General features: G+C 35.6%; 60 protein-coding genes, 2 tRNA genes and 2 rRNA genes (2 of these 64 only partly in view). 24 read left to right on the top strand and 40 right to left on the bottom strand.

Annotation, left to right across the window (positions count from 1 at the left end):
• The 4 genes from THENA_RS01945 to THENA_RS09550 all read right to left on the bottom strand — a co-directional run.
• Positions 1 to 472, bottom strand: partial view of a COG4705 family protein gene (locus tag THENA_RS01945; RefSeq protein ID WP_013755755.1) — the 5' portion only. Its footprint begins 380 nt before the window's first position; only the first 472 of its 852 coding nucleotides appear in the window; it begins with the start codon at positions 470 to 472; the stop codon falls past the left edge of the window.
• 215 nt (positions 473 to 687) lie between these two features.
• Entirely contained in the window at positions 688 to 1,281 is a 594-nt protein-coding gene (locus tag THENA_RS01940) for a tetratricopeptide repeat protein (RefSeq protein WP_169309405.1), read from the bottom strand.
• A gap of 154 nt (positions 1,282 to 1,435) precedes the next feature.
• Positions 1,436 to 1,816 (bottom strand): hypothetical protein, encoded by a 381-nt coding sequence (locus tag THENA_RS01935; protein WP_013755753.1) that lies wholly within the window; start codon positions 1,814 to 1,816, stop codon positions 1,436 to 1,438.
• Positions 1,806 to 3,248 carry a glycosyl hydrolase family 18 protein gene (locus THENA_RS09550; protein ID WP_052296043.1) on the bottom strand — a complete coding sequence of 481 codons (1,443 nt, stop codon included), beginning with the start codon at positions 3,246 to 3,248 and terminating at the stop codon, positions 1,806 to 1,808. Before THENA_RS09550 ends, THENA_RS01935 begins: the two co-directional genes overlap by 11 nt.
• A gap of 90 nt (positions 3,249 to 3,338) precedes the next feature.
• Between THENA_RS09550 and THENA_RS01925 the strand changes: the two genes are divergently transcribed.
• Entirely contained in the window at positions 3,339 to 3,845 is a 507-nt protein-coding gene (locus tag THENA_RS01925) for a hypothetical protein (RefSeq protein ID WP_013755751.1), read from the top strand.
• A gap of 2 nt (positions 3,846 to 3,847) precedes the next feature.
• Here the strand turns inward: THENA_RS01925 and THENA_RS01920 are convergent, their stop codons facing one another.
• A complete protein-coding gene (locus tag THENA_RS01920) occupies positions 3,848 to 4,258 on the bottom strand; it encodes a hypothetical protein (protein ID WP_013755750.1) in 411 nt (136 codons plus the stop codon).
• 85 nt (positions 4,259 to 4,343) lie between these two features.
• On the opposite strand from THENA_RS01920, the gene THENA_RS01915 reads away from it, so the two are divergent.
• Positions 4,344 to 4,937, top strand: a complete 594-nt coding sequence (locus THENA_RS01915) for a flavodoxin family protein (RefSeq protein WP_013755749.1) — start codon at positions 4,344 to 4,346, stop codon at positions 4,935 to 4,937.
• Between the two features lie 20 nt (positions 4,938 to 4,957).
• The gene (locus THENA_RS01910) at positions 4,958 to 5,530 is read left to right on the top strand and encodes a flavodoxin family protein (RefSeq protein WP_013755748.1); all 573 of its coding nucleotides are present in this window, start codon (positions 4,958 to 4,960) and stop codon (positions 5,528 to 5,530) included.
• On the opposite strand, the gene THENA_RS01905 is transcribed toward THENA_RS01910, so the two are convergent.
• A complete protein-coding gene (locus THENA_RS01905; RefSeq protein WP_013755747.1) occupies positions 5,514 to 6,383 on the bottom strand; it encodes a hypothetical protein in 870 nt (289 codons plus the stop codon). The two genes, THENA_RS01910 and THENA_RS01905, sit on opposite strands and share 17 nt — an antisense overlap.
• Before the next feature lie 209 nt (positions 6,384 to 6,592).
• On the opposite strand from THENA_RS01905, the gene THENA_RS01900 reads away from it, so the two are divergent.
• Positions 6,593 to 7,006, top strand: a complete 414-nt coding sequence (locus THENA_RS01900; protein ID WP_013755746.1) for a universal stress protein — start codon at positions 6,593 to 6,595, stop codon at positions 7,004 to 7,006.
• A gap of 47 nt (positions 7,007 to 7,053) precedes the next feature.
• On the opposite strand, the gene THENA_RS01895 is transcribed toward THENA_RS01900, so the two are convergent.
• The 5 genes from THENA_RS01895 to THENA_RS01875 all read right to left on the bottom strand — a co-directional run bounded on the left by THENA_RS01895 (position 7,054) and on the right by THENA_RS01875 (position 9,918).
• Complete coding sequence (locus THENA_RS01895; protein WP_013755745.1) at positions 7,054 to 7,731, bottom strand: nitrite/sulfite reductase domain-containing protein; 678 nt, start codon at positions 7,729 to 7,731, stop codon at positions 7,054 to 7,056.
• A 9-nt stretch (positions 7,732 to 7,740) separates the two neighbouring features.
• The gene (locus tag THENA_RS01890; RefSeq protein ID WP_013755744.1) at positions 7,741 to 8,088 is read right to left on the bottom strand and encodes a cupin domain-containing protein; all 348 of its coding nucleotides are present in this window, start codon (positions 8,086 to 8,088) and stop codon (positions 7,741 to 7,743) included.
• Positions 8,089 to 8,125: 37 nt separating this feature from the next.
• Complete coding sequence (locus THENA_RS01885) at positions 8,126 to 8,992, bottom strand: hypothetical protein (protein ID WP_013755743.1); 867 nt, start codon at positions 8,990 to 8,992, stop codon at positions 8,126 to 8,128.
• Positions 8,993 to 9,120: 128 nt separating this feature from the next.
• Entirely contained in the window at positions 9,121 to 9,657 is a 537-nt protein-coding gene (locus THENA_RS01880; protein ID WP_013755742.1) for a SurA N-terminal domain-containing protein, read from the bottom strand.
• A 184-nt stretch (positions 9,658 to 9,841) separates the two neighbouring features.
• A tRNA-Met gene (locus tag THENA_RS01875) sits at positions 9,842 to 9,918 on the bottom strand.
• Between the two features lie 233 nt (positions 9,919 to 10,151).
• Between THENA_RS01875 and THENA_RS01870 the strand changes: the two genes are divergently transcribed.
• Positions 10,152 to 11,456, top strand: coding sequence for an MFS transporter (locus THENA_RS01870; RefSeq protein WP_013755741.1), 1,305 nt, complete (start codon positions 10,152 to 10,154; stop codon positions 11,454 to 11,456).
• Positions 11,457 to 11,458: 2 nt separating this feature from the next.
• Here THENA_RS01870 and THENA_RS01865 read toward each other — a convergent pair whose 3' ends face one another.
• Positions 11,459 to 11,740: a hypothetical protein gene (locus tag THENA_RS01865; RefSeq protein ID WP_013755740.1), complete on the bottom strand. Its 282-nt coding sequence runs from the start codon at positions 11,738 to 11,740 to the stop codon at positions 11,459 to 11,461.
• A 212-nt stretch (positions 11,741 to 11,952) separates the two neighbouring features.
• On the opposite strand from THENA_RS01865, the gene THENA_RS01860 reads away from it, so the two are divergent.
• Complete coding sequence (locus THENA_RS01860; RefSeq protein ID WP_013755739.1) at positions 11,953 to 12,324, top strand: CGGC domain-containing protein; 372 nt, start codon at positions 11,953 to 11,955, stop codon at positions 12,322 to 12,324.
• 18 nt (positions 12,325 to 12,342) lie between these two features.
• Here THENA_RS01860 and THENA_RS01855 read toward each other — a convergent pair whose 3' ends face one another.
• Positions 12,343 to 12,801 carry a hypothetical protein gene (locus THENA_RS01855; RefSeq protein ID WP_013755738.1) on the bottom strand — a complete coding sequence of 153 codons (459 nt, stop codon included), beginning with the start codon at positions 12,799 to 12,801 and terminating at the stop codon, positions 12,343 to 12,345.
• A complete protein-coding gene (locus THENA_RS01850) occupies positions 12,801 to 13,220 on the bottom strand; it encodes a YtxH domain-containing protein (RefSeq protein WP_013755737.1) in 420 nt (139 codons plus the stop codon). The genes THENA_RS01855 and THENA_RS01850 overlap by 1 nt, the downstream gene beginning before the upstream one ends.
• Positions 13,221 to 13,268: 48 nt before the next feature.
• Here THENA_RS01850 and THENA_RS01845 point away from each other — a divergent pair, with 48 nt between their 5' ends.
• Positions 13,269 to 13,970 carry a lysophospholipid acyltransferase family protein gene (locus THENA_RS01845; RefSeq protein ID WP_013755736.1) on the top strand — a complete coding sequence of 234 codons (702 nt, stop codon included), beginning with the start codon at positions 13,269 to 13,271 and terminating at the stop codon, positions 13,968 to 13,970.
• Positions 13,971 to 14,015: 45 nt separating this feature from the next.
• Complete coding sequence (locus THENA_RS01840; protein WP_013755735.1) at positions 14,016 to 14,387, top strand: CBS domain-containing protein; 372 nt, start codon at positions 14,016 to 14,018, stop codon at positions 14,385 to 14,387.
• Between the two features lie 8 nt (positions 14,388 to 14,395).
• Here THENA_RS01840 and THENA_RS01835 read toward each other — a convergent pair whose 3' ends face one another.
• From THENA_RS01835 to THENA_RS01825, 3 genes are all read right to left on the bottom strand, one after another.
• Positions 14,396 to 15,037 (bottom strand): rhomboid family intramembrane serine protease, encoded by a 642-nt coding sequence (locus THENA_RS01835; RefSeq protein ID WP_013755734.1) that lies wholly within the window; start codon positions 15,035 to 15,037, stop codon positions 14,396 to 14,398.
• A 31-nt stretch (positions 15,038 to 15,068) separates the two neighbouring features.
• Entirely contained in the window at positions 15,069 to 15,500 is a 432-nt protein-coding gene (locus THENA_RS01830) for an HU family DNA-binding protein (protein ID WP_013755733.1), read from the bottom strand.
• A 68-nt stretch (positions 15,501 to 15,568) separates the two neighbouring features.
• Positions 15,569 to 16,435 carry a methylenetetrahydrofolate reductase gene (locus THENA_RS01825; RefSeq protein ID WP_013755732.1) on the bottom strand — a complete coding sequence of 289 codons (867 nt, stop codon included), beginning with the start codon at positions 16,433 to 16,435 and terminating at the stop codon, positions 15,569 to 15,571.
• A gap of 219 nt (positions 16,436 to 16,654) precedes the next feature.
• On the opposite strand from THENA_RS01825, the gene THENA_RS01820 reads away from it, so the two are divergent.
• A complete protein-coding gene (locus THENA_RS01820; protein ID WP_013755731.1) occupies positions 16,655 to 16,867 on the top strand; it encodes a DUF1858 domain-containing protein in 213 nt (70 codons plus the stop codon).
• A gap of 29 nt (positions 16,868 to 16,896) precedes the next feature.
• On the opposite strand, the gene THENA_RS01815 is transcribed toward THENA_RS01820, so the two are convergent.
• The 8 genes from THENA_RS01815 to THENA_RS01780 are packed head-to-tail and all read right to left on the bottom strand — an operon-like array spanning position 16,897 to position 23,421.
• Entirely contained in the window at positions 16,897 to 17,451 is a 555-nt protein-coding gene (locus THENA_RS01815; protein WP_013755730.1) for an HDIG domain-containing metalloprotein, read from the bottom strand.
• Complete coding sequence (locus tag THENA_RS01810) at positions 17,448 to 18,680, bottom strand: serine hydroxymethyltransferase (RefSeq protein ID WP_041438223.1); 1,233 nt, start codon at positions 18,678 to 18,680, stop codon at positions 17,448 to 17,450. Before THENA_RS01810 ends, THENA_RS01815 begins: the two co-directional genes overlap by 4 nt.
• A gap of 40 nt (positions 18,681 to 18,720) precedes the next feature.
• Positions 18,721 to 19,332: an L-threonylcarbamoyladenylate synthase gene (locus THENA_RS01805; RefSeq protein ID WP_013755728.1), complete on the bottom strand. Its 612-nt coding sequence runs from the start codon at positions 19,330 to 19,332 to the stop codon at positions 18,721 to 18,723.
• A 2-nt stretch (positions 19,333 to 19,334) separates the two neighbouring features.
• The gene (locus THENA_RS01800) at positions 19,335 to 19,664 is read right to left on the bottom strand and encodes a hypothetical protein (RefSeq protein WP_013755727.1); all 330 of its coding nucleotides are present in this window, start codon (positions 19,662 to 19,664) and stop codon (positions 19,335 to 19,337) included.
• A gap of 28 nt (positions 19,665 to 19,692) precedes the next feature.
• Positions 19,693 to 20,856, bottom strand: a complete 1,164-nt coding sequence (locus THENA_RS01795) for a cation:proton antiporter (RefSeq protein ID WP_013755726.1) — start codon at positions 20,854 to 20,856, stop codon at positions 19,693 to 19,695.
• A complete protein-coding gene (locus THENA_RS01790; RefSeq protein ID WP_013755725.1) occupies positions 20,835 to 21,815 on the bottom strand; it encodes a hypothetical protein in 981 nt (326 codons plus the stop codon). Before THENA_RS01790 ends, THENA_RS01795 begins: the two co-directional genes overlap by 22 nt.
• A gap of 30 nt (positions 21,816 to 21,845) precedes the next feature.
• Positions 21,846 to 22,448: an aminotransferase class IV gene (locus THENA_RS01785; protein ID WP_013755724.1), complete on the bottom strand. Its 603-nt coding sequence runs from the start codon at positions 22,446 to 22,448 to the stop codon at positions 21,846 to 21,848.
• Positions 22,432 to 23,421 carry an aminodeoxychorismate synthase component I gene (locus THENA_RS01780; protein ID WP_041437897.1) on the bottom strand — a complete coding sequence of 330 codons (990 nt, stop codon included), beginning with the start codon at positions 23,419 to 23,421 and terminating at the stop codon, positions 22,432 to 22,434. Before THENA_RS01780 ends, THENA_RS01785 begins: the two co-directional genes overlap by 17 nt.
• A 167-nt stretch (positions 23,422 to 23,588) precedes the next feature.
• Here THENA_RS01780 and THENA_RS01775 point away from each other — a divergent pair, with 167 nt between their 5' ends.
• A complete protein-coding gene (locus tag THENA_RS01775) occupies positions 23,589 to 24,761 on the top strand; it encodes a glycerate kinase (RefSeq protein ID WP_013755722.1) in 1,173 nt (390 codons plus the stop codon).
• Positions 24,762 to 24,774: 13 nt separating this feature from the next.
• On the opposite strand, the gene THENA_RS01770 is transcribed toward THENA_RS01775, so the two are convergent.
• The 12 genes from THENA_RS01770 to rfaD all read right to left on the bottom strand — a co-directional run bounded on the left by THENA_RS01770 (position 24,775) and on the right by rfaD (position 35,931).
• Complete coding sequence (locus THENA_RS01770; RefSeq protein ID WP_013755721.1) at positions 24,775 to 25,317, bottom strand: 2-oxoacid:acceptor oxidoreductase family protein; 543 nt, start codon at positions 25,315 to 25,317, stop codon at positions 24,775 to 24,777.
• Complete coding sequence (locus THENA_RS01765) at positions 25,310 to 26,059, bottom strand: thiamine pyrophosphate-dependent enzyme (protein ID WP_013755720.1); 750 nt, start codon at positions 26,057 to 26,059, stop codon at positions 25,310 to 25,312. Before THENA_RS01765 ends, THENA_RS01770 begins: the two co-directional genes overlap by 8 nt.
• A gap of 2 nt (positions 26,060 to 26,061) precedes the next feature.
• Positions 26,062 to 27,114: a 3-methyl-2-oxobutanoate dehydrogenase subunit VorB gene (locus THENA_RS01760; protein ID WP_013755719.1), complete on the bottom strand. Its 1,053-nt coding sequence runs from the start codon at positions 27,112 to 27,114 to the stop codon at positions 26,062 to 26,064.
• 24 nt (positions 27,115 to 27,138) lie between these two features.
• A complete protein-coding gene (locus tag THENA_RS01755; RefSeq protein WP_013755718.1) occupies positions 27,139 to 27,363 on the bottom strand; it encodes a 4Fe-4S dicluster domain-containing protein in 225 nt (74 codons plus the stop codon).
• A 3-nt stretch (positions 27,364 to 27,366) separates the two neighbouring features.
• The gene (locus THENA_RS01750; RefSeq protein ID WP_013755717.1) at positions 27,367 to 28,032 is read right to left on the bottom strand and encodes a hypothetical protein; all 666 of its coding nucleotides are present in this window, start codon (positions 28,030 to 28,032) and stop codon (positions 27,367 to 27,369) included.
• Positions 28,029 to 30,164, bottom strand: a complete 2,136-nt coding sequence (locus THENA_RS01745) for an acetate--CoA ligase family protein (protein ID WP_013755716.1) — start codon at positions 30,162 to 30,164, stop codon at positions 28,029 to 28,031. Before THENA_RS01745 ends, THENA_RS01750 begins: the two co-directional genes overlap by 4 nt.
• 8 nt (positions 30,165 to 30,172) lie before the next feature.
• The gene (locus tag THENA_RS01740) at positions 30,173 to 30,655 is read right to left on the bottom strand and encodes a hydrogenase maturation protease (protein ID WP_013755715.1); all 483 of its coding nucleotides are present in this window, start codon (positions 30,653 to 30,655) and stop codon (positions 30,173 to 30,175) included.
• Between the two features lie 152 nt (positions 30,656 to 30,807).
• On the bottom strand, positions 30,808 to 31,338 hold the full coding sequence (locus THENA_RS01735) for a putative metalloprotease CJM1_0395 family protein (protein ID WP_013755714.1): 531 nt from the start codon (positions 31,336 to 31,338) through the stop codon (positions 30,808 to 30,810).
• 95 nt (positions 31,339 to 31,433) lie between these two features.
• Positions 31,434 to 32,015 (bottom strand): Ni/Fe-hydrogenase, b-type cytochrome subunit, encoded by a 582-nt coding sequence (cybH, locus tag THENA_RS01730; RefSeq protein WP_013755713.1) that lies wholly within the window; start codon positions 32,013 to 32,015, stop codon positions 31,434 to 31,436.
• A gap of 11 nt (positions 32,016 to 32,026) precedes the next feature.
• On the bottom strand, positions 32,027 to 33,589 hold the full coding sequence (locus tag THENA_RS01725) for a nickel-dependent hydrogenase large subunit (RefSeq protein WP_013755712.1): 1,563 nt from the start codon (positions 33,587 to 33,589) through the stop codon (positions 32,027 to 32,029).
• Between the two features lie 2 nt (positions 33,590 to 33,591).
• A complete protein-coding gene (locus THENA_RS01720) occupies positions 33,592 to 34,662 on the bottom strand; it encodes a hydrogenase small subunit (protein ID WP_013755711.1) in 1,071 nt (356 codons plus the stop codon).
• 348 nt (positions 34,663 to 35,010) lie between these two features.
• Entirely contained in the window at positions 35,011 to 35,931 is a 921-nt protein-coding gene (gene rfaD / locus THENA_RS01715; protein ID WP_013755710.1) for an ADP-glyceromanno-heptose 6-epimerase, read from the bottom strand.
• Between the two features lie 325 nt (positions 35,932 to 36,256).
• Here rfaD and THENA_RS01710 point away from each other — a divergent pair, with 325 nt between their 5' ends.
• From THENA_RS01710 to THENA_RS01650, 13 genes are all read left to right on the top strand, one after another.
• On the top strand, positions 36,257 to 38,695 hold the full coding sequence (locus tag THENA_RS01710) for an ATP-dependent Clp protease ATP-binding subunit (protein WP_013755709.1): 2,439 nt from the start codon (positions 36,257 to 36,259) through the stop codon (positions 38,693 to 38,695).
• Positions 38,664 to 40,034, top strand: coding sequence for a DNA repair protein RadA (radA, locus tag THENA_RS01705; protein ID WP_013755708.1), 1,371 nt, complete (start codon positions 38,664 to 38,666; stop codon positions 40,032 to 40,034). The genes THENA_RS01710 and radA overlap by 32 nt, the downstream gene beginning before the upstream one ends.
• A complete protein-coding gene (disA, locus tag THENA_RS01700) occupies positions 39,986 to 41,086 on the top strand; it encodes a DNA integrity scanning diadenylate cyclase DisA (RefSeq protein WP_052296041.1) in 1,101 nt (366 codons plus the stop codon). Before radA ends, disA begins: the two co-directional genes overlap by 49 nt.
• A 6-nt stretch (positions 41,087 to 41,092) precedes the next feature.
• Positions 41,093 to 42,238, top strand: coding sequence for a YibE/F family protein (locus tag THENA_RS01695; protein ID WP_013755706.1), 1,146 nt, complete (start codon positions 41,093 to 41,095; stop codon positions 42,236 to 42,238).
• Between the two features lie 123 nt (positions 42,239 to 42,361).
• Positions 42,362 to 42,793, top strand: coding sequence for a carboxypeptidase-like regulatory domain-containing protein (locus THENA_RS01690; RefSeq protein ID WP_013755705.1), 432 nt, complete (start codon positions 42,362 to 42,364; stop codon positions 42,791 to 42,793).
• Positions 42,794 to 42,803: 10 nt separating this feature from the next.
• Positions 42,804 to 42,895: transfer RNA gene (locus THENA_RS01685), tRNA-Ser, on the top strand.
• Positions 42,896 to 42,920: 25 nt separating this feature from the next.
• Positions 42,921 to 43,127, top strand: coding sequence for a hypothetical protein (locus THENA_RS01680; RefSeq protein WP_013755704.1), 207 nt, complete (start codon positions 42,921 to 42,923; stop codon positions 43,125 to 43,127).
• 4 nt (positions 43,128 to 43,131) lie between these two features.
• Complete coding sequence (locus THENA_RS01675) at positions 43,132 to 44,700, top strand: Ppx/GppA phosphatase family protein (protein ID WP_013755703.1); 1,569 nt, start codon at positions 43,132 to 43,134, stop codon at positions 44,698 to 44,700.
• Between the two features lie 3 nt (positions 44,701 to 44,703).
• Positions 44,704 to 46,869 carry an RNA degradosome polyphosphate kinase gene (locus THENA_RS01670; RefSeq protein ID WP_013755702.1) on the top strand — a complete coding sequence of 722 codons (2,166 nt, stop codon included), beginning with the start codon at positions 44,704 to 44,706 and terminating at the stop codon, positions 46,867 to 46,869.
• A gap of 1 nt (position 46,870) precedes the next feature.
• Positions 46,871 to 48,403, top strand: coding sequence for a Ppx/GppA phosphatase family protein (locus THENA_RS01665; RefSeq protein WP_013755701.1), 1,533 nt, complete (start codon positions 46,871 to 46,873; stop codon positions 48,401 to 48,403).
• Positions 48,404 to 48,481: 78 nt separating this feature from the next.
• Positions 48,482 to 50,002, top strand: a complete 1,521-nt coding sequence (locus THENA_RS01660) for a CYTH and CHAD domain-containing protein (protein WP_013755700.1) — start codon at positions 48,482 to 48,484, stop codon at positions 50,000 to 50,002.
• Between the two features lie 6 nt (positions 50,003 to 50,008).
• Entirely contained in the window at positions 50,009 to 51,862 is a 1,854-nt protein-coding gene (locus tag THENA_RS01655) for a WD40 repeat domain-containing protein (RefSeq protein ID WP_013755699.1), read from the top strand.
• Between the two features lie 11 nt (positions 51,863 to 51,873).
• On the top strand, positions 51,874 to 52,701 hold the full coding sequence (locus tag THENA_RS01650) for a tetratricopeptide repeat protein (protein WP_013755698.1): 828 nt from the start codon (positions 51,874 to 51,876) through the stop codon (positions 52,699 to 52,701).
• Here the strand turns inward: THENA_RS01650 and THENA_RS01645 are convergent.
• The gene (locus THENA_RS01645; RefSeq protein ID WP_154645297.1) at positions 52,698 to 54,200 is read right to left on the bottom strand and encodes an SH3 domain-containing protein; all 1,503 of its coding nucleotides are present in this window, start codon (positions 54,198 to 54,200) and stop codon (positions 52,698 to 52,700) included. The genes THENA_RS01650 and THENA_RS01645 overlap by 4 nt on opposite strands.
• Before the next feature lie 68 nt (positions 54,201 to 54,268).
• On the opposite strand from THENA_RS01645, the gene THENA_RS01640 reads away from it, so the two are divergent.
• Positions 54,269 to 56,185, top strand: coding sequence for a diguanylate cyclase domain-containing protein (locus THENA_RS01640; protein WP_013755696.1), 1,917 nt, complete (start codon positions 54,269 to 54,271; stop codon positions 56,183 to 56,185).
• A 28-nt stretch (positions 56,186 to 56,213) separates the two neighbouring features.
• On the opposite strand, the gene rrf is transcribed toward THENA_RS01640, so the two are convergent.
• Both rrf and THENA_RS01630 read right to left on the bottom strand, forming a co-directional pair.
• A 5S ribosomal RNA gene (gene rrf / locus THENA_RS01635) occupies positions 56,214 to 56,318 on the bottom strand.
• Positions 56,319 to 56,357: 39 nt separating this feature from the next.
• A 23S ribosomal RNA gene (locus tag THENA_RS01630) occupies positions 56,358 to 57,671 on the bottom strand (it continues 1,692 nt past the right edge of the window).

Raw genomic sequence — 57,671 nt, 5'->3', positions numbered from 1 at the left:
CTAAAGAAAATGTAAAAAGAATTGCTAGCCAATAAAATGCTTCACGCCTTATAGTAAATATGCTGTGAATAGACAAAGTCCTTTCTTTGTAATACCAGATTAAAAATGTCGCGATTAGCAATATGGTGAATACAAATGTGCTGATCTCTAAAGGAACACCTAAATTGTCGCTCAAATTGTCTGTTATGAGCGTGCCCACTACGCTTATTAAGACGACAACCATCCAATATATTTTTGGCACGTATTCTCTCGCCTTGAACTGAAAGTATAGAAAAACTAAAAGCAAGGCACTCATTACGATGCTTGTCTTTGTAAGGCCAAAGCCCATATGAACGTTCAGAAAATCTGCAGCAGTCTCCCCTACCGTAGTGCACAGAATCTTAATAATCCAAAAAAAGATAGTAACTTCTGGAACTTTGTTAAAAATCCTTTTAGCAAAAGATTCACTTTCAGATTTCAAGTTTTCGCCCATTTGTTTAATCCTCCTCTTCCTGAAATTGATTTAACTAAAATAAGCATAGACAATTATCATTAGAGGAGTTTTGAGAACTTGTTATAAACTTATTAGAAATTTCGTTCATGTTTTTTTAAGAAAAAGCAATGCTAACTTAGCAAATAAAAGCTAATTCAGATTTTGGATAAAAATTCACTATCTATTTCTTCTCTTGTTAGACAAGTGCATTTGGTCTAAATATTTAATTCTTTAATCTTGCTCAAGGCAGCTTTATTCCCAAGCTTATAAGCCTTTTTAAAGTATTTAAGCGCCTTTGAAAAGTTTTTGTTCTCAAAGTATATGTTTCCCAGGTTAAAGTATGCCCTTGCAAGATCCTGTCCCCTTCTCACAAGCATTAGATTTTTAAAAATCTCGCTGTTACCAGATGCCTCCTCATATACCGCCTTTATGCTTTGAGATTCCAACCATCTAAGAACAAAAAAGCTAACTAACAGTGAGAGAAGTATCATAGAAGGAGAGTCAATCATGTTAAATATAGTGTGCCAGGCAAGTTTGCTGGTAAGTATATCATATATATCAAAAGATAATAACAACAAGGTAAAAATTATAAAAAAATAGTGAAGAATTTTTAAAAACTTGTGATCCTTTTTATTGATCACAAAATCCCTTGTTTCTTTTTCAAAAAACATTATGCGAACTCTCTCAAGGATGTATATGGTTATACATATCGCTAAGATTATCAAACTTATTGGCGGCAATTGGTGAAGAAAATACCTAAATCTGTGAAATGAAGAGTTATCTATAACTCTGTCAAGCCTACTAAACAAAAGAAAAAATGAAACTCCCCACAGCGCACAGACAAGGTTATAAACCAATAAAAAGACCCTAAGAAATCTTTTTCCTCCCATAATTAGAAATTATATCATAAAGAAAGTCCATATGTTGGATAAGATATATTAATCTAGAGAGAAAGAGTCAGGGCTAGTCTATATCTATTTCTTCGTACCAGTTATCGCTCCACTCTGATGGTTCAGACAAGAGGTCCTGAATTATTTCAAGATTTACCATCAGATTGCCATAGCTTTCGTCAAACTCGTCTTCAGAATATGCGTCCAGCTCATCAAAATACCTATCTCGCCAAATTCCCACAAAGTCAAGAACTTGAGGGAGAAAAGAGAAGCTAACTTCGGTAATCCAGGGCTCATTTTCATCGCTTAACTCGTAAAAGATGCTAATATCTGGATCCTCTTCCCTGTCAGAATCAAGCAGCCAGACCTTAACCTCATTTTCCTCATTGTCTACAATATAAGAGCCAAAATCGCTTTCAAAGTTTTCCATATATTCAAGATCGCTATTCTCCATTTTTTGTTCCTCCTATATTTATTAATAATTTGTCCCCAAAGGCGTTAGAAAAAGAGATCCAGCTAGAGTCCCCTGCTGACTCCAGTTTCCATATTGCAAACCCACCCAGTTTATATTTCTTAATAAGCTCAAGCTTGTTTGACATAGTTTCACTGTTGTCAAACCAAACTTCATGCTTTAAATTATACCTGTAAAAGCTAACATGATAAAGACCATACTTTTTGTCAAATTGCGGACTAAGTTTGTTTTCTTCAATAAATCCTTTCAAATCCTTGTTGTCAAGCGCTTTAACGCCTACTATCTTTCCTGATGGTTCTTCTATCCATTCTCTTGTATAAAACGGTATGCCCAGCAATACTTTAGTAGGCTCTACTTCTTTCAAAGTATTTTTTAATCCCTTTTCTACCCAAAAAAGAGATGCTGTAGGACCTGCTCTCTCAGAACCTTTAGTAAACTCGTCATACGTCATCAAAACGAGGTAGTCACTTAGTTCTGAAATCGTTTTTCTGTCATAGCACAAAGACCAGGAGGAGTTGTTATCTGGGACTGTTACGTCCACAGACAAAAGAATGTTTGTTTTCTTTAATTTTTCAGATAACTTTTTTACAAAATAATTAAATTTAGTTTTATCAAGGTCGCTAAAATTTTCAAAATCAATATTTACCCCATCCAGATGATATACAATAGCGTACATGACGATCTGATTAATTGCATTCTCTATGCTATATTTATTTTCTAACAGCTTATGGGTTAGATCAGGATTAAATCTGTTGTTAAATAACCCCCACACCTTATAACCCTTTTCATGAAGATAGTCTACTACTCCAATATCAGCGTTATTGCTAAAATTTCCAAAGCTGTCTTCCAGAGAAAACCAGGTGAAAGAGATGGTATTGACATCTGAATTCAAGTCAATTTTTCTAATGTCAGAAAAGTCTTTAGCTGTGCTAAATCCCAGACCAACAATGCCTTTGGGCTTCTCTTTCTGAAAGGGCACTCCTAATTCCTTGCCCTGCTTTAAAAGATAATAATCATTTTCGTCCAATATATCAAAACCAAACAGATTTGAAAGCGAATTAAGGTCTACATAATAATTTTTATTAATACTCTTTAGTGGAAAGTTCACCGACTCAAGAGAAACTACCTCTTTGTCAGGCAAAGTAAACTTTACGTCAAAGATATAAACTCTTTTCTCTTTCGGGTTTATCAAAAAGTTCTTTTTGGTAACCAGCTTTATGTTATTTGCTAGCATAAAGAGGCCGTCGTTGTTTTTTAAGGCCTCGCCTGCAAAATTATTAGGATAGCTTACCACATAAAGGTCTTTGTCAAAGGCACAAATTTGCCCCAGGGAAGCGAAGAGAAAAATAAAAATAAGAGAAAGTATAAATTTATACATTAAGAGTAGAATATCAAAATAAATCCAAATTTTCAAGAATTAGTCGTTTCTATCAGACTATCGGCCATTTCTATTATCAGTAATTTTTGTTATAATTTGCAAAAAGATTACAGGAGGCGATTTGGTTTGATAAACTGGCAATATTATCCAAAGTTCTCAAATTTACCAGAATTTGTAGATCAGGTATTGCAAGCCTTTGTATTTAACGAAGAAAAAATAGATTCATCAAAAAATAGCCTTACACGTCAAAACATCTTTTCCATAATAGAAAACGAATTAAAAGAACTCGGTTTCGAAATAAAAATAGATAGTAGAAATAGCGAAGGAGAAATAGAACTTCCTGTTTACTACGGCCTCAATGGAAAGCCTGAGTTATCCTTTTTTGCTGAATCCTATCAAAAAGATTACAAGTGCGTTATAGATATAAGCGGGAATGACAACAAGTCAATAAACAGGTGCTATAGAGTCCTTCTTCAATCATCCATTATCCCGGCAGTAGAATATCTAATAATGGCTCTGCCAAACAAACCATCTAATCCGTCACAATTTTTAAAGATAAAAGAATTTTTAGACGTTTTGTACAGCTCAAAACAAAATATCAATCTAAACGGCTTACTAATTATTGGCTATTAAAACTATTTAAAAAACAAAGTTATAAGGCTGGTTATCAGGTAAAAAAAGGAGCTAAATACAAGATAAAAAATTGAAAAAAGAGAGATTGTAAAATAAAAAATTGAAAAAAGAGCAATTGTAAAAAACTTGCTTATCTTGTAATATTTGTTTGCTAAAAAAATTACAAACGATGTCAAAATTGACCACGCCCAAAAAACAATTAAAAAATTACCTTTTATAATTAAAAGCATACTCAATACAAGCGGCAAAAAAAATAAAATTAAAAGTTCAAAGAAAAAGAGCTTTATCCTTCCGTTTAGTCTATTTACTACTATGTATTTAAATTTCAGCCTGCCATATTCATCTTCATACTGAAAATCTTCAACTTCTTTTAAGTTACTGTCATCCTTTTTGGACGGATATATATCGTTCATTAATTACCTCCAAAGATAATTGTGCTAAAAATAAATTATAATAAAATAATACACTATATTGTAAATTTTTAGAAAGGAGCAAGTGATGAAGGCTATAGCTTTTAGTGGAAGTGCAAAAAAAGGTGGAAATACTGCTTTTATGCTAAAAACAGTTTTAGAAGAGTTAGATAGAGAAAAGATACAAACAGAGCTTATAGAACTTGCCGACGAAGAAATAAAACCCTGCACTGCCTGCTATAAATGCTTTAAAAATAAAGATAAAAAGTGTGTTATAAAGGACGACAATCTAAATCAATATATTGAAAAATTGATAGAGTCAGACATTATCATCCTTGGTTCTCCAGTATATCTGGTAGACATCACACCAAAACTTATTGCATTTATGGAAAGGTGTGGAATGGTCTCAATTGCAAACAAATATCTTTTAAGAAGAAAAATTGGGGCAGGAGTAGTAGTAAGATACAGGAGAGCAGGAGCAATCCACGGTCTTGATTCGATTAATCACTTCTTTTTGGTAGAACAGATGATTGTCGTCGGTTCAAATTACTTAAATATAGGCGTAGGAAGAGGCTCAGAAGCAGTTAGCGTTTCAGAAGAGGAGATAGACGAAGAAGGCGTGAAGACGATGATCGATTTAGCTCACAATATCGCCTGGCTTGCTAAAGAAAAATATCAATAACTTACTTAGGAGGGAAAATTATGAAGGCATTAGCTATCAATGCAAGCGCAAGAAAAGACTCTAATACCGCAATAATGCTTAACAAAGTTTTGAGCGAGTTAGAAAAGGATGGAATTGAAAAGGAACTTTATCAGATGGCAGGGAAAAAGATTCACGGATGTACAGCATGCTATAAGTGTATTTCCAACAAAGACAAACGCTGTGCGGTAGACGATGACATATTCAACGAGTGTTTTGAGAAGATGGTCAACTCTGACATCATACTTCTTGGCTCTCCCATATACTTTGCAGATATCACCCCAGAGCTAAAGTGTCTGATAGACAGGGCTGGGATGGTAGCCAGAGCTAACGACTTTCTTTTAAAGAGAAAGATAGGCGCTGCTGTAATAGTAAACAGAAGGGCCGGAGGAATCCACGGATTTGATAGCGTCAATCACTTTTTCCTAATTGAGCAGATGATTGTGGTTGGATCCAGTTACTGGAACATTGGCATTGGCAGAAACAAGGGAGAAGTAGAAAAGGATGAAGAAGGCATAAAAACCATGATAGACCTTGCTCACAACATCAGTTGGCTTGCTAAGAAGCTGAAATAGTAACACTTAGAGTTTTAGCTTTGCTCCAATCATATCCTCCTGGGACGAGGGTTATAATGGCTTTTCCTTGCTTTTTCGCCAGGAAGAGGCCATTGCCCTCGTAGGAGATGTTTCCTGAACTAAAAACAATTCTACAAGTGGCATCTTCTAAGGGATTAAGCCTTCTCAAAAGCAGTTTCTGGCCAACCTTAAGATCCACATTATCACTTGAAAGCCACGATATTTCGTCTTTCTCAACCCTATACGTTACTAGTTGGGTATTTTCATCAAGTGAGTTATCATTTGAAACAAAGTTGTCAGGATAGCTAAGAAAATCGCCCTCTATATTTTTTTCAAACTTTTCGCCGTCCCAAACGAAAAACCACCTCTTATCAGAAGAGGTAAGTTCGTATCCTCCATCAAATGTCTTAATATCTCCTTGATAAAAAGAGCTTCCCTTTTCCGGAATATATAGCTCATCATCCTTTACCATGAATACCTCATAACTTAAAAATGCCCCGCTTCCCTCTCTGTCCCATACTAACAAGGCATCAGGATTGTCTTTCCCAAGAGAAAAGAGCTTAAAATTTGGATTTTGATAGTCCAAAACTTTGTGGTCTAAGCTCTTAAATATTATTCCGTCACCCACAGTAGTAAAAAGATCCAGGTCAAGATGGTTATTTTCATCAACAGAAGCTACAATCCAATATTTACTGCCATCTCTTTCTTCAATTGGATATATTTCAAGAATCTTATTTAGTGGCAAATAAAGAGAGAGCCTGTCAAAAATATCTTTTTCGTCAGCAGAAGAAATACGACATGTAAGAGATAAAAATATAGCTAAAATTAAAAACAAAGAAATAAGTCTACCCATAAATTAGCGCTCCCCTAATAGATTAATACGATTAATTGTACTACAAATTTATATTGATTAAAAAGCGAGAGTATAAAAAGATATATGTAATCCTTTTTTCTTTACCCAATAAGCAATTGTCCTTACATAAAGAGTATTTATTCCTGACTTTCAAAGGCTTTATAGCAAGATTAGAATTAAGCATATAAAAGACTAAGGAGGGGCTCAAAATGTCAAAGACTATTCTTGCAGCTATAAGAGACGTAATGTCTGATAGAAGCGTTCTGAAAATGGCTATAGATCTTGCCAAGGATGAAGGAGCAAAGCTTGTAATATGTCACGTTATCAATAGATCCGAAGATCTTGGTGTTTTTAACCCTGCAGCTGAAGCAGCTTTGGTATATAAGGCAGAAAGAATGCTCGAAGAGGCAATTGATATTGCAAAGAAAAATAACGTAGATGCAATAAAGGTAGTAAAGGTTGGCAGGCCTTCGGAGAGAATATCAGAACTTGCAAAACAATTGAACGCCTCTAACATAGTACTAGGAAATAGAAAACTAAAGGGGATTAGAAATTGGCTATTCTCAGAATTTAGCACAGGATTTAATCTGAAGAACACTACGCTTGTAAGCGTTGAAAAGTAAAAGCTACCCCTCGTTGAATTTTGAGAGGGGTAGCTTTTAGAAAAAATCTACGCTAAAATCTCATTTTTGATGGCATCAATCCCCAATCTCTCAACGAATCTTGCAACTCTCTCGCTCATGCCATATCTTCCCTCAACCCTATAATCTCCCTTTTCTTTGTATAGCTTTAGAAATTTCTTTATGATGTCAAGAACTTGATCGTCATCAAGCTCATCAGCTACAATGTCTCCAATTCTTGGTTTCCTCCCAGAATTTCCCCCAATCACTAAAACCCATCCCTTTCCCCCTGAAAAGACTCCTATATCTCTCACAAAAGCCTCTGCACAGTTTAAGGTGCATCCCGATACTCCAATTTTCAATTTTGCAGGAACCTTTTCAAAATATACAAGTTCTTCTATCTTTTTCCCAAGGCTCAAACTGTCAAGGGTTCCATACTTGCAAGTAGTATTGCCAACACATGCCTGAACGTAGTGAAGTGAAGGCTCAACGTTAAATCCCATATCTTTTGATATCTCTTCTAAGATCTTGTTTACGTCTTCGGCCTTAATTCCAATCAAAAAGAACCTTTGGCCAGTCAAGATCTTTAACTGGCGAACGTTGTATTTCTTTGCAACTCTTGCAACCTCTTCCAAATATTCAGGCGTAACAAGTCCACTCGTCGACTTTAATTTTATGGCCCAGCTTCCATCTCTTTGTTCTATTGCTCTTGGATGTATTTTGTCCATAAAATCCCCCTAAGTATAAATAATACAGGCTAAAAACTCTATGTCCTTATCGCCAGTATTCTTTAAAGAATGACTTTCTCCATCGTAAGTAATCAAAACGTCTCCTTTTGAAACCTGAACTTCTTTATCATTGTCTACAAAAATTCCTTCTCCGTTTAATATGTAATATATCTCAAAATCTCCCTTGTGAGTGTGAAGGCCTATAGTAGACCCTGGCTTCAAAAAATTGTGAGCAAACATTCTTCCCTTTCCTTTGAACTCTTCAAGACTCAAAAGGGCAATGCTCTCAAGTTCTCCCTTGCCTCCAATAGGATCAAGGCGCTTTACTCTTTCTAAAGTATCAAATTTCTTAACCATAAAGTCCTCCCGAAGTTTAATTTTTTAATATAAAAAATTATCTATAACGAATTTTGTAGTAGTAATACTCATAAAACAGACTCAATAAACCTACTACAAAAACAGAAAACACAACCAGCACAAATCCCAGATCATATTTTGTCACGTTTAGAAATGGTGGATTGTATACCATATCAAAAAGTCCTAAAAAACCTACTACAAAAAAAGCTGCACCGCCAAAGATCAAAGTTCTAGCTGCAGTTCTTTGCGCTGCAAAACGTGCCACCTCTATTGGAAAACCAATTTTTGTCGTGATAAAACCAAAAAATGCACCCAGTATAACTTGCGTGATCATGGTGCCAAGTCCAAAAAATGCCCCTGGAACCCAGCCCAAAAGATGAGATGGCATCTGGGGGGCTAGCACGGTATATAATACTAAAGCAAAAGCTCCAAATCCCCATCCTGCAATAAAACCATGAAGCAAGGCTATCCTTACAGAAAGTTTGTGTTCTCTATCTATTTTGCCACTAACTGCCATTCTGTGGTGATCGCTGTCAATCTTGCCAAAGTGAAGGTGAAATACATTGTTAGTCTTAAATACATAAAATCCACCAAACATCATAGCAAGTCCAACCAGAACGTATGTTCCATATTCAAATAGGTCTGAGGATGTCAGAGGAAAGAGAGCGAGGTTGGCAAGCTCGCTTGCAAGTGCCCTTTGAACCGTAAAGGCAAGGGAAAAGGCAAAGCCTATGATTAGTCCCTTTCTAGCTGAATAACTCCCAACAGCATAACTAAAGGTAATTGGCCAAGTATGTTCATCCGGAGTATAGCCATGAATCACTCCAAGAACAAAAGAAAAGAGAATTATCATAGGAACTGTAAGCTCTATATGGCTGTGAAGCAGGTAATTAATAAGATCCATACGAATTCACCTCGCTTCTGCCAAATTATTTGATAAAGTAATTAAAAATATCATAATTTATTATTATAGCAAAAATCCCACAGTACTTTATTCAACTGTGGGATTGTATTTCTTTGCTCTTGAATAGATTATTGATTTATTACTATATTATCTTGTTTTTTCAAGGAATCCACATAAGCTTGTATTGCCTGTTGTTCTTTTTGGCTGATTAGATACTGCTTCACATAATCTTTAACCTTATCTATTGGAACCAAGTTGCCATTTTTATCCTTAAATTTATCTGAGTTTTGATTGTAAAAGTTTGTAACGTCTGCATCGGTTACGTCAAAGTTTTGACCTGCGAAGTGCTTTTGTAAAAGATAGTTAATCAAAATTTCATTTTTTGCGTTATTAATAGCCTCAATTACCTTTGGATCGTTTTCTAAACCCTCTTTCTTTGCCTCATCGAGTAACACGAGATTTTCAATCAAACGATTCAAGATCTCCTTTTTAAGATCTGGATTGGTTTTGTCCACGTTAGGCGGCAAATTGTTATAAATTGCGTCCACCTGGCTCTGGGTAATACTCGTCCCATTAACAGTAGCTAAAACCTTGTCATCTGCAAAAGATGGCTTAACCATTACCACAAAAACCAATACAAAACACAAAAGAACAATACGTTTCATTAAGAAACCTCCAAAAAGATTAAATTCTTCCTATAACTTTATGACTATTTAGTCACGATGTCAATAGTTATTTTAATGAAAGCTTGTTAAAATGGAAACCAATGTCTCGGATTTCGATTTTCTAAGCGAGGAGAAATTGAGATTAAGAATCTAAACAAAAAAGCAAGAAGAAAACACAAGTTCCTGGTTGCGGGGGGAGGATTTGAACCTCCGACCTTCGGGTTATGAGCCCGACGAGCTTCCAAACTGCTCTACCCCGCGTCAACACATAATATTTAACCACAAAATATTACGTTTTGCAAGTGTTTTTTAAAGGTCTAATAAAATTTGTTTCAAAAAAGTTACAAAAATTACATTGACAACCAAATAAAATTATTTTTTTTCCAATTAAGTCACCTTTATATATGATATAAATTTATCTTATTTTATAAACCTCTCTCTTAAATATATAATTTAGATGTCATAAAAAATTCTTACATGATAAGGGGGAAAATATGGAAAAGGTATTAGAACAAAAAAGCAGTTACCTGTATCTCGTTCTTATTGCTGCCTGGTTAGGATGGGTTTTCGACGGAATGGATGCAATGCTTTACAACATTGTAATGTACCCAGCAATCCACGATCTTTTAGGTGTTAGCGCCACAAAAGCACAGATTGGTTACTATGGTGGGCTTGTTATGTCCTGCACGCTCTTAGGCGCAGCACTTGGAGGTATTTTGTTTGGCATACTTGCTGACTACATTGGCAGAGTAAAAGTACTTCTGCTCACCATACTCACTTACTCGCTTATGACAGGGCTTTCAGGATTTGCACACAGCTGGCAGGAACTAGCTCTATACAGAGGCCTCACTGGCTTTGGAATAGGAGGAGAATGGGCTGTAGGAGCAGTTTTGCTTGCTGAAACATGGCCAGATTTAAGAAGGACATTTGCAGGTAGCTTTATGCAAATGGGATGGCCAGTTGGTTTCTTTCTTGCTGCTGCAATAAATTTTTTGGTAGGCACACACGGATGGCGAGTAGTCTTCTTCGTAGGCGCCCTTCCAGCTTTATTAACCGTGTTCTTGAGAACTCAGCTTAAAGAACCAGAAAAGTGGGTAAGAGATCATGCCAGAAGATGTGAACTAAAGCTTACTAACAAGTATGAAACAGAAGAAGATAAGGAATATTGTCATTTTACTTTCAGACTTCTCTTTAGTCCAAAATACATAAAATATACAATTATAGGCTTTCTACTTTCAGCAGTTGCACTATTTGGCGTGTGGGGTGCTACTTATTGGATACCAGCAATTGTTGAAACTCTCGCGAGATCTGCAGGCGTTGCTGAAAGCGCAATTCATGGCAGAATATTTCTCGCAATTACTTTATTAAATATTGGAGCAATAATTGGGGCCTTATGTTTTTGGCCAATTGCAAACAAGTTTGGCAGAAAAGGCGCATTTTTGTTTTACTTTCTTACAGGATTAATTTTAATACCGCCTATTTACATCAACGCTAAAGATTTTAATTTGTTTCTTATGCTAGTACCTATAATAGGCTTCATAGGCAACGGAGTATTTTCAGGATTTCCAATATACCTACCTGAGCTCTTTCCCACCAAGATGAGAGCTACCGCTCAAACGACATGTTACAATGGGGCAAGACTGGTAACAATACTTAGTCCTTTTTTCACAGGTTTACTCATTGGAATCTATCATGGAAACTTCTCTTATGCAGCAGCCACAATAATGAGCGTATATGTGATTGGCATAATAACGCTTCTTTTTGCTCCAGAGACAAAGGGGAGGTCTTTGCCTGAATAAATCTATCTGCCATATTTTTCGTTGCACCTTCTCAGGCAGTTAGAAAGTTCTAATTCGCAATCGCTCTTGCAGCTTTCGCGCTCATCAACGGGCGCAAAGCTGCAAATTGTTCTACAGTTCCAGTGAAGATGACATCCCATTAGACATCTATCGTATTCGCTTTTCGTAACAGCAAAGAATTCGTTGGCCGTATTTCTAACTGAATTAACTTGATAAAGAAAAAAAGCAAGCACAACAGACAACAAAAAGATAACTATGTATAATAAAACGTTTGACAGTTTCACAATTAAACCCCCTTAATTCTTCACATTATATGATTTTAACACAAAATCTCAAACAACAAATCTTATTTTTTTACGAACCTTAAAAGATTTTATATGTAAAAACAAATAATTATTTTATAAAACATTTATTTTTAATTAACTTTAATACGTGCTAAAATTTACATTAAAACATTAATGTTTTAATGTAAAATACTACTTGGAGGAAGGGAAAAATGAAAAAAATCGCTATTTTATCATGTCAAATGATTAGGAGTCAAAATCTTTGTCCTGCTGACACAAAGTGCTTGACAGCTCTTATGAGAAGAGAGGGTTGGTTTGACAGGTACAAGGATGAAGAAGTTCATCTTCTTGGAATAATGGATTGCGGTGGATGCACTGGTGATAGGGTAGTGTGCGCACTTACTCTATTAAAAATGCAGCTTGACGCATTGAAAGAAAACATTGATACGCTGTTTATAGCCACATGCATAATGAACTTTTGCCCATATAGGGATGAAATAATAGCAACAGCAAAAGAAAAATCAGGAGTAGAAGTAATTGTGGGAACGCACAAATATGCACTCCCACAAATCTTTAAGAGCTAATTATTTAGATAGTAGTTCTCAAACAAATTTTTTTAAAAGATCTCCCACCAAAGAAGCAGCTTTTCTTACTCTAGAGCGTTTCTTGTCAGGCTCAGAAGGTCTGTTTCTACTAAAGACTGCATCGATAATTTTTGTTAAAAGGCTTATTTTAAGCTTATACCTATTTAATTCTTCCATAAACCTTCTGGAAGCATTTAAAGAATCAGAAAAAACCCCTATAATGTTGTCAATTTTTTTCAAAATTGAAACAGAGTTGTCCGAAAGGCATTCCATGGATTTTTTGATCTCAGGATACATATCATCGGAAAACTTTCTAAAAGACCCAATAGTATCTCTCGTCTCAACAAGAACTTGATCGAGAGTTACGACTGATTTCTTCAATTCTTTAATCAGGCCTACAACGTTATAAATCCACCACCCTATCAGCCCTACAAGGATAGCAGCAAGAACAAAAATAAGAAATTCAAATAAGCTCATTATTCAACCTTCGATACTTTCTCTTCTTGGGAGCTAGAAGGGTCTTCTTTCTTCTCTTCGGCCTTATCTTCTTTAGTTTCAACAGATGCAGTATCTTCTCCTAAGAATTCGCTGTAGTCCTCATCAATTTCAGAACTTAGCTCCTCCTGTGCCTCTCTTGCATTTTTAAGAATATCGTTTATTGAATCTATTTTTTCTTGAATTACTTGTTTTGCCTTTGTAGCCCACTGCTCAGAGATCTCAGAAAGGTCAGACAAAACCTCTTCTGCCTGATCCCTTAGCCTTGTAAGTTCGTCAACGACATAAGCTCTCGTTTCTTCACCTGACTTTGGAGCAATAAATAGCGCAGCCACTGAACCCAATAAAGCGCCAAAAATCATTCCCAAAGAAAAACTAACAACATTGTTAGAACGTTTCATTTTAAAACCTCCTTTCAAGGTTTATAAATTATATTATAATTTATAATTATGAAATATATAAGAGGAATATTTGCATTTTTATACATGATAATTAGCACTTTCTTAGTAGTATTGTTCGCCATTTACCTACACAGATACCCAAAAATAAAAATGGTTTCTCTTGCGATTGATGTTCCAAAATATTGGTTTAAGCCACTTTTTTTTATACTTGGAATAAAAGTTAAATTGGTAGTAAAAGAGAAAATTCCTCCTGCCCCCGTATTATTTTTTGCCACACACAGAGGAAACTTAGATATACCCCTTTTATCATATTCTCTTCCAGGGGGAGTAACGTACTTAGCAAAGGAAGAACTCTTTTCTGTGCCAATTTTAAATATCATTTTAGACACCATAGCTTCTATCCCCATAAAGAGGGAAGACGCAAAAAATGCTATAGAATCCTTGAAGGAAACGGCTAAATTATTAAAAAGTAACGTAAACGTTGTAATCTTTCCAGAAGGCACCAGAACCTCTGACGGCAAGATTGGGACAATAAAAAGAGGTGGAATAATTCTAGCAAAGAACTCAAATATTCCCATTGTGCCTGTAATTATTAATGACGGCTTCAAAATTTATCCAAAAAAAAGCATTTTCCCAAATTCTGGAACAGTAGAGATAATAGTTGAAAGGCCAATTTATCCTGAAAAATATTCTTCAAAAGAACTTGCCAATATGATTGGCCAAATATACAAATCTTACCTTGGCGAATAGATTACGATCTTAATTAGTTTATAAAATTCTCATGGAGGAGTAAAAATGAAAGTAAAAGACATTATGACTACTGATGTCCTGATGGTAGGCGAATCTGCTACAGTAGCAGATGCCATAGAATTTATGAAGGAAAAGAGAGTCAGATCGTTAATAGTCGATAGACATAACGATAAAGATAGCTATGGAATAGTAACAACAAGCGATATTATCTTTAAGACTGTTGGTAAGAAAGAAAACTTAAAATCAGTTAAAATTGGGGAAATAATGACTAAGCCAGCTATCTCTATTAATTCAAACTCAAGCATTGAAGATGCAGTAGGCATGATGGCAGACTTAAAAATCACACATCTACCTGTAATAGACAAAAATCAACTGGTTGGGATAATATCTAATATTGATATTTTATATAATTTATAAATTTACAATCACACTACTCTTCTAATTCTTCTAGGTTCAAAGTTTCTAAACATAAAGCCAACAATAATTCCAACAGAAAAGCCTGTAAGGTGCGCAAAGAAGGCTACGTTTGTTGACTGGATAAAAAGTCCAAATATTGCTGATATATACTGCCCAACAAACCACAAAATAAGCCAGATAAAGGCAGGCATAGAGAATATAAAAGGAAAAATCCCCAATATCAAAAGCGTCTTTATTTTAGCGCGAGGAAAAAAGACAAGATAAGCGCCTAAAATTCCTGAAATAGAACCAGATGCTCCAATTATAGCAGAATTGGAACTTAAAGCTGCAGCCTGACCAAGGGCAGCAAATACACCAAACAAAAGGTAGAAAAACAAAAACTTAAAATGACCCATTTTGTCCTCTACGTTGTTGCCAAACACGTGCAAAAACCACATATTTCCAAAAATGTGCAAAAAATTAGCGTGCAAAAATTGATAGGTAATTAAATTTATACTAATTGAATCGCTTGATAAGTTATACGAAAAAAGGCTATTTAGCTGATGGTTGGTCATGTTGTCAACAACGTAAACTATACAGTTAATCATAATCAAAATATATGTAACCCAAGGAAAAGACCACGAATATACGTTATCCCAGAGAGGAAACATCTATTGCCTCCAAATTTGAAATTTTTTGACTTTAATCAAAAGGCACGTATTGAATGTGGCGATCCTTAATTATAAAAAAACCAAAATCTTTAAAAGATATTTTAGTTTCGGTCGAGTTGTCAAACTTATGAAGTTTGTAAATAAAAGATTTTATAACTCTATCGACTATACTCTTAGAAAGATTTTCCTTAAGAGATACAAGATTAACCAGATCTGATCTTAAAAGCTCTATGTCTAAATCAAATTCATCAGAAGTATCAACAAAAAAAATCTTTGGTCTTCCTTCAAAACCCTGTTGTAAATAAAACGTTCCAAGCCCCTTTATTCGAACTCTTTTACCAAGCAAAACTTGATTTTTTATAGAAGCCAAAAAGGTAGCTATTATCCTTCTTACCTTTGAAATACCAATTTCTTCTTCATTTGATATATCTCTAACAAGGTCTCTTTCTCTAATCTCAATCAAATTCAAGACCTCCTTGTGACCTATTCGATGCCCTTAATCATATTACTTACTTTATCATTTTTTCGAAATTACCAAAAGTTCTTTATAACCTTTGAACACAAATCAAATTGATTCAAAGTATAAAAGTGAAAAAATTTAACCCCTTCTTTTATCAATTCAGCGCACTGCTGGGTAGCGAAGTCTATACCAGCTTTTTTCATATCTTCATGAGAAGAAGCTTTTGACATTATATCCTCTAATCTTTTTGGGATCTCTACCTTACAAAACTTGGCAAATTCTTTTATCTTTTCAAAGTTTCCAATAGGTATTATACCTGGAACAAGTGTTATATCAACTCCCCTTTTAGCAACAAGATCTCTATATCTCAAAAAGTATGAGTTTTCGAAAAACATCTGGCTTATTGCGAAGTCAGCAAGCTTCATCTTTTCAATGCAGTGTTCAAAATCCTCTTCAAAGCTGCTTGCCTGTGCATGCCCTTCAGGATAAAAGGCTACCCCTATTGAGAAGTGATCGAAGTATTCCCTAACGTATTTTACCAAATCAATAGCGTGTTTAAACTCCCCTTTACTAATATCAAAATTTTCAACATTTTTTGGTGGGTCTCCTCTTAGAGCCAAAATATTAAAAACGCCAAGATCGTCATACTTTTTTATCAGAAAGTTTACAGAATCTTTAGTTGCGCCGATACAGGTCAAATGTGGCATAACAGCGAAGGCTTTTAGAGAGTTGACAAACTTTACAATTTCAAAGGTTTTATCCTGCGTTGTCCCTCCTGCCCCATATGTTATTGAGGCAAAAAGAGGCTTAAGTTCAATATATTTTCTCATTGTTTCCTTAAATTTCTCTTCATGTTCTTTTTCTTTAGGAGGGAAAAATTCGAGAGAAAAACCTGTTCTTTCATTCTTATACCTTTCTTTTATCCTCAATTCGTTCATCCTTTCTTGGCTCTAAGCCCTTTACTAAAATAGTTAGATTTTATCATATAAGGATAATTTTTTAAATTTTATGTTTTGATTTATATTATTTATATCATATAAACGAACTTAAAGCTTTAAAAGGTTTACTATTTTCTTTGATAGCATTTTCTCCATCGAAATAGTATATTTGTATGCTATAATAATTAACAGTTAATCAAATTTTAAGGAGGAATTATCTTGGATCAGATAACAAAGGATTCTAATCTTTTACAGGTTGTGAAAGAATTTCCCGAAACCATCCCGGTATTTATGTCATTCGGTTTAGGTTGCATAGGATGTGCTGTTGCTAAATACGAAACGGTTGAACAGGGAGCAAATGGCCACGGAATAAACGCAGATGCCCTTGTAGAAGAATTAAATAAAGTTATAAGCAAGAAGGTCTCAAAATAAACTTCAGGGCAGGTTTTTCCTGCCCTTTTTTATAACCCCAACTCTTCTGAATGCTTTAGCATCCCAGAGTGTGCCAGTTCAGCAAATTGTTCTAATTCAAGAGGCAGGTATTTGCAAATTAATATCTTCTCCCTATTTGCGCCTTTTGCAAAACCTTTCTCATAAAATCTCCTGCAAATAAATTCAGCGTCAATAGAACTAAGTTTCTTGTCTGGGTGTATTAGCGCGCTAGCAACCACAAGACCGCTTATTGCATCCGAACAAACGATGGCCGCTTCATCAAACGACTCTATGTCATCAATCCTACTTTTTCTATGAGCCTGAACTATTTTGCAAACTTCTTCGGCAAACCCGTTTTCTCTTAATATCTTCGCACCAACTATTGCGTGATTCTCAGGAGCATTTTGGGTCATCTCGTAGTCAATATCATGCATCAAACCTGCAGTCGCGTATAGATTTACATCTTTGTTAAATCTTAGTGCAATAGCCTCCATTACGGCCTCAACCGCAATGGAGTGCTTTATCATATAATCTTTCTTGAGATATTTTTTTAAGAGTTCAATATTTTTGTCGCGTTCACTCATCTATCAAGCTCCGGATATAATGGGAAATTAAGGCAAAGTTCACTTACCCTTTTCTTTAGTTCGTCTAATTTTTGCTCATCATCCCTAAAATCTAGGGCATCCGACATTATATTGCCAATTTCTATCATTTCAGCCTCTTTCATCCCCCTGGTAGTTAGAGCAGGTGTGCCAATTCTAATGCCACTTGCTTTCCATGGAGGTTCAGGGTCAAAGGGTATGCTATTTTTGTTTACAGTGATGCCAATTTTGGCAAATAGCGCCTCGGCATCCTTTCCAGAAATATTTGAAGCCCTCATATCGATTAATATAAGGTGATTATCCGTTCCACCACTTACCAGTCTCAACCCGCGAGAGTTCAGAGTTTCAGCCAAGGCCTTAGCATTTTTTACTATTTGTTCTGCATATTTTTTAAATCCTGGAGTCATAGCTTCTTTAAAAGCCACAGCTTTTGCCGCTATTATGTGCATCAAAGGACCACCTTGATTTCCGGGAAAAACCGATTTATCAATCTTATCTTTAAGTTCTTCTTTGCAAAGGATGAAGCCAGATCTGGGTCCCCTGAGGGTCTTGTGGGTCGTAGAAGTTACCACGTCTGCATATGGTACCGGAGAAGGATGAAAACCTGTTGCAATCAGTCCAGCAATGTGTGCCATATCAACCATAAGAAAAGCTCCTACTTCCTTCGCTATCTGGGAAAATTTTTCGAAATCAATAATACGAGGATAGGCACTTGCTCCTGCAACAATAAGTTTTGGCTTGTTTTTCTTTGCCATGTCTAAAACTTCATCATAATCAATAGTCTCAGTATCCTTTCTTACCCCATAGTGAATTACATTAAACCACTTTCCAGAAACTGTCACCTGGCTCCCGTGAGAGAGATGTCCACCCTGATCGAGCCTCATGCCCATATAGGTATCTCCAGGGTTTAAAAGTGCGAAATATACTGCAAGATTTGCCTGGGTCCCAGAATGAGGTTGAACGTTTGCGTGCTGTGCGCCAAAAAGTTTTTTTACTCTTTCTCTTGCAAGGTCTTCAACAATATCTACGCACTCACAACCACCATAGTATCTTTTCCCTGGAAGGCCTTCTGCATATTTGTTTGTCAAAACAGTGCCCATAGCTTCAAGCACTGCAATCGAAGTAAAATTTTCTGAAGCAATCAACTCAAGACCATTTCTTTGTCTTCCCAGTTCACACATTACTGCTTTAAAGACTTCCTCATCTGTCATCCTCAAAAAATTAAGCAATTCAACAACCTCCCATTAAGAATTATTTCCTCGAAAGAACCTTCTCTAAAACGCCCTTTTTTATAACTCCTTCTCTTAAAACCTCAACATTGCTGTCTAGCTTTACTACTGTAGAAGGAACATAGTAGATAAGCTCACCCTGTGCGAAAAAGTCTATCCCTTTTAATAACGTTTTATCAAACTCGTCCTGTGATAATGGATTGATTTTACCACTTATATTCGCACTTGTCCCTATAATAGGAAAATTTATGTCTTCAAAAATCTTATTTATTACAGGATGAGAAACTACTCTTAGAGCCAAAAAGTTATCAAGCACAACTTTCTCAGAGAGTTTAAAGTCAAAAAAAACTCTTGAGACTATGGTCAAAGGACCAGGCCAAAAGATAGAAGAAAGCCTTAGGAAAATTTCTAAATCAACATATTTAAAATTGGCCTTTTCAAGTAACCAGTTCAGCGAGGGAACAAAGACTGGAAAGCTTTTGTCAGGCAATCTTCTTTTTACGTCAAAGATACGCGAAGCAACTTCTTCAGATCTTGCATCTCCTGTTAGAGCAAAAAGCGTATCAGTAGGGACTATACCAATTTTTTGATTCTTAATTTGGTCAGAAATTCTTTTATAAAGGTAATCTTTCAAATTTATGCCATCCACTTTATATCAGTAGCAAAGGCAAAAAATGTATCAGGATTATTTGCTTTGCCAAAGATCTTTTCAGCTATTTCCTTAACCTCTTTAAGCTTTGAGTCCTCTAAGACAAAAAATAAAAACGATTTCTCTTTAACCTCATCTGCAGACATAATTTTTTCAATGGATTGAAAAAGTGACTCTTCTGAAAGAAGAGTTGACCTTCCGAAACCACTGCAATCAAAAAAGGTCGCCCCAGAAATTCCAAGCTTTGATATTCTTTGTAAGAATTCAGGCAAAAGTTCTCTATTGTCAACCACCAAAAACATAGCAACCAGACTCAAATTTAACCTCCTATAATCCTAATATTTATTATAAATCTCGCTCAGTCCTGTATAAAGCTCTTAGAAGAATAGGCGTAATTACAGTTGTAAGTATGGCAACAACAATCAATACAGAAAAAACTGGTCTTGAAAGAACAGAGCTGGTCAGTCCAATAGTAGCTACTATTATAGCCACTTCTCCTCTTGAAATCATTCCTGTGCCTACCCTTAAAGAGTCCATAAAGTTAAATCTGGTTATCAAAGCGCCAAAACCGCAGCCAACAATCTTTGTAAAAACTGCAATTAAAAATATCACAATCGCATACAGGTAAAGAGCGCTTTCTAATCCTCCCCTTTCAACATATAAACCTACGCTGAAAAAGAATAAAGGCGCAAAGATGGAATAAGTTAGCGTGCTCATCCTGTCAGAAATCCTCTCACTATATTCTGTAAAGGAAATCATAGTGCCAATTAGATACGATCCTGTAATAGCGGCAAGAGACCCAAAGACTTCAGCGCACCAAGAGTATATTAATATTAGAACTATGCTACCAGCGATCAAAGGTCTTGAAACTTTTAGTCTTGAGAAAAAATCCAGATATCGCTTGAGAAAAACTTTGGCAACAAGTATAGCTAAAAACAAATAGCTAAAGATTCTAAAGAGCAAAAAATAGATATTTCCTCTCCCAAGTTCAAACGCTATTACCAGAGAAAGAATGATTATGCCTAAAACGTCATCAATAACAGCAGCACCTAATATAGTCATACCAACCTTGCTTCTTAATCTCCCAAGCTCCATCAAAGTTTGTGCAGAAATGCTAACAGAAGTAGCTGTCAAAACAGCCCCAACAAAAACAGATTCTGAAATCCCAAAACCAGAATACAAAGAAAAGATGGCTCCAAAAAAAAGAGGCAGTATCACGCCAAAGCTTGCAGAAGAAAAGGCAGCCAACCCAACCCTTTTTAATTCCTTTAGATCGGTCTGCAAGCCTGCAAGAAACATTAGAAATATTACTCCTATCTCAGAGAACAAAGCTATAAATTCGTTCATATGAACAACGTTTAATATTGCAGGACCAAATATAAGCCCTGCAAGAAGTTCACCAAACACTGCAGGTTGACCAAATCTTGCACTTATATTTCCAGATAATTTTGACAAAAACAGTATAAGAGCAAAGGTCGGCAGAAAACTTAAAACAACTTCTCTTTCCAAATAAACCTCCGCCCATAGAGGTATCTTTTGTAAACCAGATCTCCTATAAAGTAGAATAGATAGCAAAAAACTAAAACAGTCCTAAAGTCAAAAAAATACATCTCTCCAATGTACTTGAATATAAGATAGGTTGATATCGAGAAAAACAAATCCCCAAAAAAGATCCCAACAAAAAATGAAATAACTGAAAAGGCTATATATAAATATGGATAATAAGCGCCTGTAACGTTCATAACAAAATCAGAAAACATCTCAACGTATCCATAATGTGCTATGTATCCCAACAGCACGCAAAGAAGCAAAAAATAAAATACTCCGCTACCTGTAGAATACATATCTATCTTTACAGAATTTACATTAGTCTTGTACCTTAAAAACCCAATAATAACAAAAATTAGGGCTGCTAAGCCTATAACTTGATCCACATATGTGTAAACAATCGAGAGAACAGTAAAAAGAGTCATATAAAACAAGAATTCTTTTTCTCTTAAAATCTTTATTACATTAAATTTATGATTTTTTAAAAGGTAGATTAAATAGAAAATCAAACTTAGAATTATCAGGGGATAAAAAAATTGTAGATAAGAAAAATAATTTACTCCAGATACACAAAAGAAATATAACATAGGAATAGAAGAAAATGGAAAAAACCATTTGGAAAATAAATTGACTATTTTGTTGTCAGAATCTCCCATATCTATAAATATTTTCGCTAAGGATAAAACACTTTCTTTACCGTTTGCAAAGTTTTCAATAAATGTCCTTACAAAAGGCAAAGCAAAAAGCGCAAGCAAAAAATTTAGATCATATAGATAATATATTGGCAAAACCTGATAGCTTCTAGTGGCAAGTATCAGAGAAACAACCAGAGCAAGTGAAAGAAAGGGCTTTAACTTTGCTCTAGATAAAAGTAGTATTGCTATATTTATGTAAAATAAAGTTAGAAATATCTGCTGCACTAACTCTCCTATAAGTTCTAAATGTAATAGCTATTTTAACACAAATATCAGGTCTCTCACATCTATACAAATATCCCCCAAATCAAGCATTGCGTTGATCAAAGATATCTTTTCGTAGAGAAAAATTTTCTCCAAAGTAATTTCTGCTTCCTTTAAGATGCCTTTGTCTAAATAACTCTGTCTTTTAGTTCCATTCAACAAGTAACTTTCAGGCGTATACCATATTCCATTTTTGTATAATGCAATATTAGAAAAAGATGTATCAGTCACTAAATTGTTTTTAATTATCAAGATTTCTTCAAAACTTTTGCAACATTTCTTTAAATTATCAAAGATTCCTCTGTCAGAAAATTTATAACTATAATCTATCTCATTAGAGAATACTAATCTCAAGGCTTTCAGACTTTTAACGTTATACTTACTAATGTCTACACTTTCTAGTTTTTCACTATAAACGATCCTCAACTTATAAACCCCTCTTGCAAAATCTTCCGGATCAGGCAAAATCCTTTCAAGATCTAAATTAGAAATTCCAAAAAATTTTTTCTGCGTTAAGTCAACTCTTCTTTGGTGATATTCGAGATTAAAATAATTTGAATTGTATAATTTTATGGTTTCAATAAATTGGCACATATATTTTCTCAATCATTTCATTATATTCTTTATTAACATCACTATATATTGTTATGCCGCCACCACTCTTAAAGAACAACTTATCGTTTGTTTTTTCAATGAATCTTATCAATACATAACTGTCTAAATTACTCCCATCGAAATATCCGCCTATCCCTGTATAATATCCCCTTTTATATGTCTCTACTTCTTTTATCTTTTTTATAGTAGCTTCCTTTGGGGCTCCACTGATTGAACCTGCAGGAAGCAAAGAAACTATTATATCGCCCAATCTCTTCTTATAATCATCTCCCAAATAACCGCATATCTCAGAACTAGTTTGATAAATTTCACCCTTAATGTTTTTTACTTTGGAAAAAAATCTGAATCTTTTAACTTTTATGTTATCAGCAACTATTCCAAGATCATTTCTGATTAGGTCTACAATAGTAGCGTGTTCTGCTAGCTCTTTTTCGTCATTCTTTAAAATTTTCCTTGCATCTGGTATCCTTGCATCTATCGTTCCTTTCATAGGGTATGCAAATATAAGCCCGTCTTTAATTCTGATAAATATCTCAGGCGAAAAACATATAAACGAATCATCAACATAAAGTTTAAAAGCAGATTTACTCCTCAAAAATATTTCAAAGAGGCTAAGATTTGTATTAATCTCAGTCTGAAAAGTTAAATTTATTAAGTATGAATGTCCATCTCTTTCATATTTTTGAACTGACTCAAAAGCCTTTTTGTATTCTGCTAAAGAAACTGGATAGCTTTCAAAAATTATTTTTTTACTACGTAGTTTAATGTCTCGAAAACTGTCTTCATAGTTTCTAAATTTATTGATATTAAAATAGATATCCTTTGAAAAAAGCTTATTCCCATAAAAAAGTTTAAATTCGTCTACCTCAAAATCTACAATGAAAAAAAACGGAATTGATTCTAAGGATAAGGCGTTAACCTGATCAACAAATTCGTTTGCGCACAAAAACATAAAATTAATTTTACAGATAAGAAATGCTGTTGTAAACATCTCGAATTTTTAAAAAAGCAATAATAATATAGTTTATTAACTAAAGCCAACATGTGTTATGATTTATCTAAGAAAAAAATAAAATTTTAAGACTTAAGGAGGAAAGAGATTTTTTCTCTTTATAAGACATGAACAAAATTGTAATTGCTCCCGATTCATACAAAGGTTGTCTTAGTGCACTTGAAGTTTCTAAAGCGATAGAAAGCGCTTTTCTAGAATTCTATCCAAAGATAAATATAGCAAAGGTTCCAATTGCAGATGGCGGTGAAGGCACGGTAGATGCATTGGTCACAGCTACCAATGGAAAGTTTATGTATAGCGAGGTCTTAGACCCTTTAGGTCAAAAAATAGTTGCAAAATGGGGGATATTAGGAGATGGCAGCACTGCTGTTATCGAGATGGCTTCAGCTTCAGGACTTCCACTGGTTCCAAAGGAAAAGAGAAACCCTTATATTACTTCCACATTTGGCACAGGTCAACTTATATTGTCAGCTTTAGATGCAAATTGTAAAAAAATTGTTATTGGAATTGGTGGAAGCGCTACAAACGATGGTGGAGCTGGAATGGCAAAGGCACTGGGGGTAAAATTCTACGACACATTTGGCAATGAATTAGAAGAGGGAGGATATGCACTTCAAAAATTAGCAAAAATAGATATTTCTAAGATAGATCCCCGCATAAAAAACACCGAGATTCTTGTAGCATGTGACGTTGACAACCCCTTGTGTGGCCCTCGTGGAGCATCAGCTGTTTATGGCCCTCAAAAAGGCGCAACTTTTGATATGGTAAAAGAGTTAGACGTTGCTCTTTCAAACTTTGCTAAAGTAGCTCAAGAAGCAACAGGAAAAGACGTCAGGGACATACCAGGTTCAGGAGCAGCAGGAGGACTTGGCGCAGGGTTGATACTTTTCACTGGTGCATCTCTTATTCCGGGGGTAAAGTTAGTTCTTGAAATTACTAATTTTGACAACATTGTAAAAGATGCAGATCTCGTCATCACGGGAGAGGGCAATACAGATTTTCAAACTGTCTTCGGAAAGGCACCAATAGGCGTTGCAAAAGCAGCCAAAAAGTACAATATACCAGTAGTATGTATTTCGGGAGGGCTTTCAGAGGGCTACGAATCAGTTTATGAGAGTGGAATTGATGCAATAATCAGCATATCAACGGGACCCCTGTCACTAGAAGAATGTATGTTAAATGGCTCAAATCTATTAAAATCCGCTACAAAAAGGCTTATAAGAACTTTGAATGTAGGAATGCTTATAGAAAAAAGGAGCGGCCAAACCAAACACTTTTAGCCGCTCAAAATTTTTAACCCTTTACAGTTTTTAATCCTAGGTCTAGTGCTTGATAGTTTAGCGGCAATAAGTGATGATATTTGCTGGAAAAAACCTTTGGGAGAACTTCCTTTATGCTGTCTACAGGCATGATGTTGGAAACGCCCAAATAAGCCCCAAGCATAATCATATTTGCTAGTTGAGGTTTCCCCAACTGGTTTGCAAGATGGTTTATTTCAATTCCAACCACCTTAGAAGCCTTGTCAGAGACTACTTTTTCTTTTATCAAAGAAGCGTTGTACATTAGAATACCGTTATCTCTCAACGTAGGAGCAAATCTATCAAGTGAAGGTTGATTCATAATTATTAGAGAAGTAGGCTCATCTATGTACGGTGAAGATACAGCTTCGTCAGATATGACCACCATACAGTTTGCAGTACCACCTCTTTGTTCTGGTCCATAACTGGGCAGATAGCTTACTTCTTTGCCAAAATTAAGTCCTGCATACGCGAGAACCTGACCCATAGTCATAACTCCTTGTCCGCCAAACCCTGCAATAATCAACTCTTCAGTCATCCAAACCTACCTCCTTATAAACGCCCAGCGGGAATTGCTTTGCCATATTTTCTTCTACCCACTTTGCAGCTTCTACAGGTGGCATCCCCCAACCAGTTGGGCAGGCACTCAAAAATTCAACTAAAGAAAAACCTTTTTCTTGAAGCTGATACTTAAATGCTTTTCTTACAGCACTCTTTGCTCTAATAACGTGTTTTGGAGAAGACACCATCACCCTTTCTACGTAAGCCACACCATCAAAAGGCGCAAGCATTTCAGAAACCTTTATAGGATAACCCTGTTTTTTCACATCTCTTCCAAATGGAGTAGTAGCAGTTTTCATACCAGGTAAGGTAGTTGGCGCCATCTGACCTCCAGTCATTCCGTAAATTGCATTGTTAACAAAAAATACACATATATTTTCGCCCCTTGCAGCAGCATGAATTATTTCAGCTGTGCCAATAGCAGCAAGATCTCCATCTCCTTGATAAGTAAGGACGAATTTGTCCTTCGAAACTCTTTTTATTGCTGTTGCCACAGCAGGAGCTCTGCCATGAGCGGCTTCAGAAACGTCTGTATCAAAATATTCATAAATATATACAGCACAACCCACAGGTTGAACAACAATTGTCTTCTCTCTCAAGTCAAACTCATCAATCGTCTCGGCTATTAGCCTGTGAATTATGCCGTGGTGACACCCAGGACAATAGTGAAACTGCTTTTCTGTTAAAGACTTTGGTCTCTCAAGAATTTGATTGGACATTTTTAGACGCCCCCTTCCAGAAGGGATTTTAGTTTAAGATAAAGCTCATTTGGCGATGGAACTACTCCACCAGCTCTTCCATAAAACTTTACTTCAATATCGTCTGCTACTACGCGCCTTACATCCTCAAGCATCTGTCCGTAACTCATTTCGCTAACAAAAACTATTTTTGACTTCTCAGACGCGCTCCTAAGAGCGCTTTCAGGAAATGGCCAAAGGGAGATTGGTCTGAAAAATCCTATTTTTTTTCCTTCACTTCTTAGTCTTTGGACAGCATTTTTTAATATTCTTGCTACTGTGCCATAAGCCACCGCTAAAACGTCCATATCATCAGATATATCCTCTTCGAATTTTACTTCATCGTTAATACTTTTAAACTTTTCTTGCAAAATTAGATTGTGTTCCTCCAAGGTCTTTGGATCAAGATAAAATGAAAGCACCTTATTTGCTGGTCTGCCTTTGGCTCCAGTAAGCGCCCAACTCTTAGTAGAAGGTTTGCTTAAACCCTGCTCTGGAAGATTTACTGGCTCCATAATCTGACCAAGTGCTCCATCTGCCAAAATCATCACTGGATGTCTATACTTTTCTGCTATATCAAAAGCACCGTAAACCAAAGATGCCGCCTCTGAAACGGACGAAGGAGCAAAGGTAATTAACTTATAATCTCCGTGTCCTCCGCCTTTTGTAGATTGAAAATAATCACTCTGAGACGGCTGAATGTTTCCAAGACCAGGACCGCCTCTCATCACGTTTATCAATACAGCAGGAAGCTGAGCTCCTACAAGATAAGATATGCCTTCCTGCATCAGACTAACCCCTGGGCTAGAAGACGAAGTCATAACCCTCACTCCAGCAGCTGCAGCGCCATAAACCATATTTATAACTGATACTTCGCTTTCAGCCTGCAAAAAGACTCCTCCTACTTCTGGCATTCTCCTTGACATATAGTGAATTAATTCTGTTTGTGGAGTAATAGGATATCCAAAATAAGCGTTGCATCCAGCCCTTATAGCAGCCTCAGCCATAGCTTCTGTTCCTTTCATTAAAACTCTCATAATATCCCTCCTTTACAGTGCAATTTATTTTTCTACTTCTACTTTTTCATCTCTAAAAACTGTTATTGCAGTATCAGGACACACCATATAGCAAAAACCGCAACCTTTACACTCTTCTCCAACAAACTCGCTTACTTTGTAGCTTTTAGAGTTAAACTTCTCTCCAATTCTCAAGTTTCCAAAATTACAAGCTGCTACGCATAGACCACAACCCTTACATCTTTCTTCATCAATTACCACCCTTGCCATTATTTAGATCCTCCCTTCTTCCCATGGATAGAATAACAAAGGACTTATAGGAATATAGTCTTTGAAATATTTTATAAAATCTTCTTGAACAAATCTAAAAAGTACATCAAGTTCCAGTTTTTTTGCAATTTCATTTGCCAACCTCTCCCCAAAGACCATCTCTTCCAACGTAGATCCTTCACCTAAATAGAGATTTATTATCAGGTTTTTAAAAACAAGTTTACTAGATCTTTGAATGGAATTAATCGTCTCCCTTACTGCTTCAAAAGAGTTCGAAAAAGGTCTGAAGGGGTTTAAAACAAAAATAGGAACAGTATTTCTCTTTACTAGAACGTCGTTCAACGATCCAAGAACAATAGCTCCATCGCTATTTCCACCAACATCTACAATTAAAAAATTGCTTTTTTCTTCAATCACGCTTCTAATTTTGTAAGCAACAATTGGTATGTCTATGTTGATAAATTCCTCAGGGATACTGATTACCTCAAAAGGCAGATCAAGCTTTTTTTCCACTCTTACATGTCTAATTGTCCTCATAATCTTGACATTATCAAGATCTACAATTGAAACAGGCATATCTTTTGAAAATATCTCGCCTAATTTCAAAACAATTTCTGATTTGCCTGAACCAGCTTCGCCACAAAGAATGTATATTGGATAGTCATTCATTTTGACAAAAGTATTCTGGAATCTACTATAACCACAGAATCTTTGTATGCAAACACAGGGTTAAATTCCATTTCTTTAATTTCAGGATGCAAATACAATATTTGCGAAAACCTTACAAGCAATTCAGCTATTTTTTCTTGATCAACAGGATCTTCTCCCCTGACTCCAGTCAAAATCTTGTATGATTTTAACTCTTTCATCATAGACATTGCTATCTGCGTTGTTATTGGTGCAATTGCAAAAACCACGTCTTTTAAGACTTCTACATAAATGCCACCAAGACCAAACATTACTACAGGACCAAAGTACTTATCATTAAAGCCACCAACAATAAGTTCTACGCCCTTCTTTTCCATTTTTTGGTACGATATTCCCCTCACCTTTGCAGTGGGATCATATTTTTTTGCATTTTCAACGATCTTTTTATACGCATCAACTAATTCCTCTTTAGACTTGATCCCCAAGATCACTCCACCAGCATCAGTTTTGTGTATTATCTCACAAGACACAACTTTTGCAACGCCAGGAAATATAATTCCTTTAGAATTAAGTATGTCTTCAACGCTAGCAAAAAAATAACTCTGTGATAAGGGCATTTTATAATCGTTTAAAAATTCAGAGAGATTTGGCTCTATCAAAGAAGTTTCTTTAGATTTTAGGGCCTTTGAAGTTATAGCTTTTGCCTTTTTAGAAACTTTTAGGGATGAATCTGTAGCGCTCCAACTATCCTTTTCTCTAAGGCTTGTATACAAAGACGATATATACAACGAATCAACACAATCAATAATATTGTTATAAACTAGCATTCCCTTTTTTTCTAACTTTAATTTCACTTTATTTGTATAATTTCCACCAATCATAATTGAATAATAAGGCTTGGAACTCGTAACAATTTCTGCTGGAAGAACGTTTACTATCTTTTCATCCATACCGGGAACCTGTATAAGATTTATTCCCAATACGGCATCTACATTCTCATCTGCCTGAATAACCTTTAAAGATTTAACGAAGTCATCTTCAGTTCCTGAGCCTGTAATGTCTACAGGATTGTTTACGCTAGCAAAAACTGGCAAAAAGCTTTTTAGTTTCTCTTTCGTAGAATCTGACAAATTAGCCATCTTAAAAGACTTTTCCATAGCATAGTCAGTTGTCATAACTCCGGCACCGCCGCCATTTGTCAAAATAGCTATTCTATTTCCCGTTACTGGACCAGATTTTACTAAAGCCTTAGCGGCGTTAAAGAGTTCTCTATAGTCTTTAACCATAATCAGTCCCGCTTGTTTGCAGGCGCTTTTGAAAAGCAAGCCACTTCCGGCCATACTTCCAGTATGAGATGCTGCAGCCTTTGTGCCCTCTTCAGTAAGGCCTGATTTCATAATTAAAATAGGCTTCTTTTTAGACGCTATACTCGCCTTTTCAAAGAAAACTCTAGGCTCATCTACGCCTTCTATATATAGACAAATTACCTCTGTATCGTCGTCTTCAATAAGATAGTCAATCAAGTCAAGTTCATTAACGTCTACCTTATTACCATAGGAAATGCCTTTAGAAATGCCAATCTTTTCTGACGCAGCCCAGTCCATTATAGCTGCAAGAAACGCACCGCTTTGTGACAGAAAAGCAATGTTGCCAGGACCAGGCCTTGCTTGTTTTTGTTTAGAAAGAAATGAAGTATCAAGTCTGGATTTGGCATCATAAATACCTAGACAATTTGGACCAATAATCCTCATGGAGTATTTCCTTGCAATTTCCAGTAGTTGATCCTCTAAATCCTTCCTTCCAACTTCTTTAAAACCTGAGGTTACAATAACAGCGCCTAAACATCCAGCTCTACCAGCATCTTCCAGAACAATTGGTACAATTTCTCTGGGCACAGAAATTATTGCAAGATCTATTGGTTCAAAAAGATCTTGAAGACTAGCATATGCTCTCATTCCCAAAATTTCCGTTGCATTAGGATTGATAGGGAAAACTTGACCTTTAAAATCCAGAAGATTTTCCAGAATAGTGTAGCCTACCGACCCAGGTTTTCTTGAAGCACCAAGTACTGCTACGTTTCTTGGATTAAAGAAAAAATCAAGTTCTAAGTTTTTCTCCCTGTTTCCATTAGATGAGTACACTACAGTGTCCACTTCCTCTCTTACAGTATATTTTGATCTTTGTTAGAAGCTAAAAAGTTATCAATCTCCTCTACTATAAGCTCAACTAATCTCGGGAGTTTTTTCTTTACTGACTCACTAAGTTCCATTGAATAGTCCAAATTCATTGGTTCCATACCAAAAAAAATGCTTTTCTTTGGTTTTTTGCCAACAAATTCAGCCAGACTCAACGTCTCAGGTATCCCTATTTGGTGAGGAGACAATGCAATGCTCTTTTGATACTTCATCTCTTCAGGGTTATATTTGTAAATCGTGCCAGGTTTATTTCCTCCCCTGACAGCATCCACGAATATTACATAATCTACCCCTTCGAAATAAAATATCAAATCAGGACCGCTTGTACCTCCCGCCAAAAGGCTCACTTCACTTGGCAAAGAAACTTTTTCCAATTCTTTTATTACATGAATCCCTAATCCATCATCTCCCTGTAACTCATTTCCAATTCCTATTACCAGTATCTTCATACCTTCCCCTTAAATTAAGATTTAACCCCTAACAAATACAAACAAAATTATTATGTATTGGTTTTTTATTTTTGTCAAATAAGTTAAATTAATAGCTTTAATTAAATGCGTAAAAGTTATAAATAAGTTCGAATATATGTTGTATTTGGTACTTATAAAATGGTATTTATCTTACCTTTATTTTGATTTCCTGAAATAGCTGATTGCAATTTATGGCTTTCAATAATAGCCTTTTGCTCTTGAGCCTGTATAATAACCATCTGTGCTTGAGAGGCCACTGTATAATCCTGACTAGAAGGCTGAGCAGGTGCTAAAGCAGCCCTAATAACCGTTTGCATCTTTTGTATTGTAGCGTCCGGGTTATTCGGCACAGGAGAAACGTCTATTGTAACATCCCCACCAACAGCATACAGCTTGCCGTCAGGTCCAGTAACGTATATATAATTTGGGCCAGATGTAGCCAATCCACCCGATGCGGCAATATGAGCCTGCTCATGAGCTCTGACTTCTTGATCTGTTTTTCTCAATTGCTCTATTTGTAACTCAACCTGAGCTGAAAATTTCTGTTTCAATGAAGAAACTATATTAGAGTTCGAACTGTTCTTCGAATTGGTTATACTAGAAACACCATTTCCCGAGGAACTTACAGCACCAGATACCGAAACGTTATTCGCCTCAGACATCTTACTCCTCCAAAGAAATTTAACTAATTTAATTATATACTAAAAACCCCGGATTCATTAATCAAATCCGGGGCAAATAAAAACTAAATTTAAAATTAATCCTTTTTAGCAATACCAAAAAACATAAGCGGTACTTGATCCCATGCTTCTGTAACAGAAAGATAAACGTGACCAATTATAAATATGATGAACGCAAACATGCCAAAATAGTGCCACAATCTTAAATAATACAAACCGCCAAAAAAGTGTACTACTCCAGCAAAAGCGCCTGTTGGCCACAAGAGAGCAAAACCCGTAGTTGCCTGAAAGATGAAAAGAACAATCAAAAGCCAACTATAAGCTACTTTCTGAAGTGGGTTGTACTTTCCTGTATGAGGATGAGGACCTAAGAAAAGATAGTACTTGATCTGTGGAATGATATTTTTGAAGTCTTCTCCAGTATATGCAAATTCTCTCCAATCCTTATCTGAACCAGCGAACGCAAAGTAAATTCTAAATATCGCATTCAAGATCCAGATGTATGCCAATGAAAAATGAAGCCATCTTAGAGCACCCATCCATCCTGGTGCAAATGGGCTATGGATATACCAGCCAGATATAATGAGTCCTAACATGCACAGCAAATTAATCCAGTGCATAACTCTTTGTGGCAGTGGATGATCTTCTAAACGCGCCATAGTATGCCTCCCTACTCCACAACAAACTTCAAGATGCGGTTGCTCTCTGGATGGATAATGTGAACTGCACACGCAAGACACGGGTCAAACGACCTGATATTTCTTACAACATTTATTGGATTTTCTGGGTCTGGAACAGGAATTCCTATCAGAGATTGTTCATATTGTCCGCGAACGTTGTTGGCATCTCTAGGAGATGCGTTCCAGGTAGTAGGAACGACTTGTTGATAATTCTTTAGTTTCTTTCCTTCAATTACTGCCCAGTGACTCAAAAATCCTCTTGGTGCCTCAACAAAGCCAAATCCTTTTGCGCTATCTGGTGTAGGCTTGTCATCATTTACAATTAATGGCCCCTTGCCCATTAGCGAGGCAAGTTCATCTACCCATTTCATAACGTTCTTTGACACATCTACAGCCTGATAAGCTCTTGCCGCATGACGAGCCAAAAATCCTGGTTTAATGTTTAGTTTTGTAACAATATCCATAAATTCCTTTGGCTGAACCGTCATAGCCCAAGCAAGTGGACCTACTTCATAGGGCTTGCCGTCGTAACGTGGAGCCTTTAAGAAGCTGTATGCCCCCTCTTTTTTGAGGTTGAACTTAGTCTCTCCCTCAAATGGCTGTAAAAGTGGCTGGTTATTTGAATAGTCATACCAGGAGTGAGCAACTGATTCAGCAATCTTTTGGCCATCTAGAGGCTGTACTGCGCCAAGATTGCCATCTGTAACTACTCCACCCTTCCACAAGAAATTCTTTCCGCTGTTGTCTAGAGGAAATTCTGGGCCTGAAAGATAATTGTTATACCCTCCTCCAAGACCTGCTTGGCCAACAGGAAGAAGCGGCCCTGACCCAAGGAAGAGTATATCTTTCCAGTAAACGTTTTGCACGAAATCAATTACCTTTGCAATATACTCTTTGTACTTCACCAAATCTTCAAGATTCGGATGATACGTTACACCGCCCTGAATGACTCCTGCCTGGTGAGGCGACTTTCCGCCAAATATTGCAATGCACTTTTGAGCAATGGCTCTTGCCTCAATAGCCTGTATATAGTGGGAAACAAGCGTTGTAACTATTTCTGGATCGGTAAGAGTATATTGATCTCCTTTATATGCTGGCGTAAAGGGAGCTGTATCATTAGCCTTTACGAGCGCTACGATCTTATCTTTTATGGCAAGTAGTTTTGGATCGTTACCTTTATATCCTGCAACTGCAGTTATATCTATATAATCAGGTGCATTTAAGTTGTAAAAGATCTGTATATGATCTCCCATATACAAAGCTGCAAGCATAAGATTCCTAAGAAGTATGCCTGCCTCTGGAACCTTACAACCATATGCCATATCTAAAGCCCTCGAAGAACATAGCCCATGCACCATAGTGCATACGCCACAAGATCTCTCTGTCACATAAATAGCATCCATTGGTTGCCTACCAACAAGCATGGCCTCAAATCCTCTTGCCATAGTGCCTGATGACCATGCATCTTTGACTACACCATTTTCAACCTCAACTTCTATTCTCAAATGCCCTTCAATTCTTGTAACTGGGTCTATAACAATTTTGTTCGCCATAGTTATTTATCTCCCTCCTTCTTCTTGCCAAATACAGAGCGGCCAACAAGGTGGGCAGCGACTCCCAGTGCAGTCACAGCTGCAGCTACCGTACCTACAGTTTCAGATGGCACTCCACCAATACCTGGCAAATTAACGTCATTAGACTTCTCATAAAGAGGAGAGAACCCAGCATAAAATTCTGGCTGCGAACAACCAGCACAAGGAGCATTAGACTTTATACACCAGTTTACGTTGTCATTGAAACCTCTTGACGGACAATCGCTAAAAGTAAATGGTCCCTTACAACCCTTTAAGTACAAGCAGTATTCAGCCTGACTTGGATCACCATAATTGGTTACGAATTCGCCTCTCTCAAAATGTCCCCTTCTTGGGCAATTGTCATGAATGAGAGTCCCAAAGAACATTAAAGGTCTCTGGTGAATGTCAAGCGGCGGAGCTTTCTTGAAAGTAAGATAATAAACAAGGGTTCCTACAAGATGATCGGGATTGCATGGACACATTGGAAGGTTTATAACCTTTTCTTTCCCAACAATATCGCTTACTCCTCTACCCTTTGAAGGAGTAGCCTGCACTACACCGCCCCAGCTAGCGCAAGATCCAAGCGCTATGACTACAGCAGCGTTTTTATAAGCTTCTTTAAGCGTCTCAACCACTGGTCTTCTTGCAGGATTGGTATCGCTCATAGTTCCTGCTGTGCAAAATAGAGGATCCGCAGTGGGTATTGAGCCTTCAACTACTAAAACGTATCCCGGAGTCTTCATAGCCTCATCCAAAGCCTTGTCGGCAACATATCCGCTTCCAAACATAATGGTCTCGTGATACTTCAAGCTAATGGTATCAAGAATAATCTGCGTAGGAGTGGGTTCTGTAAGATTGAGGAAGGCTTCTGAACAACCGGCACAGTCTTGAGCCTCTAACCATATTACAGGAGCTTTTTTGCTTGCATTTTCAACTGCATCAGCAATCTTTGGAGCAAAAGACTCGCTCAAGCCCAGATATACGGCCATAGCCGCACAGGCTTTCATAAAATCCCTTCTACTAACCTTATTCTTAGCCAAACTAGATAACAAAAAACAACACCCCCTTCATGAAGGTAAGAATTCTTAAAACAAATAACAAAAACGTTGTTTTCCTGTTACCCCTCCTCTCTTTTTGTGAAGAGTCACCAAAAAAATCTTGTAAGGTAAATCCCTTCATAAGACTTACCCAAGAGTGATTACCTTGATAGGTATTGTAACACAAAATTTGAATTTTTTATAAATTCTGATAATTCAAATAATTTTTCTTTTTATATATACTTAAGTATTTATATCTGAAATAACCATAATTAATACATTTAACAAATAAAGTATACTTTCATTTAATCTCAATCGCTTTCTTAAAAACTTGGATAAAATGCTTTTTAAAACTTTAAAAATTTAGAACTTCTCTAAGTAATTTATATACTCTTTTATGCCTGTCTCAAGATCGTATTCAGGGATATACCCCAAAAAAGATTTTGCTCTTGAAATGTCAGCTTGAGTCAAATTCTGATAAAAGTCATACGGACAATCAAAATACTCTACGTTGATATCTTTTTTCGTAACATCAGAAATGATCTTTACAATATCGTTAAATGACCTTGCCACTCCAGTAGCTATGTTAAATATGCCAGATACGTCACTTTCCATTGCCTTTATGTTTGCATTAATTACGTCTTTTATATACACAAAATCCCTTTTTTGCTCGCCATATTTAAAAAGTCTTGGATTTTGTCCTTTTTTAATTCTCATAAACATCTGTCTTATCATACTCGCATATTCACCTTTAAAATCCTCACCGGGACCATACACGTTAAAATATCTCATACCACAAACTTGGATATCAGGGTTTATTTCCATAAACTTGAGCGCTATCATGTCCATTGCATATTTTGAGAAGCCATAAACGTTTTCTGGCACTAAGCCTTCATCTTCTTTTTGCGGCGCAGGCGAATTCCCATAAACTGCAGCACTAGAAGCATAGATTACCTTTGATTTAGAGCACTTTGCAAGATCGAGCAAATATTTAAAAGACTCCGTGTTTACCCTCATCACTAGACCTTGATCTAAGACCCTTGTGTCAGATATGGCACCTTCATGAAATATAACGTCAAATCTATAGTCTTTTAATCTCTCCCAAACTTCTTTGCAAGATATATCAGCAGTTATTACTTCTCCCTTAAATCCCAAAAGATTTTTAAAATGACCGCTTGAAAAATCATCTAAGGCATATATTTCATAAGTAGGAAAGTGATTTTCAAGAGCCTTAACCAAGTTAGAACCTATAAAACCAGCTGCTCCAGTAACTAGAATCCTCAAAGTATCAACCTCTTTTCAATTTTAAATTAAAAATTTAATTTTTTATAATGTTGATTAAAAGTAATATATCACATGTTGGTAGAATCTGGCAATTTACCCGTTTGGAAACTTTATTTAATGTATTGTAAAGAATTTAATGTAATATTAAATGTAATATTATGAAATATTATTGCAGCAAAAAATTACCAGAACAGTAAAAAATAAAGGTTATTGGCAAGATTTAAAAATTATCTTACAAAAAAATAAAGGCAATTTTCTAACTAAATGTTAATAAACATAGTATAATATATATCAAGAAAATTTAATCTCACTCTGGAGGTCTAAAATGTTTGAAAAGTTTACCGAAAAGGCAGCCAAGGCTATAATCCTTGCTCAGGAAGAAGCCAAGCGCTTAGGCCATAATTTTGTCGGTACTGAACATATACTTTTAGGTCTCTTGGCTGAAGGAACAGGAATAGCTAACAAAGTTATCAATTCAATGGACATTGAACCTCAAGATATAAGACGTGAAGTAGAAAGGCTTATAGGCCGCGGCGGCGGCACACTTATATCAGAAATTCCTTTTACGCCAAGGGCAAAGAGAGTACTAGAGCTTTCCTGGGAGGAGGCAAGGCTCCTGGGACATAATCACATCGGTACTGAACACATCCTTCTAGGACTACTTCGAGAGGGAGAAGGAATAGGCGCAAGGGTCTTAAAATCTTTCAACATGGACATTGGAAAGGTTAGAAGCCAAATCATCCAAATAATTTCGGGCGGTTCTGTAATAAAGAGTAAAGAGTCCGGACGTACACCTCTTTTGAACGAATTTGGAAGAGATCTTACAGCGTTAGCCCGAGAGAAAAAACTTGATCCTGTAATAGGTAGAGATAAAGAGATAAGAAGACTAATCCAAATAATGTGCAGAAGGACAAAAAATAATCCTGTACTTATAGGGGATCCTGGCGTTGGAAAGACAGCAATAGTAGAAGGACTAGCACAAGCAATTGTAGACAACAACGTTCCACCAATGCTAAGAAAAAAGCGCCTGATCTCTCTTGATTTGGGACTACTAATAGCTGGCACAAAATATCGCGGCGAGTTTGAAGATAGGCTAAAAAAGATAACCGAAGAGATAAAAAATGCTGGCAACATAATACTCTTTATAGATGAATTACACACAATTGTCGGAGCAGGAGCAGCAGAAGGTGCAGTAGATGCGGCAAATATACTAAAACCCGCCCTTGCAAGGGGAGAAATCCAATGCATTGGAGCTACTACTGTAGAAGATTACAGGAAGCATCTTGAAAAGGATGCAGGACTTGAAAGAAGGTTTCATCCAATACATGTAGAAGAACCTACTCAAGAGGAAGCTATCCAAATACTTTTCGGCTTAAAAGAAAAGTACGAAGCACACCATGGAGTAAAAATTACTGAAGATGCAATAACTTCATCAGTTAAGCTTGCCAAAAGATACATCTCCGATAGATTCTTGCCAGACAAGGCAATTGACATTCTTGATGAAGCCTCAGCAAAAGTTAAACTCAAAGAGCCAGTAATGTCAGAAGCGTGGAAAGAACTTTATAAAAAATTGGAAAACGTTATTGAAGAAAAGGAAAACGTTATAAGGATGCAAGATTTTGAAAAAGCGGCAGTGTTGAGGGACAACGAACAAAAGATAAGAAACGAAATATCCAGTTTTACCAATCAGGAAGAAGTCAATGCTCTTGAAGTCAAAGTGGTGACAGAAGAGGACATAGCTGAAGTAGTTAGCGAGTGGACTGGTATTGAGCTAAAGAAGCTTACAGAATCTGAAATGAAAAAGTTATTAAACCTTGAAGAAGCCCTACACAAGAGGATTGTTTCACAACATGAAGCTGTTGTCTCAATTGCAAAAACTTTAAGAAGAACAAGAGCGGGGCTTCAAGATCCCAAAAAACCGCTGGGCTCTTTCTTATTTTTGGGACCAACGGGCGTTGGGAAAACAGAACTTGCCAAAACGCTTGCAGAATATCTTTTTGGCAGCGAAGAATCTCTCCTCAGATTTGATATGTCTGAATATATGGAAAAACATACTGTGTCACGACTAATCGGTGCTCCTCCTGGTTATGTAGGATATACTGAGGGAGGCCAGTTAACAGATGCAGTTAGAAGAAGACCTTCATCAGTTATTTTGTTTGATGAAATAGAAAAAGCTCACCCAGATGTATTCAATCTCTTATTGCAAATTTTAGATGACGGAAGACTAACTGACGGCAAGGGCAGAACAGTTAACTTCAAGAATACTATACTTATAATGACTTCAAATTTAGGGACTCATATGCTTAAGGAAGGCTCCCCTGGTTTTCTGGCAAGCTCTAATTCGCTTGATTATGAAAAGCTAAAGAGCCAAATCCAAAGAGAGTTAAAGGATACTTTTAGACCAGAATTCTTAAATAGAATAGACGAAATAATCATTTTCAATTCTCTAACACAAGAAGATATGATAAACATTACCAAAAAGATGCTAGAAAACGTAAAAGAAAAACTAAAAGTCAATCTAATAGACATAACCTTCTCAGAAAAAGTAGTTAATCAACTGGCAAAGGAAGGATATGATCCAAAGTTTGGAGCTAGGCCTCTAAAGAGATTGATCCAAAAGAAAATTGAAGACCCAATTGCTGACAAGATTATAGAGGGCTCAATCAAGCAGTGTGATTCTATAGAAGTTGACTTTGATTCGTGCGAATTTGTATTTAAAAATACTCAAGAACTTGTATCAACGAGGAGCAGCAATAGCAAATAAAAATAAAGACAATTTTATATGTATAGAGTGTGGATATGAAAGCGCTGTCTGGAGAGGACAGTGTCCAAATTGTGGTTCCTGGAACAGTTTCCAAAGCAAAAGAGACATTTTAGAAAAAAAGGATATTTTAGATCTAGAAAATTTAACTTATGTTGAAGAAGAAAGGCTACTCTTTGATCTTAGAGACCTAAATGACATTTTTGGTGGCGGAGTCGTAAAAGGCTCCGTTACCTTGCTTTCTGGGGAACCAGGCATAGGGAAATCCACATTAGCGCTTCAAATGGCAGACCAAATAGCCAGCAAATATCAGGACGTGTTATATATATCCAGTGAAGAATCTGCAAGCCAGGTCGCATCAAGGGCAAAAAGGTTAAAACTCAACGAAAAAAAGATCAAAATCATATCGTGCTCAGATCTAAACAAAATCCTTAAAACTCTAAAAAATCACAATTTTTCTATGATTATAATAGACTCAATACAAATGCTTTACGATTCTGAAGACAGCTCTACCATAGGCTCTCTGTCACAGATAAAGCAATGCGCATCAAAGATAAATCTATTTTCCAAAGAGTCAAATATCCCCTTTCTATTAATTGGTCACATAACTAAAGAAGGATCAATTGCTGGGCCAAAATTCATAGAGCACCTGGTTGATAGCGTCCTATTTTTTCATGGGGATAGATCGAGTGCAATTAGGACTCTCAGATCGCTTAAGAATCGTTTCGGATCTACCAATGAATTGGTTATCTTCGAGATGAAAGAAGAGGGCTTAATAAAACCGAAAAATATATCACAGCTAATTTTACAAAGTAGCGATTTGTCTGGTACAACTTTTTGTATTACCATCGAGGGCTCAAGGCCTCTTCTGGTACAAGTTGAATCCCTGGTCAATCAGTCCTTCAAAACTAGCCCTACTAGACTTTCTCATGGAATCAATTTCAATCATTTTATGCTCATAATTGCAATATTGGAAAAGCACTTGAATATGAAATTGTATGATAAAGACATTTATTTGAACATTACAGGAGGCATAAATACTGAAGATAGAGGTATTGACCTAGCAATTGCAGCTTCTTTAATTTCGTCTTATTATGATATCATAATACCAAAGAGCACTATTTTTATAGGCGAGTGCTCTTTATCTGGAGAAATTAGAACTGTTTATCAAATTGAAAAACGGCTTAATGAAGCAGCAAAACTTGGTATAGAAAATGCATTTGTCAGTGATGAAGGAATGAATTTTAAGAATATTAATCTATACATTATAAAAAAACTAAAAGACTTAAAAGATTGGATAAAAAAATGGAAAATTCAGTATTCAAAAGAAAAGATTGGATAAAATCCTTAAAATTAATATCACCTGGAAACCCGCTTAGAGACGGCGTTGACCTAATTTTAGACGCAAGAGGCGGGGCACTTATTGTTGTGGGAAATCCCGAAAAAACGCTTCCCATTACAGTAGGAGGATTCCCACTTGACATAGAATTTACTCCTGCCAGACTGTTTGAACTATCAAAGATGGACGGAGCAATAATATTAAATGCTGATGCAAAAACAATTCTAAGAGCAAACGCGCTATTAATCCCCAATCCAAATATACCCACCGTAAACACGGGTTCAAGACACCAAGCCGCTGAAAGATTTGCAAAACAAACTGGAGAATTGATAATAGCAATTTCAGAAAGGAGAGGCGTAGTAACGCTTTATAAGGGAGATCTAACCTATCCGTTGAAAAGCAGCGCGTCCATTATGAGTCGAGCCAATCAAGCGCTGACTACTCTTGATAGTTATAAACAGGTATTTAATAGATCTCTTGAACATTTATCTGTATTAGAGTTCACAGACAGTGTTACTGCATCGGATATTGCAAATATTATTACAAGAGCTGAGATGCTGAAGTTCATAGAGGAAGAAATAGACACATACATCATCCAACTTGGTAAGGACGGTCTTCTAACAAAGTGGCAGTTATTAGAACTTATGTCTGGAGTAGAAGAGATCGAAGTTTTAATCTTAAAAGACTATCTTAGCGAAGAGAAGTTAGCAGATATACCAAAATTGCTCGAAACCTTGAAACAGCTCAAATCAGAACAAGACATATTAGATCAATTTGTCGTTATGAAACACCTTGGATTCAATAATCCCGACCAACCTCTTATACCAAGAGGATACAGGGTGTTAGACAATATACCAAGACTCCCCTCTCCTATAGTAGAAAAGATAGTTGGAAATTATAAAAATCTAAACAAACTTTTGGGAGCCAAAGAAGAGGAATTGGACAAGATTGAAGGAGTTGGGAAAATCAGGGCCCATCAAATTGTAAATTGCCTTATGAGAATGAAAGAAATCACAAAAACATTTTCTTCAAGAAACATAAATAAGATTTTATAACTTCCAATGAAAAAAACCTTATTTATTTTCTTTTTTCTGTCTTTTTATCTCTCAATCTTTTTTGTTAACAACGCTTTCTCTGATCCCCAAAATCAATCTTATGAAGAGGCAAAAATAGTTTCTATCTCGAAAGAAGTAAACAAAGAAAATCCCAATATTGAGATCTTAAAAACTAAAATCAGACTGCTAACTGGAGTATTTAAAGATAAAGAATTTATAACCGACTACATCCACCAGATCAACTCTCCGTATGATCTGAAACTCTCACCTGGAGAAAATGTAATAGTTTACCAACAAATAATGCCAAACAAAGAGCCAACTTTTTTCATTTCAGATATAGCAAGGTGCAACAAATATCCATGGCTTCTTTTGGCATTCTTTTTGTTAATTTTTATTGCAAGCGGATTAAGAGGAATATATTTGATGCTGGGCCTTATGTGCTTTATCTTCTTTTTATGGTTATGGCTTATTCCTGCTTTGATAACAAATTTAAATATCCTTTTTGTAACAATTGCAGTTTTGTTTATGGGAGTTGTTATTCAAACAGTTCTAATGTGTGGCTTCTCACAAAAGGCTTTGGCCGCAATTATAGGTACTTTTTCGGGTATTATAATTGCATCAATCTTTTCCTATCATCTTAACAACTTTCTAAACGTTACAGGCATAATAAGCGAGGAGGGATTATTTTTAAAAGATATAAACTTAAATATCAATTTTACAAATCTTTTATCATCTGCAATGCTAATTGGATCTACTGGAGCCGCAATAAAACTGTCGACAAGTATAGTTTCTACAGCGCAACAGTATAAAATGCTCTTTCCTACTTCAAGTTGGAAAGAGATCTTTAACTCTTCTTTTAACTCTGGCAGAGAAAGTCTCCCAGAACTACTTCAAACTCTTTACTTTGCTTATATAGGCTGCTACCTACCCTTAATACTCTTAGTGTCTATACAAGGACCAACTCTTTCATGGTTTAGAGTCTTTAGTCTTGAAGTGGTAGCAACAGAAATTGCAAGATCTTTTATAGCAATAATAGTTCTTTTTGTAACTCTTCCGATTACATCATTTCTTATATCCAGATTTTTATCCTCTAATATTGTCTTAAACCTTTTTCTAAAAACAATTGGTAAAATACTAGTAATAAAAAGATGATACAATTATAAAAAACAGGTAAAAATCATATTTTGCTATATGTTAATGTTATAATGTGACTGTTGTAGCTTGAAGCAGTGTAAGCTAAATCATAAATCCGAATTTATTTTAGGAGGAAATTTAATGAAAAAATTAATTTCAATAATGATGATATTTGTATTTCTTTCTTCTTTATTCATATCTGATGTAAGAGCATTTGAATTGCCTTTTTTTAAAAAAAGTCACAAAAAGGTAGAAAAGCTCACACCTGCTCAACTTTCCGATACTGGATTTTTCGGCTTTGTGCTTAGCAAAGAAACTTTTGACCCCATACCAAACGCAACCATCAAATTTGATAATGAAGAAATATTCTCTTCTGATAGAGGATTTTTTACCGTACAGGGCATTAAACCCGGCAAATACAAACTATATGTCAGCGCACCCGGATACAAACCGTTAAAAAGGACTATAGAGGTTAAAGCAGGAACCTATAATCAGATTGATTCATTTGATCTCGTTCCCATACCAAAGAAGTCTAATAAAAAGAAAAAGAGATTCTTATTCTTTACCTTTTAAACCTAATTTTGGAGAGGTGTCCGAGCGGCCGAAGGAGACCGCCTCGAAAGCGGTTAGCTGATTAATTTCGGCTCGTGGGTTCGAATCCCACCCTCTCCGCCAAAAAATATAACAAGAGGTGTTGTTCTTGAAACAAAATAAGAATATTGGATATTTTTTACTAGGAACTCTCACAGGAAGCTTGGCTCTCTTGATTATCTGTTATATGCTTTACCCAGAACAATTTAATACAAACGTAGCGCTTAAGAAGATAACCAAAAAGAACAAAGATCCAAAAGACTTACTGAAAAATATTGATTCAAAATTAAAGGAACTTGAAAAAGAAAAGCTATAATCCTATGGATAACAATGACAACAGTCACTTATGTCTTAAAGAAGAGTCAAAATTAGAAAAAAAAATAATTGGCATTATTGACATTGGGGCAAACTTTGTTAAAGCACATATAGCCCAAAGGAAAGAAGATAGACTTTTTGAAACTATAGAAGATATAAAAAAACCTCTTTCAATCGGAAAGGATACATTTTCAATAGGTAGAATCTCTAATACAATACTACTTCAATTAACAAAGATTCTCAAAGAACTAAAAGAAGTATTTAAGACCTACGAAGTTCAGGAAACGTTGGTTTTTGCTTCCACAGCTATAAGGGAGGCAAAAAATTGCGATCTGGTAATAGAAAGAATAAAAATAGCCACAGATTTGGATATCAAATTAATAGAGACAATCGAAGAATCGTTTTATAAATATCAGTACATGAAAAGGCATGATTGTTATCTAAGACTATTTGGTAACAAATCTGTTTTAATTTTTGATATTGGTTCTGGCGGTTTGTCGTTGATGATAGTGGATGGAGATAGGCTCAAATATGCTTCTAATCTTGAAATTGGATCTCTTAAACTAAGAGCGTTGCTTTCTAACCTCGAAAGAGAGACTCTCGATTTTGCTGACATATTGGATGAATTTATTGAAAGCAAGATGCATACCATTTCTCAGGAAATTAAAAACTACAAGATAGACTTTGCAATTGGACTTGGAGGAGAAAGCAAAGTAATTTACAATCTAATTTTCAAAGAAGAACCACCAAGAGATATCAGCAATATCAGTAAAGAAAAATTGCTAAAATTTTATAGCGAAATAAAGGACAAAACAACAATTAATCTTGTAGAAGATTACAATCTGATACCTCCGGTAGCAAACGTACTCTTGCCCTCAACAATAATATTCAAAAAGATAATAGACATCTTAGAACTTGAAGAAGTAGGAATAATGGGCTTTTCTTTCAGAAGTGCAGTAGCAAACTCAATACTAATAGATGAAGAGGACTTATATGAAGACGATATTTTAAGCGTTTCAGAAAGCATCGCAAAAAAATACTCAAGGGACGTCAATATATCAAAAAGGATGTTAAGGTTCGCGGTTTCAATATTTGAACACACTAAAGATTACCATGCAATGGGAGAAAAAGAAAAGCTTCTTCTAAAGGTGGCATGTATCTTACACGATGTAGGTAAAGTCATTGACGTAAACGATCCAGGAGAACACTCATACAGCATTATAAATTCTGTAAAAATTCCAGGACTTAGCTGTGAGGAAAGAGATATTATTGCAAACTCAGTGAAAATATACCAAAAGAAAGACCCAGATGAAAAGGATTGTTCATTTAATTGCAAGACAATCAAAGATAGGCTAACGATTACTAAAATCGCGGCCATACTAAAACTTTCAAATGCCCTCGATTCCTCACAAAAAGGGAAGATTCACGACATAAAACTTGACATTGAGGATCACTATTTAATATTTAGAGCCATGACTCGAGAAGATATATTGCTTGAAAAGTGGCACTTTAATAATGAAGCCATATTTTTTAGAAGGATTTTTGGTCTTATTCCTATACTTAAGGTGGTTTAGAAATTGATCAGAGAACGAATATACAACATAAATCGTGAACTGTCTCTTCTGGAATTCAACAAGAGAGTTTTAGAGGAGGCACAAGATCCTAATAATAAGCTTTTTGAGAGATTAAAATTCCTTTCCATAGTTAGCTCTAATATGGATGAATTCTTTATGATCAGGGTCAGTTCGATTATAGACAAGGTATTAGATGACTTTATTTTTCAGGACTCATCAGGGCTAACGCCAAAAGAACTTTATAAAAAAATAACTCTAAAGGCACATACGATTTCTAAAGATCAGCAAAAACTCTTTTTAGAAGAGCTTATCCCGCTTTTAAAGCAAAACAATATACACATACTAAAAATTAACGAGCTAAATTCAAATCAGTTAAATTTTGTACAGAAATATTATAAAAACATTATTTATCCCGTTCTTACCCCTATGGCAGTAGACAATTCAAGACCTTTCCCTTTTATCCAAAATAGAACGCTAAATATATTTGTCCTACTGAGAGCTAACTCCAATTATTTGGTAAAAAACAAGAATCAAAAAATAAAGAGAGAAGATGTTTTTGCAATAATCCAAGTTCCCAGCGTCTTAGATAGGTTTATTGCTTTACCATCCGAAAATGATAATTATTGCTTTATAATGTTGGAAGACATTATAATTCATCACTTAAGCGATCTATTTAACAATCAAGAAATAATTCACAGTTCTATTTTCAGAATTACAAGGGATGCAGATTTGACTATTGACGAACAAATTGCTGAAGACATATTAGAAGAGATTGAAAAGTCCTTGAAGAGAAGAAGATACGGTGAAGTAGTAAGACTTGAAATAAGCAGAGATTGCCCAGAAATTTTAGAAGATTTTTTGAAAGAAAATTTCGAGCTTGACGAAGAAGACGTGTACAAGATAGAAGGTCCTTTAGACTATACGTTCTTAATGAAATTTGCCAATCAAGAAAATCCTGCCTTCAGGCACCTCAAAGATAAACCCTTACCACCAGTAAAACCTATTGACTTTTTGGTTGCTGAAGAAAAATCAATATTTGATCTTATTAAAGAAAAAGATATTTTAATACACACGCCTTTTGAAAGTTTTGAAAAAATCATAGAATTTGTCCGCACTGCAGCTCAAGACCCTGACGTTTTAGCAATAAAAATGACTTTATATAGGGTTACCAAAAATTCTCCTATAGTAAAGGCCTTAGAAGAAGCAGCAGATAATGGCAAACAAGTCACAGTAGTAATTGAACTAAAAGCACGCTTTGATGAAGAAAATAACATAAATTGGGCAAAAAAGCTGGAAAAGGCAGGATGTCATGTAGTATACGGACTAGCTCATTTAAAAGTTCATTCGAAAGCTATCCTTGTAGTAAGAAAGGAAGAAGGCACAATAAGAAGATACGTGCACCTTTCGACTGGAAATTACAACGAAAATACTGCAAAGCTATACACAGATGTTAGCCTATTTACTAGTAATGTCTACTTTGGAACTGACGTATCAAATCTTTTTAACACCTTAACAGGTCTTTCGCAGCCAAGTCATTGGTACAAAATAGGCGTATCCCCCATTAATTTAAGAGAAAAGCTAGTTAGATTAATAAGAAGAGAGGCAAAGTACAAATCAAACGGTCATATTATTGCCAAGATGAACGCTCTAGTTGACGACGAAATTATAGAAGAATTATACAATGCCTCCTCAAAAGGGGTTAAAATAGACCTTATTGTAAGGGGAATATGTTGTTTGAGACCTGGTATTAAAGGCATTAGTGAAAATATAAGGGTAATCAGCATAGTGGGAAGGTTTTTAGAACACAGCAGAATATTTTACTTTAAAAACGATTCAAACGAAGAGGTATATCTTTCCAGCGCTGATTGGATGCCCAGAAATCTTGATAGAAGAATTGAAACAATATTTCCTGTTGAAAACGAGCAATTGAAAGAGCGAATAAAAAGATGTTTAAATATTATGCTTAAAGATAATACAAAAGCCAGAGAGCTTAGGGAAGATGGGACGTATGTAAGAGTTATACAAAGCACACAGAATAAAATTGACAGTCAGATACTTTTGTACGAAACCATATTAAAGAACGCTGAATTAAAAAATAAGGAGATAAAGGCAATAAAAAGTCTTGAATTCGTCCCAATTCAGAATTTTGATGACGAGATAGCTATATAAAATGGGAGAAAAACTATCTGTTATAGACCTTGGTTCAAACTCCATAAGACTTGGAATTATAGAGGTTAACGAAAATAATAGTTTTAGAATAATAGAGGAAAAAAAGGAACAAGTAAGGCTCTCTGAAGGCTTTAATAAAAATAATATAATACAGGAAAAACCTACTAAAAGAGCCATTCAAACGCTCAAGACCTTTAAAAAGATAATAGAATTCTATAACGTAAAAAAAATTATTGCAGTAGCTACCGCATGTATAAGAAATTCAAAGAATGGCAAAGACGTTCTGGATCTTATTTTTAAGGAAACCTTTATACCTTTCAAGACTATATCTGAAAGAGAAGAGTCATACTACGGTTATCTTGGAGTTCTAAATACAGTAAACTTGAAAGATTTTATCCTTATAGATACAGGAGGAGCAAGCACAGAAATCACTTACGTTTTAAACAGAAAAATAGAGAATTTCGTTTCACTTCCATATGGAAGCGTAAACCTTACAGACATCTTTCCTGAAACAAAAGAAATTTGCGATACAAGAAATATAGAAAGTTTTCTAATAAGAGAATTCCAAAATGTCCCTTGGCTTAAAAGTCTTAAAATGTCTCAATTACCAATTGTGGGCATAGGCGGATCAAACAGAACTTTTGCAAAAATACACAGGGCTCTTCATAAGTGGTTTTCACTAAAATTGCACCATTACGAACTTACAAAAAATGAAGTTTTTCAGATTTATTCATATATAGCAAGCCTAAGTTCAAAAAATAGAAAAAACATTGAAGGTCTTTCAAAACAACGATCTGACATAATTTTAGCTGGCATGGCACCTCTAAAGGTCCTGTTTGACATTACAGATTCTAATAACTTTATAGTCAGTGGAAACGGCCTTAAGGAAGGGATAATATTTAGCTCACTGCACAAAGACTTCAAAGCTTTTCCTCTAATATATGATGATATTTTAAAGGCCAGTTTAGAAAATATTGCAAACTTGTATTTCTTAGATGTAAATCACGCAAAAAAGGTAACAGAACACAGCCTTTCAATATTCGATCAGTTAAAACCGCTCCACAACTTTGAAGACAAAGACAGAAAAATATTAGAAATTGCTTCCTTCTTACACGACATTGGAAAGTATGTGGATCCATATAACCACGCAAAACATGGCGCCTATCTGATCCAGAATTTACCTATATATGGAATATCACCTAAAGACCTTGTGAGATGTTCATACATCTGTCTCTTTCATGAGAATAAAATAAAATTCCAACAACTTCCCAACGAATCTTTTATAACCAGCAAACAATTCAAGGATTTGATAAAGCTTTCGATGTTTTTAAGACTTGCCGAACAATTAGAAACTTGTGAATGTTTTGCCATAAATTCTGTAAAAATAAAAATAAAAAATAGTGATGTAATTTTTAAGATAATCAGTAACAACCAGAATTACGATTTAGAAACCGAAATATTAGAACTCTCAAAATCTGCAAAGCTATTTAAAAAACTATTTGGCAAAGATCTTAGGATTGTAAGAGAAGCCTAATTAAAGCTTGATAATGTATAATGTTTGAGTTGAACATCCGCTCTCTTAGTTTATTAATGATTTTCAAAAGGAGGAAAAATGAATACAAATATAGAAATTGAGTTAAAGCTAAGATGCATTTTTCCTGAAAAAATAGATGACATATATTCGCTTCCAATATTTAACTCTTTAAAAAACGACTGGCAAAGAAAGAAAATCCATTCAATATATTATGATACTGAAGAAAACACCCTGTTAAATTCAGGAATAATTTTTAGAACAAGATCAGAAGATGGAACCTGGGTTCAGACAGTAAAAGTAACAGGAAACTCCCATGGAGGTTTTTCAAGAAGAAAGGAATACAACGTTGAGCTTCAAGACGAAAAACCAGATCTTGCAGTCCTCAGAAATTCACATTTAAAGAGCTTCATCAAGGATACAAAATCAAAGTTTGAATTAATGCCTATATTTGAGACAGTTTTTGACAGGAGCGTAGCTATTTATACATATGAAGATAGGAGTGTACTTGAGGTAGCAATTGACGTGGGCAAGATTATTGCAAAAGAAAAAACAGAAGATTTTTGTGAAGTGGAAATAGAGCTTAAAGAAGGGAATATATCTTGTATTTTAAAACTTGCAGAAGAGCTTTCAAAATCATTTAATTTCTTGTTAGAGCCAAGGAGTAAATTTTGTAGAGGCATGATGCTTGCAAACCTTGAACCGAAATTCGAACTTCAAAAAGAAAGAGACCCAGATGTAATAGCTGAAGAAGGGTTCCAAAACGAATTGATAGAAAAGCTTCAAGACCTAATCTTATATCACAATAAATTTGTCGAAAACCCTGAAAACTTTGACAATCTTCATGACTTTAGGGTATCCATCAGAAAAATAAGGACACTGTTGAAATTTGGTAAACCTCTAATAGAACAAGAACATCTTGACCATTGGTTGGAAGAATTCGATCGCATTACTGAGCTGACTAATTCTCTTAGAGAAACGGATGTATTAATAGAAGAATGGAGAAGTTTTCTTTCCACAACAAAACAGGAAAATTTGAAAAACTCTACTCTTACCATAAAGCTATTAGAAGAAAGGCAAAATAAGTTAAATCAGATCTATCCATTTTTCTCAGAAGGAAAATTTACCAGTTTATTTTTAGGTTTTTGGTACTGGTTGTTAGAAGGAGCCTTTCTTGTAGACGATTCTGTAAATTTAAAACTGAAAAAATTTGTTAAAGAAAGATTGAGCACATGGATTAGAAAAACTTTAAAAAGATTGAAAAAAACTGACTTTAACAATGAAAGCGATCTACACAAACTAAGAATAGCGTCAAAAAATCTAAGATATGCTCTTGAAACCTTTTCTTTTGCATTAAAGCCCAGCACAAAAGATATGATTTCAAGGTTAAAGAAGATTCAGGACATTTTAGGCTATATTCATGACACCCAAACCTTTTCGGTTTATTTAGAAAACTTGATCTCATCTTCAAGCGAGCCTGAAATACACAAAGAAAGTGGCTGGTTATTGGGTTACAGGCTTCACAGCGATCAAAGCCTTAAAAGCGATCTGGAAAAACAATGGAAAAAGTTCAAAGACCAGGCAAAACTTTTCATCGAGTGATTGTTTATGGATGCAGCTTCATATTTTTTGAAACTATCAAATCAAAGATCTCTATTTCTGTCTGGTAAATTTGACATTGGGAAGATAGACCTCTTATCCTGCTCTGACGACAACAAACTTGTCTGTTTCTCGTTGAGGGGTTACTATAATATATTTTCTACATACGAAGAAAAAATACTAAAAACCTGGCAAGACACCCCTTCTACAAAAATATATATAAGCTCTAAAAATTTTGTTGTTTATAAAACCCTATCTAACCAAGTAAAAATTATAGATTTTGATAAATCAAAACCAGAAATTATTGCATCTGATATATACTTAGCTGATTTTAACGATAAATTTATAGTTGGACTTTCTTCCCAAGATAAAATATCGATTTTCAGTCTTGAGAAAAAAGACACAATTTTAGATATTCCTCTTCCAAAAAACTTTGTCTTAGAAGAGATCGTATTAAAAAATGACATCCTTTTAACCGGAAAACTAGAAGATCATTATTCTTTTATGATATATTCAATTCATTCAAACAGCCTATCACTACCAAAGATCCTCCCAACTAATAGCTATCTTATAGGTTCTTCTGATGACCTTGAATACATAGCTCTTAGATCCGAAAACTTAGGCCTAAGCATAATAAATACAGTTGATCCATCAAAATCTTGCAGTCTCCCTCTTGTAGATTCGAAACCAAAAAGCGCTTTCTTCTCCAAAGACAAAACTCTTTTAGTAATAGAAGATTTCGACGAATACATAAGTTTTTGGTGGACAAACAAAGAACTTAATGCAAACAACGAACCTATTTTCAAACAAAAAATTTGTGGCCAATTAGTTAATCTAACCTTTAGCAATAATGGAAACCTATCATCTTTAATTACATATAAAAATGGTTTTTTGAAAATTTGGCTTCCTGCATCTAAAATAGATAGGCTTAATATTTCTATTAGCTTCAAATCAGATGAAAGGGATTCATTCTCACACAACGGATATTTTCTGAGCTCTGCCTCTTTTACAGAAAAAAACGAAGCAGTTTGCCTTTTCGTAAAACCAAGGTGGGAGTCAAAGTTAGTAAAATTTGATTTATATAATAAAATGAATATAACTTATGAAAACACACTTAAAGAATCCCTGATAATCTTTTCAACATTGTCTTTTAATTCTAAACTTCTAGCTACTTTAAAGGATAAAAATAAAATAAAAATTATTAACACACAATCGAACAGCACAATACAAGAATTTGCAATTAAAGATGATCAAGTTAATACTTTCACCTTTTCTCCTGATCTAAGATATCTCGTAATAGGGTCAAACACGTTAAAACTTTGGTCAATTGATAAACAGTCGTTTGTAAAGTCAGTTTCACCCGAATTGACCGTAGATCGCGTTGCAGTATCTCCTAATAGCGAACTGATAGCTTTCACTCAAAGGATTAATGACAATCTTATACTAAAGATAATAGATATAGATTCAAAAGAAATAAAGAGAAAATTAGAAGGATTAAACCATATAAATTCTTTATTATTTTCTCCAAATAGTAAGTTCTTGTTCGTGGGATCAACGAAAAAGGATCCTACAATAAGAGCATATTCAATTGATAGTGGAAATCTTGTATTTTCGTATCAAACAGACTTTATTGACATAAACGACATGTGTATAAGCTCAAATGGCACACATCTATTCTTTGGCGGATCTGATGAAAAGATATACGTTCTAGATCTAAGAAAAAATAAGATCGTAAAAATTCTTAATGGACATTACGATATTATTAGAAAGATATATATATCGGAAGACGATAAATTTCTAATATCCTCGTCAGATGATGAAAGACTGTGTGTTTGGATGGTGGTTGACTATATTTATTCTTAACGAGGTTCTAAATGGAATTTAATCTAGAAAATTCTTTCAAAGAAATTAATAAGGATATTGAGTCCAATAACTTTCAAGAAGCGCTGGACAAAATTAACTATATCTTTAACTTGGTAGATGCTAATCAAATAGAAATTACTTCAAATTTTTTGATAGATCTACTTGATACAAGAAGTTTTATACTAACTGTTATGGGGAAAAATACAGAGGCACTCGAGGACATAAATAGAGCTATTGAAGAAAAAAGTAGTATATCAGCAAACAATGATGAACAAATTGCCAAACTTTTAATTCACAGAGGATTAAATTATTTTTATCTTGAAAATTTTGACTCATCTTTAAAAGATTTTAACACAGCTATTGAGATCCTACAGAATTTACAAAGTAACGATAATTCGATAAAGCTCTCTCAAACTTTTCTGAACAGAAGCGCACTGTTCAAGAAACAAGGTCTAAAGAATGAATCGTTAGAAGATATAAATAGAGCAATTTCTCTGCTAAACAAGGAAAACAACCCAAAACACGCGTTTGCACTTATTAACGCGTTAATTGAAAAAGGACTTTTTCTCATGGAAGAAGAAAAATTTTTTGAATCCGCATATAACTTCAACATAGCGCTTTCAAAGTCAAGAGAATTGCTAAATTCAGATAACTTAAAAATTTTAGGCACCCATATGAGATTAATTTACTATATAATCATAGCTACCCTTGCATCAGGCAAAAATCAAAACTCTATAACTCAAATTCTAACAGAAACAAGATCTCTTATAGCTAAATTTGGAGCAAATGAGGAAGTAAGATATTGGCTAAACAAGATTGGAGAAATTATAAATATCTAATAAAATCTAATATATTGTGAAGAAATATAACCTTGAACTCCATCCTTAGTCCTTACTTTGTACCACACGCTATCATTGGCAAGACGCGAATCTGATTTAGGTATATAAACTTCAATGTTCTCCCTATTAAGTTTCGCCTGATACATCAATCCTACGTTGTCTTTAATTGAAAATCCTTCTCCTGCATAAACTTTTATTTCTTTATTTCCATCGACGCTCTTAACGACAGTGTCTCTCATTACTACACCCTCTTTGACTTGCGAAGGGTCTATCTTTTCTAATACCTCAACCTCATCTCCATATGACAAATTTGAAACGTTACTTGCTGATTCATAGGGGGCTTCTTTTAAGTGTACCTGATATCTTATTATAAACGCCTTTCCATACATATCTACATTATTGTCTTGATTGTCACTTAGATTCTTTTCGTTAGGACTTCCCGGTTCAACAATTACCTTTACAGGAGTAGACTCCGCATAATTACCTGCTTTATTTATAGCTATCGCCTGGAATATAAAAGTTCCAATCTTTTCAGGGTACCATTTATAAACAGTATCTTCTCCTGGATACCACACTCTCAGCGTAAGATTATTCAAAAGGAGTCTCACTTTATCCAAACCTCCTTTATCAACAGCTTCAACTCTTATTTCAATAGGATTGTTTAAACCCTTTATTACAGTATTGTTAGGAGGATTTTGAATTGAGACCCTTGGAGGTGCGATATCAGGTGGTTCATGGGCAGTAGTAATCTGAAAGAACATAAAAGTTCCAAAGGTTAACATCAAAGAAACGAAAAAGGCAACAAGAGGTATTATGTAACTAACAGCCTTTGATGGATGAAGGCTTTCAATCTTTGGCTCTTTAGGTTTAGCTTTCTTAAATTTTAGAAAAAAAACAAGACTTGAAAAATTAATTTTCCTAAAAGATCTAGGGATTTCTTCGAGCTTTTGGAATAAAGCAGGAAATTTTATAACAAACTTTGACTCGTAAACCTTCCTGATCCAAGTACGTGCCCTCTTTTTCCTCTCTTCATAAAGATCGCTTTCAATTTGAGAAGGCTCTGGTTGTGTTTTTAGAACCTCTTCTTCGTCATGTAATTTTTCAGATTTATCTTCTTCAGAGTTTTTTTCATCAAGAGTTTGCACACTTTCATTAGAGGACGGCTTCTCTTCCAAATTCTCACTTGACTTTTTAATTTCAGAAATGTCTACGCCAGATTTTGTTACATATGGTGCAAAAGCAAGTATGTCCAGATAGGACTTTTCATCGGCCTGAAGGAGCATACTTGTTTGATCCAGAAAGTAAATCCTAAACACAAAGGTCTTGACGTTCTTTTTTAAAAAAGGTAGGAAATGTTTCTCTTTTTCTATTATTTCTTCAACCCACTCTATATGAGAGATATTGTCCTTTAGCGCATAAGCCCTCCCATCAGAAGAGATTATATGCGACCCCTTCCGCTCAATCACAATATTAGAAGGCTCAAGAGATCGAAGCATCACATCTCCCTTCTTTTACAGATCCTATATATTATAGTATTATAGACTAAAAATCGTAATGGAGATAAAGTTTGAGCATAAAAAATTATCTTAAAGTAATAATAATTTTTTTAATCATTACTCCATTAATAGTTCTTACATTAGTTGGCACAAACTTATACAATGAAACCAGAAATAGAACAATTAACGAACTCATTCAAGAGACAAGTTTAAAACAATTTACCCTGCAAAGTTATTTAAAAAAATATATAGACCTTCTTAATATTTTATCGGCAAATATTTCTCTTGCCAACAACAATTACGAAAGGATAAGCTATCTATTTAGAGGCCTGTCAACAGATGATGAAATAGAAAACCTCTTTTTTATTAACCCTGACGGCTACAGCATGGTAGAGATTAGTGGTCCACATCACGTTTCTTTTAACAACAATAATCTCTTCAAAAAGGCAATAGGGGGAAATGAAGACTTTTTAATACAAAATGACGGCTTAAACAGCTATTTATACCTCTCAAAACCCGTTTATAATAATGCGAATCAAATTTCTGGAGTGGTTCTTGCCGTAGTAAAGTTAACAAAGTTAGAAAGCCTTTTAAACGTCCAAAATTCAATTGTCACTAGATCCACTTTTTTATTTTCAAACGATTTTATAATACTCGGAAACAAAACAAAAAAAATGCCAGAAGATCTTTATAAAAAAATAAACTTTTCTAGCGGTTATGGTCTAGTAAATTATAGAGGTGACTCTGGAAAAAACTTTATTTTGTTCTGGAAAAATATTCCTAACATAAACCTTGCAATTGCATCTCAAGTTGACGAGGGATATATATTTCAGGAGTTTGAACAGGACTTTGCAATAATACTATTTACATTCTTGATAATATTTATAACGTCTTTAATTATTTCAATAATTATGATCAAAAAGCTTAATGAGCCAATAATCTTTCTTCAGAGCCTCTCCAAACAAATAAAAGACGGAAATTATAAAATAAGAGTTGAAAAAAGCTTTATAGATAGCTTTCCAGAAGAGTTTAAACCTCTATTAATACTATATAATCAAATGAGTTCATCAATCGAAAATTACGTTTCAATGCTAAATGAAAGAACTAAAGCTCTTGAAAAGAGCGAAGCAAGATATAAGGCTGTAGTAGAAGATCAAACTGACTTACTGTGCAGATTTTCTCATGATGGAACAATTAGTTTTGCAAATGAAGAGTTTAAGAAGTTCTTCGGCTTGGAAGACCTAAAAGTATATAATTTTTTTGATCTTTTTGGCAGCAATAAGGATAATATAAAGAACTTAATAGAAAGTCTAAGTATTGAAAATCCTCATAAAAGTATAGAATTATCCTTCGAAAAGGATAACATAAAAAGATATTTCGACTGGACGTTTAGGATTATATATAAAGACGACGTTAAAGAGTTTCAGTGCACTGGACACGACATAAGCGAAATAAAAAGACTTGAAGAAGAGCTTAGATATCAAAGTTTTCACGATAGTCTTACAGGACTTTTTAACAGGGCATATTTTGAAGAAGAGCTCGAAAAACTTTCTTCAGGAAGGTTTAGCCCCACGTCATTGATAATAGTAGATCTAGACAACTTAAAGTTAGTTAACGATAAGCTAGGACATGAAAAGGGCGATCTTTTGATAAAAAAGGCAGCAAAAATCTTATCATCAACTTTTAGGAGCACAGACACAGTATCAAGAATTGGAGGAGATGAATTTGCAATTCTCTTACCTATGTGCACAAAGGACTGCACAAAAGAGCTAATTAAGAGGCTAAAAGAAAATATAGAAAAAGCTAATCAAGAAAAGGATAATCTTTATTTGAGCATGTCAATTGGTTATGCCACCAAAGAAGGACCTTTTAATAAGATAGAAATCTTCAGGGAAGCTGACTCTTATATGTATTTAGACAAACAGCATCATCACGAACAATCTAAAGAAATAACTATAGAAAGAATCGAAGGGTTAAAAAACAATTAACACAATCTTTTATAAAGCAAAAAAAATCTCCCGGCAACGTCCTATTTTCCCCAATAGTATCGTCGGCGCTAAAGGCTTTCACTTCCGTGTTCGGAATGGGAACGGGTGGGGCACCTTTGCTATGGTCACCGGGAGAAGAAGATTTCTCCTCTCTTCTTCTAGAGGAAAAGTTACCGTCAAGTCCTCGACCTATTAGTACCAGTCAGCTGAACATGTTGCCATGCTTACACCTCTGGCCTATCAACCTGGTAGTCTCCCAGGGGTCTTACTCCATTGCTGGATGAGAAACCTAATCTTGGAGAGGGCTTCGCGCTTATATGCTTTCAGCGCTTATCCACACGGAGCACAGCTACTCGACCTTGCAGTTGGCACCACAGCCGATGCACTGGAGGCTCCGCCATCCCGGTCCTCTCGTACTAGGGATAGACCTCCTCAAGTTTCTTGCGCTTGCAAAAGATAGGGACCAAACTGTCTCACGACGTTCTGAACCCAGCTCACGTACCGCTTTAATAGGCGAACAGCCTAACCCTTGGGACCTACTTCAGCCCCAGGATGCGATGAGCCGACATCGAGGTGCCAAACCTCCCCGTCGATGTGGACTCTTGGGGGAGATAAGCCTGTTATCCCCAGAGTAACTTTTATCCGTTAAGCGACGGCCATTCCATGCTGAACCGTCGGATCACTAAGCCCGACTTTCGTCCCTGCTCGAGATGTCTCTCTCACAGTCAAGCCACCTTATACCTTTACACTCGACGCGTGGTTTCCAATCACGCTGAGGTGACCTTTGGACGCCTCCGTTACCTTTTGGGAGGCGACCGCCCCAGTCAAACTGCCCATCAAACACTGTCCTTGCTCCGGATAACGGATGCAAGTTAGCGTCCCAATAATTCAAGGGTGGTATCCCAAGGACGGCTCCAGAAGAGCTGGCGCCCTTCCTTCACAGCCTCCCACCTATCCTGTACATGAATTATCAAAACGCAATGTCAGACTACAGTAAAGCTTCATGGGGTCTTTCCGTCCCTTTGCAAGTAATCCGTGTCTTCACGGATATCCCAAATTCACCAGGTCCCTCGTTGAGACAGCGCTCGGATCGTTACACCTTTCGTGCGGGTCGGAACTTACCCGACAAGGAATTTCGCTACCTTAGGACCGTTATAGTTACGGCCGCCGTTCACCGGGGCTTAAGTTCAGAGCTTCGCCTTGCGGCTAACTCTTCCCCTTGACCTTCCGGCACTGGGCAGGTGTCAGCCCCTATACTTCGCCTTACGGCTTAGCAGAGACCTATGTTTTTGGTAAACAGTCGCCCGAGCCTCTTTACTGCGACCCCTTCATGCTTCGTGAGCAAGTCACTACACATTACAAGGGCACCCCTTCTTCCGAAGTTACGGGGCTATTTTGCCGAGTTCCTTAACGAGGGTGCTCCTGCACGCCTTAGGATATTCTCCTCGACCACCTGTGTCGGTTTGCGGTACGGACACCTCAAGAA

Origin of the sequence: Thermodesulfobium narugense DSM 14796 (genome assembly GCF_000212395.1) — a bacterium.
In the GTDB taxonomy this organism is placed as follows: Bacteria; Thermodesulfobiota; Thermodesulfobiia; order Thermodesulfobiales; family Thermodesulfobiaceae; genus Thermodesulfobium; species Thermodesulfobium narugense.
Note: the sequence above shows the minus strand (reverse complement) of the source record. Positions and strands in the feature narration are given on the sequence as shown.

What these genes read in the sequence shown, in the direction of transcription:
- THENA_RS01935 (WP_013755753.1), bottom strand. Translation starts at nt 1,816, where the DNA reads ATGGAGAATAGCGATCTTGAATATATGGAAAACTTTGAAAGCGATTTT.
- THENA_RS01920 (WP_013755750.1), bottom strand. Translation starts at nt 4,258, where the DNA reads ATGAACGATATATATCCGTCCAAAAAGGATGACAGTAACTTAAAAGAA.
- THENA_RS01915 (WP_013755749.1), top strand. Translation starts at nt 4,344, where the DNA reads ATGAAGGCTATAGCTTTTAGTGGAAGTGCAAAAAAAGGTGGAAATACT.
- THENA_RS01910 (WP_013755748.1), top strand. Translation starts at nt 4,958, where the DNA reads ATGAAGGCATTAGCTATCAATGCAAGCGCAAGAAAAGACTCTAATACC.
- THENA_RS01905 (WP_013755747.1), bottom strand. Translation starts at nt 6,383, where the DNA reads ATGGGTAGACTTATTTCTTTGTTTTTAATTTTAGCTATATTTTTATCT.
- THENA_RS01900 (WP_013755746.1), top strand. Translation starts at nt 6,593, where the DNA reads ATGTCAAAGACTATTCTTGCAGCTATAAGAGACGTAATGTCTGATAGA.
- THENA_RS01895 (WP_013755745.1), bottom strand. Translation starts at nt 7,731, where the DNA reads ATGGACAAAATACATCCAAGAGCAATAGAACAAAGAGATGGAAGCTGG.
- THENA_RS01890 (WP_013755744.1), bottom strand. Translation starts at nt 8,088, where the DNA reads ATGGTTAAGAAATTTGATACTTTAGAAAGAGTAAAGCGCCTTGATCCT.
- THENA_RS01885 (WP_013755743.1), bottom strand. Translation starts at nt 8,992, where the DNA reads ATGGATCTTATTAATTACCTGCTTCACAGCCATATAGAGCTTACAGTT.
- THENA_RS01880 (WP_013755742.1), bottom strand. Translation starts at nt 9,657, where the DNA reads ATGAAACGTATTGTTCTTTTGTGTTTTGTATTGGTTTTTGTGGTAATG.
- THENA_RS01870 (WP_013755741.1), top strand. Translation starts at nt 10,152, where the DNA reads ATGGAAAAGGTATTAGAACAAAAAAGCAGTTACCTGTATCTCGTTCTT.
- THENA_RS01860 (WP_013755739.1), top strand. Translation starts at nt 11,953, where the DNA reads ATGAAAAAAATCGCTATTTTATCATGTCAAATGATTAGGAGTCAAAAT.
- THENA_RS01855 (WP_013755738.1), bottom strand. Translation starts at nt 12,801, where the DNA reads ATGAGCTTATTTGAATTTCTTATTTTTGTTCTTGCTGCTATCCTTGTA.
- THENA_RS01850 (WP_013755737.1), bottom strand. Translation starts at nt 13,220, where the DNA reads ATGAAACGTTCTAACAATGTTGTTAGTTTTTCTTTGGGAATGATTTTT.
- THENA_RS01845 (WP_013755736.1), top strand. Translation starts at nt 13,269, where the DNA reads ATGAAATATATAAGAGGAATATTTGCATTTTTATACATGATAATTAGC.
- THENA_RS01840 (WP_013755735.1), top strand. Translation starts at nt 14,016, where the DNA reads ATGAAAGTAAAAGACATTATGACTACTGATGTCCTGATGGTAGGCGAA.
- THENA_RS01835 (WP_013755734.1), bottom strand. Translation starts at nt 15,037, where the DNA reads ATGTTTCCTCTCTGGGATAACGTATATTCGTGGTCTTTTCCTTGGGTT.
- THENA_RS01825 (WP_013755732.1), bottom strand. Translation starts at nt 16,435, where the DNA reads ATGAACGAATTGAGGATAAAAGAAAGGTATAAGAATGAAAGAACAGGT.
- THENA_RS01815 (WP_013755730.1), bottom strand. Translation starts at nt 17,451, where the DNA reads ATGAGTGAACGCGACAAAAATATTGAACTCTTAAAAAAATATCTCAAG.
- THENA_RS01810 (WP_041438223.1), bottom strand. Translation starts at nt 18,680, where the DNA reads ATGACAGATGAGGAAGTCTTTAAAGCAGTAATGTGTGAACTGGGAAGA.
- THENA_RS01785 (WP_013755724.1), bottom strand. Translation starts at nt 22,448, where the DNA reads ATGTGCCAATTTATTGAAACCATAAAATTATACAATTCAAATTATTTT.
- THENA_RS01780 (WP_041437897.1), bottom strand. Translation starts at nt 23,421, where the DNA reads ATGTTTTTGTGCGCAAACGAATTTGTTGATCAGGTTAACGCCTTATCC.
- THENA_RS01775 (WP_013755722.1), top strand. Translation starts at nt 23,589, where the DNA reads ATGAACAAAATTGTAATTGCTCCCGATTCATACAAAGGTTGTCTTAGT.
- THENA_RS01770 (WP_013755721.1), bottom strand. Translation starts at nt 25,317, where the DNA reads ATGACTGAAGAGTTGATTATTGCAGGGTTTGGCGGACAAGGAGTTATG.
- THENA_RS01765 (WP_013755720.1), bottom strand. Translation starts at nt 26,059, where the DNA reads ATGTCCAATCAAATTCTTGAGAGACCAAAGTCTTTAACAGAAAAGCAG.
- THENA_RS01760 (WP_013755719.1), bottom strand. Translation starts at nt 27,114, where the DNA reads ATGAGAGTTTTAATGAAAGGAACAGAAGCTATGGCTGAGGCTGCTATA.
- THENA_RS01755 (WP_013755718.1), bottom strand. Translation starts at nt 27,363, where the DNA reads ATGGCAAGGGTGGTAATTGATGAAGAAAGATGTAAGGGTTGTGGTCTA.
- THENA_RS01750 (WP_013755717.1), bottom strand. Translation starts at nt 28,032, where the DNA reads ATGAATGACTATCCAATATACATTCTTTGTGGCGAAGCTGGTTCAGGC.
- THENA_RS01740 (WP_013755715.1), bottom strand. Translation starts at nt 30,655, where the DNA reads ATGAAGATACTGGTAATAGGAATTGGAAATGAGTTACAGGGAGATGAT.
- THENA_RS01735 (WP_013755714.1), bottom strand. Translation starts at nt 31,338, where the DNA reads ATGTCTGAGGCGAATAACGTTTCGGTATCTGGTGCTGTAAGTTCCTCG.
- cybH (WP_013755713.1), bottom strand. Translation starts at nt 32,015, where the DNA reads ATGGCGCGTTTAGAAGATCATCCACTGCCACAAAGAGTTATGCACTGG.
- THENA_RS01725 (WP_013755712.1), bottom strand. Translation starts at nt 33,589, where the DNA reads ATGGCGAACAAAATTGTTATAGACCCAGTTACAAGAATTGAAGGGCAT.
- THENA_RS01710 (WP_013755709.1), top strand. Translation starts at nt 36,257, where the DNA reads ATGTTTGAAAAGTTTACCGAAAAGGCAGCCAAGGCTATAATCCTTGCT.
- THENA_RS01695 (WP_013755706.1), top strand. Translation starts at nt 41,093, where the DNA reads ATGAAAAAAACCTTATTTATTTTCTTTTTTCTGTCTTTTTATCTCTCA.
- THENA_RS01690 (WP_013755705.1), top strand. Translation starts at nt 42,362, where the DNA reads ATGAAAAAATTAATTTCAATAATGATGATATTTGTATTTCTTTCTTCT.
- THENA_RS01675 (WP_013755703.1), top strand. Translation starts at nt 43,132, where the DNA reads ATGGATAACAATGACAACAGTCACTTATGTCTTAAAGAAGAGTCAAAA.
- THENA_RS01665 (WP_013755701.1), top strand. Translation starts at nt 46,871, where the DNA reads ATGGGAGAAAAACTATCTGTTATAGACCTTGGTTCAAACTCCATAAGA.
- THENA_RS01660 (WP_013755700.1), top strand. Translation starts at nt 48,482, where the DNA reads ATGAATACAAATATAGAAATTGAGTTAAAGCTAAGATGCATTTTTCCT.
- THENA_RS01655 (WP_013755699.1), top strand. Translation starts at nt 50,009, where the DNA reads ATGGATGCAGCTTCATATTTTTTGAAACTATCAAATCAAAGATCTCTA.
- THENA_RS01650 (WP_013755698.1), top strand. Translation starts at nt 51,874, where the DNA reads ATGGAATTTAATCTAGAAAATTCTTTCAAAGAAATTAATAAGGATATT.